Raw genomic sequence first — 57,671 nt, forward strand, 5'->3', positions numbered from 1 at the left:
GATGGGCATCAGGAGGGAGGACGGCATGGTCTACCTCGTCATGGCGGTGTGGAAGAACTCCGGGATGTCCATATCGCTCACGATGGCGCTGTTCGCCACCACGATGCCCGATGCGGTCCTCCCGTGCGTGGTCTCGCTGGTCGTCGAGGCGACATGGTTCGCCGTGATGTCCAAGCTCGTGGACCGCATCTGGCCTCCCGAATCGAAGGACGGACATCCGGCGGACACGATCGCCGGTTGAATAGATTTATAACCGAAACGACAATCGCCGACTCGAGCGGGGATAGCCAAGCGGCCCACGGCGCCGGTCTTGAAAACCGGTGGAGGATTCTCCTCGGGGGTTCAAATCCCTCTCCCCGCGCTTCATGCATAATCCGGCTCGTGTCCATGAGTTCCTTCTGGCCCGTACATTGACATCCGATGACATCGTACCACAGAAGATGATCCCATCTCCCATCCCATACCCTAATAAAGGGGTTCGCGTGTGGACAACGGAATCTCATGACCCCCGACCAACCGGACAACAGGACCAGCGACAGGAATCACAGCCACGGAGCCAAAAAACCATACGGAAAGGGTGGCAGCGGCCCGAAGGATGGCGGTTATAGGGGTCACGGTCCAAAGGACGGGAAGAGGGGCCGTGGACCTGGAAACAGGGAGTACAGGCCACGTGATGGGGATCGCGAGCACAGACCCTACAACAAGGACCGCAGGCCTAGGGATGGGGAAGGGTCCGGAGACCATGGCCACAGGGACGGGGACAGACCCTATGGTCACAGACCTCATGACGGGGGCCGCAGACCCAGGGATGACAACGGATCGGACAGAGAGGACCGCACACAGAAGGGGGAGTACAGACCGAGGTCCGACGACCGCAGGGACCGCGGAGGCAGACCATACGGGGACAGGCCTCGCGGCGACAGGAGAGACGACCGCGGATACAGGAAGGATGACCGCAGGCCTCGCGGCGACGACCGCTCCGAGAAGCGCGACAGGGACGAGACCGCCGAACAGGAGTCCAAGCTGACGATCCCGTCCACTCCCCAGAAGATCCTCTTCAAAGGGATAGATTGCGAGAACAACGGCAGGTCCGACCTGGCCATGATCCTGTATCTGAACGGTGCCGTCCAGATGAGCGGCGGATGCAGGAACAACATGGAACGCATGCTCCGCGATGCGGGTCGCGACCAGTTCAAGACCATCAGGGGAAGGCTGGCATCATCCTGTTCCGATGAACTGATGATGTTCTTCGACTACATCTGCATCACGCTGGACGATGGTTACGACAGGGGATTCCTAGACTGTGCGGCCCAGAGCGGCAACGTGATCGCCATCTACTGCAAGATACGTCTGGACGAGGTCGACGGCGAGGACGGGATGGTTGACATCTTCGCCTCCGCCATGATCTCCAACGAGGAGATGGTGACCGACGGCCTGAAGCTTCTGGCCAGGAAGAGGAAGTCTGTCAAGGCCTCCGACTACCTGAAGAGGAACGATGAGCGCAACAAGCTGAGACAGTCCGTCCGCACAACGTTCGTGAAGGCCATGAAAGGTGATACGGATGCTGAGAGGAGGCTCGACAAGCTTTCCGAGACATTCCCGGAGGCAGAGTTCCTGAAGGGCTACCTGGATGCATACAGGGACGGCACCGAGGAGGACTATCTCAGGAGCGGTATGCCGGAGTTCACGGCCACCATCGTGTCCATGGCGCCCGAGCTCGGTATCTCCGAGACGCCCTTCGGGAAATATCTGGGCGCGAAGAAGATGCAGGTCAACGAGGAGGATTGGATCCAATCGATGATCAACGCTGTCAAGGCAGGGTCCGACGACGCGCTGGAGGAGCTGAAGCCCGTCCAGAACAGGAGGGATGTGAAGAGGTTCCTCGCGTCCGTCTACAGTGCGAGAGGGGATGTCGCGAGCCTCGTCCGCACATATGACGGCGAGGACCACACGTACCTGGACGAGTACTGCAACGGGAACAGCGAGAGGATCCTGGAGGTCGGAAGGGCCTTCGGAGGGCTCAGCGAGTTCGATTGGCTCAAGAGAGGATTCCGCGGAGGTTGCGAGGAGTGCAGGGACGCCCTCGTCGCGATGGCCAGCGACGAGAGGCGCCAGTGCAAGCAGCTCGTCTATGCCCTGCACGACGTCGGCGCGGACCTGGAGTCGGCCAAGCTGTACGTCGCGATGGGCGACAACCCCACGCTTCCGTCGGTCAAATGGCTCGCCAAGGTCTGCGGCGACGAGGAGGCCAAGGAGTTCCTCCGCTCGCACTACGAGAGCAAGGGCGACATTGCCACGTTCGAATCGATCTTCATCGACGACGGTTACACCAACAAGCATCCCGCCGGGAAGAGCGGAAGGAACTTCGCCAACGGCGGTCGCAAGAAGGGCGGCAGAGGTCGCCGCTGATCCGGGACGGTCAGTCGCAGGACCGCATCGCACCCGTCAGACCATGGCCTAGGCAAGATTGAAAACGTAGGCGGCGTATCCCGGGACGGGATCGTCCGAGTGATGATGAACCTAGGCTGATTCGATGATGAGCCCTATGAGTCCTGACGGGGTCCCCCTCATTCCTGGGAATAGTCCGTCATCCCCGTGTACGCCATGAAGTCCGAGAGCTTCATGCCGTCCTCCCACCGCATTATGTAGAACCCGCTGTTGGACACCTCCAGCTTGGGGATCCTCCTGTACAGGACACCGTGACGTCCGCGATATTGGTGGTCCGTGGGGATCGTGAACAGCCTCCACGGGTCCCCGCGCTGTGACTTCAGCCTGTACGCGTATATCGGGACCAGGTGCGAACGGCAGCAGTCGGAGAGCATAGTATCCGCCTGTTCGGAGAGCCTCTGGTTCTTGCTGAAGTGCATGACGTCGTCACACGAGCTCTTCACCTCGATCGGGAACGAGAAATCCCATCTGAGTGCGACGAGGTCCACCCCGAGGGAGCCTGCCGCACGTATGACGAGGAACGGGTCCCTGAGCATCGTGTTGTAGTTGGCGGTCTCCATCGCATTGCAGGTCTTGACCATCTTGGACAGGGCCTTCTCATCGCCTGCAAGAAGTGCCTTCAGCTCACGTTCGTAGACGTCTCCCGGTGGTGCCATATCCCTTCGGGATGCTGATTCGATGCTGTGTATATAAGGGGATTCGGGGGGTCACCGAAAACCCCCTCGGAGGCCGGTTCCGAACTCGTCCAGGATGATCCCCGCGACGACCGTGCTGTGCATGACGTAGCTCCCATGGTCCGCCCCGGGAACGATGATGGTCCTGCCGTCCTGTACGGAGGATGCGATGAACTCCGTGTCGGAGCGCTTCACGCAATCCCTGCTCCCAGCGACGGAAAGCACCGGACAGGCGATCCTGGACAGGTCCTCCTTGGATATGTCGGGCTCACACAGCATCATCCTGAGCCTCGGGTCCCCCTTCCCCTTGCTCATCCTGAGGAGGAACATCCCGAATCCCTTGAGTGTGGACGGACTCGTGTTGGCACCGCAGACGACGATCCCGGACGGTATGTCCGGGTGTTCGATCGCATGTAGGAGCGCGACGATCCCACCGTCACTGTATCCGCAGATCAGAGGGGATTCCACCCCCAGGTGCACTATCAGGGCGTGAAGGTCATCCGCAAGGTCGCTGTAGTGGTACTCCCCATCCGGCGGAGGGGAGCTGCGCCCATGTCCGCGGGAATCCACGAGATACACGGTGAACCTTTCCTTCAGGACCTCCGATGCCTCGTCGAACATCGTCAGGTCCTCGGAGTTGCCATGCAACATCATCAATGCCGGGCCCGACCCCTTGACCTCGTAGTGGATCGACACGCCGTTGACATCCGCCATCATCGGACGTGGATGGGCGGACGGATATAGAACTAATCCCGGCCCGGAGGCCGGGGAGAGGTTTCAGGGGGAGAGCCTTGCAGGGTCCCTGGGGAAGAGGATCGCCTCCCTGATGTTGGGAAGGTCGAGGGCCTTCACGAGCATCCTCTCGATGCCGATCCCCCATCCTCCGTGCGGGGGCATCCCGTACTTGAACGCCTCGAGATAGAACTCGAAGTCCTCGGGATCCAGACCCTTCTTCTGCATCCTCTCCACTAGCCTGTCGTACCTGTGCTCCCTCTGGCCTCCGGACGAGATCTCCTGTCCCTTGAAGTCGAGGTCGAAGCTGAACGAGTAGGGTGTGCCGTCCTTCTCCATGATGTAGAACGGCTTAGCCTCCTCGGGATACTCCGCGATGAAGTAGAGGTCGCATCCCTTCCCGGCCATGTGCTCGCCGACGATCTTCTCGCCCTCGGTCCCGAGGTCGTCGCCCTCCTTGAGGAGGAGTCCGGCGGCCTGGACTATGGCGAGGCACTCGCTGTAGGTGAGGATCGGGTAGGGCCTTGCGGGTACGTTGATCTCCTTCCCGATGACCTCCAGCTGCCTGGCGCCCCTCTCCTTGAGCCCGGTCAGCACGTGGTCGACGACCTGCTCGATCGCGCGCATGACATCCTCCTGGCAGGATATCCAGGACATCTCGCCGTCGAAGGAGATGAACTCCGTCACATGACGGTTCGTGTTGGACTGCTCCGCACGGAACGCGGGGCCGATCTCGTACACCTGGTCGAGCCCGGAGGACATGAGGATCTGCTTGTACAGCTGGGGAGACTGGGCAAGGTATGCGGGCCTGTCGAAGTACTGGACCTTGAACAGCTCCGCCCCTCCCTCGGCACCGGCGGCCCCGATCTTGGGAGTGTACACGCGGGTGAATCCCATCTCGCGGACGGCCTCCTCGATGAGGTCGACCATCAGGGACTTCAGCTCGAAGATCGCCTTGACCTCGGGCTTGCGGACGTCCATGAAGCGGTGGTTGAGGCGGGTGTCCATCTCGACGTTGACCTTGTCCACGACCCCCAGGGGAAGGGGGACGCCGGCAGGGGAGATGACCTCCGCGGCGGAAGGGATAATCTCCCACCCGGTCGCGGTCTGATTGCTCTCCTTGACCTCGCCCTCGATGCGCACGACGGTCTCCCTGGACAGCCCGGTGAGCATGGAGAAGAGCTCCGGGTCGATCTTCTTCTTGGGCATGGTCACCTGGTAGGTGCCACACCTGTCGCGCATGGTGATGAAGGAGATACCTCCGAGGTTCCTGATGTCCTGGACCCAGCCGCCTACGGCGACGGTACCGTCGGAGACGGTGACCTCTGAGGATTTCTTGACGATTGCCATAATCCGCGGGATACCCCGCGCGTATATAAGAGGAACGAGGCCGGGGCCGGAAGCCCCCAGGACCGTTCCCGCATGGTTTGACGAGTGTGGTCACGGGAGACGTCCGTCCCCGGGGGACCTCATCTCTTCTTTCCCTGATTGGCCACCGCGTCCATCTTCGCCTGGAGGGCCTCCTGGTCCCCCAGATACCTCTTGGAGATGACGTTGAAGTCCCTGTCGAACTCGTAGACCAGCGGGACGCCGGTGGGGATGTTCACACCGGTGATCTCGTCGTCGGACATCCCGTCGAACATCTTCACGAGCGCCCTCAGGGAGTTGCCGTGGGCCGCGATGAGCACCCTGTCCCCTGCGACCATCCTGGGCTTGATGACCTCCTCGAAGTAGGGATACGCGCGGGCGACGGTGTCCTTGAGGCATTCCGTCAGGGGAAGGTCCTCCGGATCCACGTCGCGGTACTGGACCTGGGACGCGGGATTCCTCTCGTCGGACGGCTCCAGGGCAGGGGGGCAGGTCGCATAGGACCTTCTCCATACCTTTACCTGGTCCTCCCCGTACTTCTCGGCGGTCTCGGACTTGTTGAGACCCTGGAGCGCACCGTAGTGCCTCTCGTTGAGCTTCCAGCTCTTCTCCACCGGGAGCCATGCGCGGTCCATCTCGTCGAGGGCGAGCTGGAGGGTGTGAATGGCCCTCTTCAGATACGAGGTGTAGCAGATGTCGAAATCGAATCCCTCCGACTTCAGTGTCTGTCCCGCGGCCTTGGCCTCGGAGACTCCTTTCTCGGACAGCTCGACGTCGGTCCAACCCGTGAAAAGGTTCTCCTTGTTCCATACGCTCTCGCCGTGACGGAGGAGCACCAGGGTCATCTTGTCGGTCATGGGTCCCCGTAGACCCCATAACTCTTAATGCATTCCGTCCCCGGGGGCGGGCGATCCGGGCCGCGGGAACAGCTCTAAAAGGCTGGCACATGGAAAAAATGCCGAATAACCGTGCCATATACGCGACATGCTCCTAAACGAACCCCGCACCTTTATTATAGAGGCTTTCAATAAAGAGTCTCAGTCATATTTCTCATAAAGGTGTGAAAATGTCCGAAGAGAAAGTTACAGTGTCCGTCATCAAGGCGGACATCGGATCCGTTGTCGGCCACTCCAGGCCCCACCCCGATATGATGCAGGCAGCCAGGGACATCCTCAAGGATACCCAGAAGGCCGGAGTCATCGAGGATTTCTATGTCACCCGTGTCGGAGACGACATCAACCTGTTCATGTCCCACTACAAGGGCGAGGGCAACAAGGATGTCCACGGCGCCGCCTGGGAGTGCTTCCAGAAGGCAGCCAAGATCGCAAAGTCGATGAAACTCTACGCCGCCGGCCAGGACATCCTGACCGATGCGTTCTCCGGGAACGTCAAGGGAGCCGGACCCGGCTCCGCCGAGATGTCGTTCGTCGAGAGGGGCTCCGAGCCCATGCTGTTCTTCATCGCGGACAAGACCGAGCCCTCCGCGTACACCCTCCCCCTGTCCAGGATCTTCCTCGACCCGTTCACCACCACCGGACTGGTCGTCGATGCCAGGGCCAAGAAGGGATTCGATGTCGAGATCCAGGATGTCATCGGCAGCAAGAAGGTCGTCATGTCCTCCCCTGAGGAGACCCTCAGCATCCTGAGCCTGCTCGGGGACACGTCCAGGTACGCGATCAAGAGGATCGAGTCCAGGGCCGGCCTCGGACCTGCCGTCGTCGTCTCCACCGACAAGCTGAACCTCACCGCCGGAAAGTACATCGGAAAGGACGACCCCGTGTGCGTCTGCCGCTGCCAGTCCGGACTCCCCTCCGTGGGAGAGTACACCCAGCCCTTCGTCAACACCATGCTCGTCGCAGGATGGATGAGGGGATCCCACTACGGAGCGTTCTATCCCTGCTCCCCAGAGGACTCCGACCCCGTCTACTTCGACGGACCCCCCAGAATCTGCTGCCTCGGATTCCAGCTCAACGAGGGTAAGTTCCAGGGCCTCGAGTCCATGGGAGCCAAGGGCGGAGAGCACATCCCCGTCGACTTCTTCAAGAGCGACACGTTCGACCTCGCCAGGCAGAACGCCGTGAGGGCGAGCAAGTTCATCAGGAGCCAGGGGCCGTTCATGCCCTCGATCCTCGGACCCGAGGAGATGGAGTACACCTCCAGGCCCGAGGTCCTCAAGGACCTGACCTCCCGTTTCGAGGACCTCTGATGAAAGCACCCGTCGTGGTGATCAACTTCAAGGCCTACCAGGAGGCGGAGGGCGACAGGGCCTTCCGCCTCGCAAAGGCCTGCCAGAAGGTCTCCAGCGAGTCGGGCGTGCCCATGGCGGTATGTCCTCCGCACCTCTGGCTCGGAGCCATCGCCAGGATCCTCGAGATGCCGGTCTACGCGCAGAGCGTGGACCCTCTCCCTCCCGGACCGGGGACGGGATTCGTCACGCCGTCCATGCTCCACTCGACGGACGTCGCAGGGACGTTAGTCAACCATTCCGAGCACAGAATACCCAAGGACGACATCGGGAAGATCGTGGAGATGTGCTCCGCACTCAAGCTCCACACATGCATCTGCGCGGAGACCGCCGAGGAGGCCTCGGACCTCGCAGGATTCCACCCGAATGCCGTCGCGGTGGAACCACCGGCACTGATCGGAGGGAACGTCTCCGTCACATCGGCGGACCCGGGCATCGTCAGCGGAACGGTGGATGCCGTGAAGGCCGTCGACCCGAAGGTCCTCGTGTACTGCGGGGCGGGCGTGAAAACAGGGGACGATGTCAAAGCATCCATGGATCTTGGTGCCAACGGGGTGCTGCTCGCCTCCGGGGTCGTCAAGGCCAAGGATCCGGAACAGGTCCTGCGCGACCTCATATCCAAGATCTGAGGGATGGCGACCCATCCCGGAAAACACCTTAATCGATATCCCTTCTCTGGTATCTGCGCAACGTTTATCTTCCAGCCTGAGAGAGCAGGTGCCGACTCAGATGGCATTGAAACAGTGGCTGCCCCTGATTGGGATAACGATCGGCGTCTTCATCTTCAACATGTCGGAGTTCATGCCGATCGGACTCCTGACCGACATCGCCTCCGATTTCGGGATATCCGAAGCGACGGCCGGACTGATCATATCGACCTATGCGTGGACGGTGGCCATACTCTCGCTTCCGATCATGCTGCTCCTCAAGAAGATGGAGTACCGCCGGATGCTCCTGATGTGCGTCGCGATGTTCGCGGGATTCCAGTTCCTGTCGGGGATCTCCGGCAGCTACTGGATGCTGGTGGTGTCCCGTCTCGGCGTCGCCGTCTCACACTCCATATTCTGGTCCATAGCATCTCCTCTCGCGGTCAGGGTCGTGGCACCCCAGTATCAGAAGCTTGCGATCAGCACCATAGCGGCGGGGACGTCCATAGCCATGATCATAGGACTGCCCCTGGGAAGGATAATCGGACTCTCGCTGGGATGGAGGATGTCGTTCATCGCGATCGCCATCATAGCCGTCCTGGCGCTGGCCCTCCTCGTCACGGTGTTTCCGAGATTGGAGAACCCGGGGACGTTCACCGTCAAGAGGCTCCCGGAACTGTTCAGGAACAAGGTGCTCCTTGGCATCTACATCCTTGTGGCGATGTATGTCACCGGCTACTACACGGGATACAGCTACATAGAGCCGTTCCTCGGTCAGGTGTCCGGGATGTCGGATGACATGATCACGGTCGTCCTCACGATATTCGGTCTTGCAGGGATCGGTGGCAGCATCCTGTTCACCAGGATCTACGACAGGACGAGATACAGGTTCATCATGACGGCCATCGGTGGAGCCGCCATGTGCCTTCTGTTGCTCAGGGCCTCCGCAGGGTCAGTCATCCTCGTCATCGTGGTCTGTGCGCTCTGGGGGATGTTCGCCACCTCTTTCAACGTGGCGTTCCAGAACGAGGCTTTGAAGGCATCCCCGTCCGATGCGACCGCCATAGCCATGTCGCTCTTCTCAGGGATATTCAACGTTGGGATCGCATCGGGATCCATGATAGGGGGGCTTGTCACGGACACCGCCTCCGTGGATTGCATAGGGTATGTCGGAGGGGCTTTCATCCTGGCATCGCTCGTCTTCACAGGACTGTATCTCATCCACAGGATGAGGGACAACGACCTCGAAAGGAGGGTAACGGACCTTTCACCCCGTCGATGCCTTCGCTATGATTAAATATTGAACAGTTGTTCAATTGTTCAAGTGATATATGATGAAGGCCATACTCAAACTGGAGAACCTGTGCTGTGCGAACTGCGCCGCGAAGATCGAGGACCAGGTCCAGAGGATCGACGGGGTGGAGAGCGCGGGCCTGTCGTTCATGACGCAGAAGCTGTCCATAGAGGCGGCCGAGGACGACATCGAGGACATAGTGAGGGAAGTCTCCCGGATAGTGAAGAAGATCGAGAGCGACGTCACGATAGTGAGGATCAAGTGACCCTATGAAGAGTCTTGAGATTAGATTGATCGCCGGAGGCGCGCTGTTCGCATTCGGTCTGATATTGCATTACATGATGGGTGCCGACACGCTGGTCCAGCTGGCGGTCTTCGGCACATCCTACCTGATAGTCGGGTACAACGTCGTCTACAGCGCGGGAAGGAACATCGTCAAGGGGAACGTCCTGGACGAGAACTTCCTGATGACCATAGCCACCCTGGGAGCGTTCGCGATATCCATGTATCCGGAGGCTGTGGCCGTCATGCTGTTCTTCCAGGTAGGGGAATGGTTCGAGAAGAGGGCCGTCGGAAAGACGAGAAGGTCGATCGCCGACCTGATGGACATACAGCCGGACTATGCTCACGTGATCAGGGACGGTAGGACAGAGACGGTGGGCCCGGACGAGGTCAGGGTCGGCGAGACGATAGAAATCCTCCCCGGGGAGAAGGTCCCTCTGGACGGCACCATCGTGTCCGGATACACGTCCATCGACACCCACGCACTGACCGGCGAGTCCGTGCCCAGGGATGTCATGCCGGGCGAGAAGGTCGTCTCGGGAACGGTGAACCTGTCGTCGAAGATCACGGTGGAAGTGACCTCCGAATACGAGGACTCCACTGTGTCCAAGGTGTTGGAGCTTGTGGAGGAGTCCTCGATGAGGAAGGCCCCGGCCGAGAGGTTCATAACGCGCTTCGCGAGGTACTACACGCCAGCGGTCGTGAGTGCGGCGATCGTCATAGCCGTGGTGCCGACACTGCTGGGCTATGACTTCACCACATGGGTCTACAGGTCCCTGACGTTCCTCGTCGTGTCCTGCCCGTGTGCCCTCGTGATATCCGTCCCTCTGAGCTACTTCTGCGGCATAGGGGCGGCATCCAGGATGGGCGTCCTGATCAAGGGCGCGAACTTCATGGAGTCCCTGTCCAGGGTCGGGACGGTGGTGTTCGACAAGACGGGTACGCTGACCCACGGGCGCTTCGAGATATCGAAGGTCCATCCGATCGACATGGAGGAGGACGAGCTGGTGGACATCGCCGCCCTGGCCGAGTCCGCTTCGAACCACCCGATATCCGAGTCCATACGCCGTGCCGGGAACGGGGAGACCGACCTGTCCAGGATATCCGAGTCCAGGGAGATCGCGGGGAAGGGCGTCTATGCCAGGATATCCGATTCGGAGTACATCGTCGGGAACGGCCGGCTGATGGCGGAACACGGCATCGAGGCATGCGACGAGGAGGTCGCAGGAACGAACGTCCACGTCGCGAAGGACGGCAGATACCTGGGACACATAGTCGTCTCGGACGTCATCAAGGAGGATGCTCCGCGGACCGTCGAGGAGCTCAGGGAAGTGGGCGTCGAGAGGGTCGTGATGCTGTCCGGGGACACGAGGGTCATATGCAGCAGCGTAGGGGACGCCGTAGGCATCGGGGAGGTCCTGTGCGAGCTCCTCCCCTCCGACAAGACGACCGAGCTGGAGAGGATAATGTCGGAGGTCGACGGGAGGGGGACAGTGGCCTTCGTGGGGGACGGGATCAACGACGCCCCGTCGCTGGCACGTGCGGACGTCGGCATCGCCATGGGCGGCCTCGGCTCCGATGCGGCGATAGAGGCCGCGGACGTGGTCATAATGGACGATTCCCCCTCGAAGATACCCCGGTGCATCGGACTGTCGAAGAAGGTGAACCGCATAGTGATCCAGAACATCGTGTTCGCCCTCGCGGTCAAGTTCGGCATAATGGGACTGGCCCTCGTCGGCTACGCGGACATGTGGCTCGCCGTGTTCGGCGATGTCGGAGTGTCCATAATCGCCATCGCCAACGCCATGAGGGTCCTCAGGACCGGGGATCGTGACGGTCCCAAGGTTGCCGCTGCAGTGGAACAAACCGCTTGAATAATAAGCCCCTGGGAACGGGGGCGATACCTTTTACCATCCGACATGCATTCACGAACATGGATGCACTCGGTAGATCCGTGGCCCTCATCGTAGTCGCGATGGCGGTCCTATGCCCCCTGTCCTTCGCAGAGTCCGACGCTGCTGCGGAAGAGATGGACGGGCTGATGCTATACCAGATATATCCCAATACCAGTGAGAAGATAACTGGCGTTGCCGTACACAACTATGGTTCGACCGATGTCGACATGAAACAGTACATGATTGCAGACATGCCCTCCCGTTCTGGGAACGAAGGCATCATATCCTTCTCCGAATCCATAATAGTCAGACCCGGCGAGACCCTGGCCATAGCCTCGGATTGGTCGTCTACTGATCGTTTCTGCAACCAGGAGAACATAGTCTTCTTCGATGGGGATAAGAAGAATCCTGGGATCGAGGTGTATAGGAATTTCTCACTCTCCAAAAACGGAGACGATGTCTATCTGGTGGATGCGGGATCCTCAGGATTCAAGGTATTGGATTCCGTGTGCTACGGAGATAAGATCATCAAGGACAAGCCGTACTGGATTGGCAACAGCTCAGACAAGATGTCCAACTGCTGGATCCAACGCATCGGAACCAGTGATACCGACAGTGCCGAAGATTGGATGGTATACGGTCGGACAAACTTCGAATTCGACGCATATGTACAATATGATGCCAAAGTGACGCCTTTCCTGTTCCCAGACAGTGGCGGGATACCGATATACGATGCTATAAGCAGTGCTAAAAAGAGCATCTATATCGAGATCTACATGCTGACGAGTCCCAACGTCGTCGCTCTATTGTGTGAGAGGGCATCTGAAGACATTGAGATCAAGATCTTATTGGAAGGAGGCACGCTGGGAGACTATGATCCGATCACACAGGTAGCTGGCGGGCTAAGAAAGCTTGTGGACCTGGGCGGGGATGTAAGACTCATAGGCGTCAGCGACACGGGATCCAACCGCTACGCGTTCGACCATGCCAAACTAGCCATCATAGATGGCTATAAGACAATAGTCACTTCAGAGAATTGGATTCCATCCAATATGAACGGTTCTATCGATGATGACCCGTATCAAGGGAGCAGTGATGGGAATCGCGGATGGGGTGCGATCATCGAGAGTGTCGAATACGCTACGTTCATGACCGATGTGTTCGAACACGATTCGGATTATGCATATGGCGATGTGAAACCATTCATCGAGGAATACCCCAATGCCAAACCCAAATCGATAGAGTATGTACCAGTAGGGAAAGGACAATGGGAAACGTATTCTGCAAAGGTAACTCCGATTCTTTCCAATGACAATTCATTTGCCGCCTTGGAACATTACAGCAATGTTGCCACCACGAGGCTCTACTCTCAACAAATGGACCTTGGAAGCACCTATATGGACCATGAGACGGAAGATACACCGTTATACATGTTCGATCAAAAGGCCGACACTGTAGACACACGGATCATTTTCACCTCGAAAGATAAGATACAACCGGTAGTGGACTCCCTCAACCTGAAGACGAACATCAAGGTTGCAGCAATGGACAAGCCCACTCTCCATAACAAGGGGATAATATCCGATGACACCGCGTGGGTATCATCCGTGAATTGGACGGATAACTCGTTCTTCAACAACAGAGAGGTGGCCGTGGCCATCCATTCGGAAGGAGTGTCGGACTATTTTACGACAGCATTCCTTGCTGATTTCGATAGATACTACACACATGACGGGTTTAACATCCAATTCACGGAGAAATCCTCAAGTTATGAATCCGGACAGGAGATCACAGTATCCGTAAAAGTGACACCCGAAGGCAATGAATACACATACGAGTGGGACCTTGGAGACGGTTCAAACACCTGGACCACCAACACACCGCGCATAGCTGCTAAACCAACCGATGGGGAGCACACATTCAAGGTCACCGTGACCGATTCGAACGGATTGACCAAGAGCGCATCGTTCGATTACGTCGTAGGGGATCCCACCGACACCTCGGACATATCCACGATACTGAACGATTATCTGTACTACATAATCGCAGGGATACTGGTGATCCTCGGGATCGTCGCAGCGGTAATCAAAGGCGTGAACAGATGAGCGGTTTCATCATGGTGAGGCGCGCCGGCGGCGCCGATGTGCCCGCCATGTACCGCATCTACAACACCAACCTCGACGAATACTTCGCCCCCGAATCCATCGAGTTCTTCATGCTCCAATGGCCAAGGGGGCAGTTCGTCGCCACGACACTGACCGGAGAGACGGTCGGAGCCCTCAGCAGCTACATAATGCAGGATGGTGCGGCCACAATCACCCTTCTGGCCATCGACTCCAGGTTCAGAGGCCTGGGTGCAGGTTCCGATCTCATCGGATCGTTCATACAGGAATGCGCCGCGAACGGGATATCGCGGGTCCAGCTCGAGACCAGGGAGACGAATCTGAGCGCCATCCGGTTCTATCAGAGCAAGGGGTTCAGGACGACCGGACGCCTGCCCAACCTCTACACCGACGGTGGTGCCGGGGTCAGGATGTGCATGGACCTCAGTCACGCCTCAGCAGCATGTATACGGCCACCGCCGCTATGATGACGATGGCCGACGCGATGATCGCATTCCCCTTGACACCGAGCTCGAACTTGTTGACCTCGCTCTCGGGTATCGCATTAAACGCGTACTCCCCGCTCCCGTTCGCAACGAATGTCACATAGTTGTACGAGTACTCGGTGACCTCGACCGTATTGCCCATGGAATCCGTGATGATCGGGACATAGCCCGATGGGATGGACACGCTCATGGTCACCAACATACCGTAATCCGTCCCGAACCCTTCCAGATGTATCATCCAGGTCTTCTCGCGGTCCTCCCCGTCGATCACCGAGATCGCGGCCAGGAGCATGGAGTTGACTATCGGGGTATCGCCGGAGACCACGATGATCTTCGCCCCGGCATCATTGAACCTCATGGTGGCGGATTGGAACTCTATGTCGCCCGATGTCGACCTTATCACGATCGCCGAATCCTCCACCGTCATTATGTTGATCGTCCCCTCGTTCGGACGAGCGAATATGCATGATGCGATGTACCCGTCCCCTGAGACCTCACCTTCGATCGACCCTCCGGACTGCTTCTCGATGATCCCGGAGTTGTAGACCCTGCCGTCTATCAGGAGGTTCCCGACGAGCATGATGTCGCCGGAATTGACCAGGTGCCCGCCGGCATCGACGACCAGATCGGAGTTGTTGGGGACATAGATGTTCGAGGAGGAGTACAGGTTCGTCCCTCCGAGGACCACGGCTCCGCCAAAACCGGACCATATGCCCTCATCCCCGTAGATCGGGAGCCTCTGATACGTCTGATAGTACGTCTCCCTGATCTCGGCGTTGGAGACGCTGGACCCGAGGGAGTATCCCCCCAGACGCAATGCACGGTCCTCGGACACTATGAAACAGGACTCCAGGTCCAGCTGATGGTTGCGGACGTCCAACGTTATGTTGCGGGAAAGTATGACCTCCGGCTCCTCCCCGTTGCACAGGACGCTGGGCGGATCTATGATGCCTCCCCCCACGATGACCCTCTTGATACCGAACGCGTCATCGATGGACACGGAGAAGTCCCTCATCACATAGAACGTCCACATATTGCTGAGGTAGTACCCGGAACCTCCCTCGGTGTCCGCTCCAAGGGACAGATAGTCAACACTCCCCGTGCGGAAATGATAGTCCAGCGTACCGACCACCGCGCTACGATTGGTCATGTAGCCTATGGTCCCTCCGGTCACCTCGACATCCACTGCGACGAAGTAACCGTCCGATCCGGTCGTGTACAGGCGGTCGACGGTCGCGGAGGCCCCGACGTTCAGAGACATCTCGCTCACGGCTATCAGGGAATCGCAGGCGTTGAACGTGCCCACATCACCGCATATGGAGACCTCCAGAGAGCCGATGGCCTTGTAGGCATTGAAGTACGATGAAGGCAGCGAGGAGCTCAGTGATTGTGATGATGAGACCATCGTGAGCGTGGACACCTCGCCGGAGACCATCGTGAACTCTACGTCAACGGGCTTCGGCGACTTGACCACCCTGTCGACGGTGATGACGGTGAGGTCCCTCAGGGTCCCCGAATCCATCACCACGACTATGGAACCGTCGACATCGGTCCAGTCCACGAGACGGATGCTGGACCCGGAACGTACCTCCTTGGTGCGATAGGTCGGGTCGTCGGAGACCTTCGTGGTGACCACGACCCAGCCGTTCTTCCCCTCGCTGATTATCACGTCCGCGTCCGGGTAGATGTCCTGCGGCAGGGGGTCCGTGTCACTGGCCCCCTCGGACGACGGGGCGAGGAGAACCACGGCTACGGTCAAGATCAGCAGAGATCCCAGAAGCGCGGCCCCCTTCATAGTGACTGGATTGATCTTCCGGATATAAGGGAATAGGGATGTCGCTCGGAAAAGGAATGCGGGGAGATCCCCGCGGTTTGGGTCAGTTGAACATGTTGTCATCAAGATGTTCGGTCTGATAGTAGTAGGAGGACCTCTCCTTCTGTGCGGAGGAGACGTCCTTTCCGAGACCCTTGTTGTAGGAGCCGTACCTCTCGCGGATCTGCTCCTCCGCGCTCCTGGAGCGCCTGAGGGCCTTGCGGATGTGCTCCGCCGTGATCAGCTCCGAGTCCTCCATGACGGCGATGTCCCCCGCCGCACGGATGAGCCCTCCGAGCTCTCTCAGCCTGAGCGTGAGGGCACCGTTGGCATTGTCCTCCTTGGCCCTGCGGCGGCCCTCCTCGATGATGAGCTCCACCGCCTCCACATCAGCGTGCGGGATGTGCCCGTCGAGGTTGACCTCCTGTGCGACGAACTGCGCGTACTTCGCACGGTTGCGGGGGGTGTCCTTCATCGCGACATCGACCAGTACCTCGTACCCTCCGCCGATGATCCTGGAACGGAGCGGGGAGAGGATGTTCTCGAGGTCCTGTATGTTGCATGCCGCGACGAGGATGAAGTCGCAGGGGACGTCCTCGACCTTCACGCTCGCCCCGGCCGACTGGGGATTGCGCCCCACGATGGGGAACGTCTTCTCCTGCATGGCCGTGAGGATGTACCTCTGAAGATCGCCCAGATGGGATATCTCGTCTATGAACAGCACCCCTTCGTGGGCCTCGTGGATCGATCCGGCCACGATCCTCTCGTAGGCGGGGGTCCCGAGCTTCTCGTGACCGCCGTACGGGTCGTGCCTCACGTCCCCGAGCAGTTCGGTCTCCGAGGCTCCCGTCGCTAGGACGAACGGGTTCCTGTGGAGCTTCACGAGGACCTTCTCGTTGGAGGTGCGCTGAAGCTCCCCGCGCTTGTCGAGGGCCTTCTGGTCCAGCATGCGGATCCTGTCCCCGGCGCGCTCGAAGATCACGACCTCCTCCTCGCCGTCGCGGGTCCGGGTGGTGTGGACCTTCTCCTTCCCGGCCGTGGCCTGCGGAAGGGCGACCTCCAGCATGCCGCCGAGAAGGTCCTGGAAGGGATTGTTGCGACCTCCCATGTCGACCTTGCTCTTGCTGCAGTGGGGGCAGTTCAGGTCGGTTGGCAGGGAGTACTTCCCGCACTCCTTGCACCTGTACCCCAGATGCTCGGCGACGTTCGCCGGCGCATCCGAGGGGTTGAGCAGCACCCCCACGGACTCCGCGCGGATGCTCTCCTCCTTCTCGACCTCCTCCTTCTCGAGGACCTCCAGGAACGGCCTCTCGGCGTTCTCCGGGTTCTTCACGACACGGACCTCCTGCCTCGGCTGAGGCAGGTTCATCGAGAGCGCGCGTGCGATCATGGACTTGCCTGTGCCGGGAGGTCCGACGAGCAGAAGGTGCCTCCTTTGCCTGGCGGCGATCTTCGCGAGCTCTATGGCCTCCTCCTGGCCCAGTACGCGGTCCAACGGGTCGGACGGGATCTGGATCTCCTCGGTGGACGACATCTTGGCGAAGTCGTCCCAGGTCTCGACGAGTCTTTTGTCTGTCATCAGTAGAGGTCTTCCTTGGTCCAGATGAGGATGTCCGACGGCATCTTGGTTATGTTGCCCTTGCGGGTCCCGACGACGGTCCCGATGCTCTTGTCGACGGACACGTCGAGGATCCTCTGGGAGATCACACCGTCGAAGACGATGGCCTTCACTCCCTCGGCATCCTCCTTGAGCGTGTTGACCAGGCTCTTGACCGCGACCTCGCGGAGGACCTCGTTGTTCTCGCCGAGGATCTTCGCGTTGTGGGTGGTCGAGAGGTCGAGGAGCATGTCCCTGAACTGCTCCTGCTCGGGGGAGAGGGTCTTGTTGCTGGTGGCCCTCTTTCCGCGAAGGGTGCGGGTCCTTTTGGGCTTCTCCTCGACGGGCGCCTCGACGGTCTCCTCCGCGGGTGCTGCGGGCTCCTCCGCGGCAGGTGCCTCGACGGTCTCCACAGGGACCTCCTCGCGGACCATCAGATGGGTCTCGCCCGGGACCGCCAGGGAGCGCTCGGCGGCAGGCATCTCTATGACGTCGGACTCTGCAGACTCCTTCTTCCTGAACTTGTCGATCGCCCCGGAGTCGAAGCGGTCCTTCTTCTCCCTGCGCTCGTCCCTGTCTCTCCTGTCGCGGCGGTCGCGCCTGCGGTCATCGCGGTCCTCACGGTCCCTGCGCTTCTCGTGGTGCTCCTCGACGACGGGCTCATCATCGGCCTGGCGGTCGTTGTTGACGAGGAGGCCGTTCATCTCCATGTACTGGTCCCCGGGGACCTTGTTCCTGAGACACTTCACGAGCTGTTTGCCGGAGAGTTCCTCGACCTCGTGTGCACGGGGCGCACGAGCGACGAAATCGACCTCTGCGACCTGGAAGAGCTCCCTGAGTATGAGCTCCCCTCCGCGGTCCCCGTCGACGAATGCGGTGGAGACCCTCTCGCGGGAGAGGTCCTGGACGGTCTTGGGGATGTTGGTGCCCTCGACAGCGATGGCGTTCTTGATCCCTGCCTTGAGGAGGTTGAGGACATCGGACCTTCCCTCGACGATGATGATCGACTCGGAGTCCTTGACATTGGGCCCTGCAGGGCACCTGTCCTTGCCGTATGTGGTGATCTCCTCCACCTGGACGCTCTGCCTGACGCTGTCGGTGAGGTCGGTGCTGGATCCCTTGGACTGTTTGATGAGCTCGTTGAGCAGCTCCTTGGCACGCTCGACGACCTTCTCCCTCTTGGTGACCCTTACATCCTCGATCCCGAGGACGTGGATGGATGCCTTGCAGGGTCCGACGCGGTCGACGGTCTCGAGCGCGGATGCGAGGATCACTGTCTCGACCTGGTCGAGGCTCGAGGACATGTAGATGATACCGTCGGATTTCCCGCCTTTGGACGTGATCTCGACCTCGATCCTGCCGATACGGCCGGATTTCTGGAGATCCCTAAGGTCCAGCTCGTCTCCGAGGAGTCCCTCTGTCTGTCCGAAGATCGCTCCGACGACATCGGGCTTCTCCACGATACCGTCGGCGTTGATCTTCGCCTTCACCATGTATTTAGTTGCACTAGGATCGATATTCATTTGCACCCTCCTGGGGGTGTCTGAGAAAACACGGTAGCCCTGCTCCGTCCCGAACTGCGCCGTGCACCTTATGCTACGGCACGCCGTACCAAACCTTCAGACGAGCTCTTGTTGGGTCGGAGCACCGTTGCCCATCGCCTTTCTGGTGTTCGCCCCTCGTTCGGGGGCGAGTGATGATAGTGAGTGTGAACAGGGTTGCACAGTGCAATCCCTAACCCCGAAATGACGATATGATTTATAAATACTACGTAAAACCTGATGGAAATCGGCCCTTCCTGGCCGGAAGGACCGGTGGTTTTCAGACGGCCAGCACCCGTATCCCCTCCGAGAGCGAGATGTCGCGAGTCTCGGAATCGCACGTGAACAGTATGACCTGCATCTCCTCGGATATCCCCTTCAGTGCCCTCACGGCCCCTGCCTTCCTCTCGCTGTCGAACGGGAGCAGGACATCGTCCAGGACCACGGGGACCTCGCCCGAGCCGAGCTCCTTGGCGATCGCCAGCTTTATGGAGAGCAGGGCCTGCGCCCTGAGGCCGGAGCTCCACTGCGACATACCACGGGGACCGTCGGGACCGCGAAGGAGGACCTGACCTCCGAGGGGATCGATCTCCAGATCGTATCTGCCCCCGGTCATCGACCTCAGGTACCTTGCGGCCGTGGAAGCGACATCCGGCTGGACGTCACTGAACGCCCTGCCGCACGCCCTGTCCACGATCTCCTTCATGATCATTATCCTGGCCCCCTCCATCATGATCTCCGCCTGCCTGTGCCTGAGGACCGCCAGATGGTCCATCGCCTGCTCGACCTCGCTGTCGTTCAGTACGGCCCTCCTCTGCTCCTCCAGCCCGCCTATCTCCTTGCTGAGCTGCTGGACGGCCCCGGACAGACCGTCGTCATCCGGTTCGATGCGCCCCGGTTCGACATCGGGGTCGAGACCCGCGTTCGACAGGGCTCTGCAAAGCTGCTGTATGCCGGCATCCAATTCGCCGGCCTCCACGGTCTTTCTCCTGGACTCCTCGAACCCTGCCTCACCGCCGAACCTCGAATGGAACTCCGCCAACTTAGCATTCGCATCGGAATGGGCCATCCTCGCACCCATCAACGGGGTGTCCAGGGAGGAGCACTCCCTTGCGGCATCCCTGACGCTGACGAGCCGCCTCACGGCGGCCTCCGCATCCGTGAAAGGCATCCCGAGGAACGAGCATATCTCCGCCACATGTCTCTCGAAACCCCTCGCCTCATCCTCGAGCCGATCCCTGCGGGAGGTGTCCGTCGGCATCTGCGCCGTCGTCCCGCCTCTCCTCATGGAGAGGACGGCCATGCCCGCCCCGACGACTGATACCGTACCGGCCACGGGATGGACGACGACAGCGAGGACTATTCCCGTGACGATCAGGACCATCCCGAGGATCATGGCGGCCATGGACCTATCGGACCTCCTCGTACCGGCCACGGACGTGGTCTGGATCGGCCTCTCGAGCTCCCGCCTGTTGTCCATGTATGCGTTCAGCAGTCCGGGAAGCCTGTCTATCTCCTCCCCACGGGCTGCGACCTTGCGACGGTCGAGTCCCTGGAGCCGGATCCTCGCGGCTTCAATACGACCCTCCACCTCCTCGACCCTCTCCCCTGCGGAGCGCACCCCTGACTCCAGCGATGCCTTCGTGGAGATGTCGCCGTCGGAGACCTCGTGGAACCTCCCCAGGTCGGAACGTCTTTGCCTCAGGGTCCTGAGCGCCTCGTAGTTGGCCCTGTTCGATTCGACGATGCTCGACCTGGCCCTCTCCTCGGATTCCCGGCCCATCCGTTCGTTCAATCCGTCCAGCTCGGACCTCTTCGCCCTTATCTCGGCGGACAGGTCGCCGTACAGTCCGACCTTCGCCTTGAGTGTGGAGACGGACGCCTCCGCATTGCGGAGACCCTCGTTCACGGTGTTGAGCTCCGAGGATGAGTTCGAACGCTGGCCGAGGACCGTCCTCTCGCCATCCTCTATGGACTGCCTGACCTTGTCCATGGCCTCCCCTCCGGGGATCGTCAGGAACCTCGACTTCAACTCCCCCTGCTCGATCATCTTGGAATCGTCCAGCGACCTCTGATCCATGGCGAATATCTGCCTGTATAGCTCCGAATCCTTCGGGATGCATCCCGGAACGTCCCCAGAGACCTTCCTGTGCTCCAGTTCCAACGTCCCGTCCCCGTCCGCATCGGAGTAGTGCAGGGTCCCGGTATCGGACTTCCTGCGTTCCGGGTATATGGCACGCTTGTTCGTGGGAGACAGGACGGAACGTATGAACTCCATGGTCGAGGTCTTCCCGCTCTCGTTGGGACCGTACATGACCGTCATGCCCTCATCGAAACGGTAATCACGTTCGCGGATGCCCCCGAACGATCCTATGCGCACCCTGGATATCCTCATCTGGACGCCCCCAGCATATTGACGACGGACCTTGTCGCATCGGTTACGATGGCCCTCAGGTCCTCCTCGGGCATGCTCTCGAAGAAGGGCCTGTTCTTGCGGAGGATCGGATTGGAGCAGATTATGTCGATGATGTCCTGGACACTGGCATCCCTGATCGAGAAGCCCACGTCGGCAGAGACCCCGATCATGTCCCGTTCCCCCCTCCTGAGCTCCGGGTCGATGGATTCGGTGGTCTCCACGCCCATGGACGATATGGTGCACCCGAGATACGCCTCCAGGATTGACATTACATCATCCGGCCTGTCGCGTATCATGCGGTCCAGCTGTCCCGCGCCGATGAGCGTCAGACGGGCCACGGACCCTTTCCCTACCCGGGTGGCCAGTGCCTCCTTCAAGGAGTTCATGTCCAACCCGGTGATGTCCTGCCTGATGTCATGCCAGACGATGGCCTGGGTGGGGATGAACCTAAGACCGTCCACACGACCGTCCCTGACGGTAACCAGATATGCGCCCTTCTCACCGGTCTCCTTGAAGCTGCGTCCCTGGATGTTCCCCGGATATACGACCCACGGATCCTCGCAGAGGACCGCACGCTTGTGTATGTGACCCAGGGCCCAATAGTCCACCCCCTTGCCGAAGAAGTCCGATCTGGAACAGGGCGAGTAGTCGTACTCAGACGAAGGGTTGTCCACATCGCAGTGCACACAGGCCACCGTGAACCTGTCGGGTGACCCGCGCATCATCGACGGAAGGTTGCGAGAGTCGTGCCAGTCCATGAAACTGGCCCCGATGACCTCGGCCGATTCCACGCCCTGGATGTCGATGGCCTCCGGCTCCGTGCCGAAGACGTGGACGTTCGGGGGGAACGGGATCTCGGACTCCCATTGGGTGACCGGGTCATGGTTCCCGCGGACCATGAAGATCGGTATGCCCGCCCTCGCCAGCTCCCTGCACAGGAAATCCCTGGTCCTCGGGGTTATCGTCTCCTCGTCGAAGGCATCGCCCGATATGACCATGGCATCCGCCCTCTCGTCGATCGCCACATCGACGATCCTGGAGAACGATGTGAACACCGATGCCGTCATCTCGGCGGCCCGTCCCCTGTCATCCCTCGCCACCCCGCGGAACCTGGACCCGAGATGGAGGTCCGCACAGTGAATGAATTTGAATTGTGCACCCATGGTTGAAACACCCTGTATTCCGTATTTAAGGGGATTCGGGGGGTGACCGAAAAACCACTCGCTATGCGTTGATGCGATGCCTGATCGTATGTACACTCCATGCAAGAGGTTCTTATTCCCCTAGCACTATCATCCAACCCGTTCCCATGGACTGCATCAAGAAGAAGGTCAACGAAGAGCTCCAGCAAGGCTGGATAGGCTGCAACAAGACATGCGACTACCACCCGTGCCATTTCACTGGACAGGACTGCACCTTCTGCTACTGTCCGTTCTATCCCTGCCACGACACGGATTTCGGTGAGATGATCCAGGGCAGACACGGGGAGGTGTGGTCATGCTCGGACTGCCTGTTCATCCACCGGAAGGAGGTCTGCCAGTTCATAGTCTCGGAGACGGAGCGCCTCGGCATAGAGGAGGCGGGGGACCCCAGATTCAAGGACATCTTCACCGAGGCCAAGGAGCGCTTCCACCGTACCGGCAGGGCCCTCATGGTGGTGGGCGCCACGTCCGATGCCGGGAAATCGATAACGGTTGCCGCGATCTGCAGGATCCTGCACCGCAGGTGCTACCTGGTGGCACCGTTCAAGAGCCAGAACATGAGCCTCAATGCCAAGGCGACCCGCATGGGAACCGAGATCGCCATGGCTCAGACCGTTCAGGCCAAGGCCGCCGGCCTCAAGACCCCGGACAGCCACATGAACCCGATCCTCCTGAAACCGAAGAAGGACACCGTGTCCCAGGTCATCGTCTGCGGGAAGCCCTACGCGGACTATGACGTGGAATCCTACTACGGCGAGTTCGTCCCCGGCCCCGGACGCGGGATAGTCAGGGAGAACATAGAGTTCCTCAAGAACAGATACGATTTCGTGATAATGGAGGGCGCGGGGTCGCCCGCCGAGATAAACATCTACGACAGGGACATAGCCAACATGGGTGCGGCCGTGGAGGCCGACGCGGACGTGATACTCGTGGTCAACGTCGAGTGGGGCGGGGCGTTCGCCTATGCGCTCGGCACGATAGAGCTCATACCCGAGCCGGACCGTCAGCGCATCAAGGGCGTCATATTCAACAACGTCCGCGGGGACCTCTCCAGGTTCAAGGACGGCATCCCCGAGTTCGAGAGGGTATGCGGCGTCCCTGTGATAGGCGTGACACCGCACGGGGACTTCATACTCCCATCGGAGGATTCCGAGGCACTCCGCGGGATAAGCCGCAAAGGCGACGGGAAATGCCTGATCGGCGTCGTCAAGTACCCGAGGATCGCCAACTTCACCGACCTGGACCCGCTGTTCCTGGAGGATGTGTCCATCGTCTTCGTCGAGAAGGCAGGGGACCTGACCGGCGTGGACGCGGTCATCCTGCCCGGGACCAAGAACTCGGTCTCGGACATGCTCTGGATGGAGGAGAGGGGGATCGCGGACGGCATACGGTCCCTGAGAGGGAAGGTCCCGATCGCAGGCATCTGCGGCGGGTTCCAGATGATGGGTGCGACCCTGGAGGACCCGGAGGGCATAGAGGGAGGCGTTCCGAGGACGATCCCGGGCCTCGGGTTCTTCGACATGACCACCCGCTTCGGCGAGTACAGGAAGAGGGTCGTCAACAGCGACGGGCGCATGCTCGTCGGGGAAGGCGGGGAGATCAGCGGATACGAGCTGCACATGGGGATGTCCGACATCGGGGAACAGCCCCTTTTCGAGATATGCAACTGCTTCGACAAGGACCCGGTCAGGGAAGGCGCCGTACGCGAATCGGAGGACCTCTTCGGGACATACCTTCACGGGATCTTCGACAAGAAGCCGTTCAGATCCCATTTCCTCTCGAAGATAACCCATGACGGCAGGACCATGGACATCACGGACATCCGTGACTACGACGACATCCTGGAGGAGAACCTGGAGAAGCTGGCGGACGTGTTCGAGACAAACATGGACATGGGTGCCGTCATGAGGCTCCTGGGGGTGGACGAATGAGGGTACTCCTCCTCGGGACCTCGTCCGATGCAGGGAAGACCGTGTGCTCGGCGATGATCTGCAGATACCTCGCCAGGAACGGGATCAGACCGGTCCCGTTCAAGGCGTTCAACCTGTCGCTGAACTCGTACGCCACCAAGGACGGCGGGGAGATCGGGATGGGCCAGACCTTCCAGGCATGGGCCTGCGGGGTGGAGCCGGAGACCGACATGAACCCCGTCCTCTACAAGCCGTCCGGGAACGGCGTCATGCAGGCCGTCCTGGGAGGACGCCCGTACATGGACCTCAGGGACGGGAGGAAGATCGACCGGGATGTCGCCCTGAGGCAGATCCGCGAGTCGTACGGGAGGCTGGAATCGGGATACGACATGGTCGTGTGCGAAGGGTCCGGGTCCCCTGCAGAGCTCAACCTCATGGACACCGACCTGGCGAACACCGGCCTCATGAGGGAGATCGGCGTCCCCGCGGTCCTGATCGGGGACATAGAGAGGGGCGGCGTGTTCGCGGCGATATACGGCACGTGGAGATTGATCCCGGACGACCTGAAGCCTCAGATGAAGGCGTTCATCATCAACAGGTTCAGAGGGGAGCCGTCCATCCTGAAGGATGGCATAGAGCGTATCGAGGAGCTCACCGGCATGAGGTGCCTCGGAGTGCTCCCCTACCTGCCGCTGAAGTTCCCCGAGGAGGATTCCCTGTCGGGATCGGGCGGGGAACTGAGGGGGGACGACCCCCGTCAGGCGTTCATGGACAACCTGGACGCGCTCATAGACGCGGCGGAGGAGGCCGGGTTCGACTTCGACGGGATCGTCAGGATATCCGAGGGATGATCATCCGCCCGAGGCGACCCTTATTGCCCTGACCTCCCCGTCGTCGGAGGGCACGGAGTCCATGGGCACCGGCACGCCCCCGACCAGGTAGATGTAGGAGTCCGGGGTGAGGCCCGCGCCGCGGCCCGCATCCTCGACCGTGATGCCCGGGGGCACGTCCACGACAGCATCTGAGAAGACGATTCTCGCCATGACTGGACCATGTCCGGGAGGATATTTTACGGTTACCAGCATGCGGGCGAACGACACGGTTAATTACCGTCGAGTGTTCCCAAACGCCATCGACTTCCGGCACGGAACTGGTGGCGGGGGAACGGGATTCCCATGAACAGCGAATACAAAAGATTCATAGAGAGCAAATCCCAGATGTGCGAGAGCATCGACAGGTTCTCCACAGAGCTCTATGAGAAGTACGATGTCAAGAAAGGACTCCGCGACGTCAAGGGCAACGGCGTCGTCGTCGGCCTTACCAGCATCTCCCAGGTCGACGGGACGGAGATCGTCGACGGCGTCAAGGTCCCCTGCGAGGGCAAGCTGAAGTACCGCGGGTACGACATCAAGGACATAACCGCCGGATTCCTGAACAAGCGCTTCGGATTCGAGGAGAGCGCGTATCTGCTGCTGTTCGGTGCGCTGCCTTCCGAATCCGAGTTGGAAGAGTTCAAGCTGCACATGTCCGAGGAGAGGAAGCTCCCCGTGACCTTCACGAGGGACGTCGTGATGAAGGCCGCCAACAAGGACATCATGAACTCCATATCCAGATGCATCCTGTTCCTCGCCTCCTACGACAAGAAGGCGCTGAACAACTCGGTCGAGAACGTCCTGAGACAGTGCATCTACCTCATCAGCGTGTTCCCCATGCTCACGGTGTACAGCTACCATGCGTACAACCACTATCTCAACGACGAGAGCATGTACATCCACCGCCCCGACCCCAAGCTTTCCACCGCTGAGAACATCCTCCGCATGCTGAGGCCGGACAAGACCTACACGTACCTGGAGGCGACCGTCCTCGACCTCGCCCTGGTCCTCCACATGGAGCACGGCGGAGGGAACAACTCCACGTTCACCACCCGCGTGACCACTTCCGCGGGATCCGACACGTACTCGGTCATCGCCGCCGCCATGTCCTCTCTGAAGGGGCCGAAGCACGGGGGCGCCAACCTGAAGGTCATGGACATGATGGACGACATCAAGCGTCACGTCAAGCACCTGGACAGCGAGAAGGAGATGAGGAAGTACCTCAACGAGATACTCGACAAGAAGGTCTTCGACCACCAGGGGCTCATCTACGGCATGGGCCATGCGGTGTACTCCATCTCGGACCCGAGGGCCGTCATCTTCAAGTCCTTCGTCCACAAGCTCGCGATGGAGAAGGGCAGGATCGACGACTTCAGGACGTACGAGATGATCGAGAGGCTCGCTCCCGAGCTGATACTCGCCAAACGTCCGAACGCCACGAGCGTATCGGCCAACGTGGACTTCTACAGCGGGTTCGTCTACGAGATGCTGGGCATCCCCAGGGAGCTCTTCACGCCTCTCTTCGCCACCGCCAGGATAATCGGGTGGAGCGCCCACAGGCTGGAGGAGCTCATCACGTCCAACAAGATCCTGCGTCCCGCATACGTCAATGTGATCACGCCCAAGGAGTACATCCCCCTGGAGAAGAGGGATGCCGAATGATCGGATCGCCGAACGGGAAGAAGGTCCTGAGGAATGCCGAGAAGGCCATGGGCAAGATGCAGCTGCAGTACCAGTCCGAAGGGGACCACATCGTCCTGAGCGCGATGGGCGACGACCTCCCCATCGGGATGCTCATCCATGCCGACGAGCAGAACATGACCCTGAACATCTACTGCTACCTGATGTTCGAGTTCAGGAACGATGCCAGGGGTGCGCTGATATCCGAGCTGAACACCCTGAACAACACGATCAACAACGGCGGATTCTACATGTCCGACGATGAGAACAAGATCTACTTCAAGATCGTCCAGAGCTTCTACGACGACATCCCGTCGGTGGACACCATCGCCCATCTCGTGACGGTGGCGTTCAAGACCGTCGACGTTAACGACGGGAAGCTGAAGGACCTTATCCCGGAAGACGTCAAGAAGGACCTGATGTACTCGTGAGCCAGAGGGACGGGGACGTACCGGGATTCGCCCCCTCCCCTCCAAATTCCTGTCAGTGTATCGAGATCATCCTCTCGACGGGCCTGCGGGCCCTCTCTATCGTCTCGGGCGAGAGCGTGACCTGCGGTGACATGGTCTCCAGACAGCTCAGGATCCCCTCGGGGGTCGCCATCTTCATCGCACCGCATACGGCGGCACTCGGGAAGTGGAACACCCTGCCCGGGCATTCCGACTCCAGCCTGTGCCCCATCCCGACCTCGGTCAGGACGATGAACTCCCTCTTGTCCGACGACCTCACGAACCTGATCATCGCCTCCGTGGATCCAATGTCGTCCGCGAGAGCCAGGACGGGTGCCCTGCACTCGGGATGGGCGATGACCGGTGCTCCCGGATGAGCCCTGATGAGGTCCTCCACCTGCTTGACGGATATGGACTGGTGTATGGGACAGAAGCCGTGCCAGAGGACAATGTCCTTCTGGGGGCACCTAGATGCGGAGTACGCACCGAGGTTCGCATCCGGGACGAACACTATGTCGTCGGAATCGACAGACGACACGATCGAGACCGCATTGGACGATGTGCAGCACACATCCATCTCGGCCTTGCAGGCCGCGGTGGAGTTGACATAGCCCACGACCTCCGCACCGGGGTTCCTCTTCCTAGCTTCGATGATCTCGGACGGGGTGCACATCTGCGCCATGGAGCATATCGCCGCATCGTCCGGTATGAGGACGGTCTTCTCGGGATTGAGTATCTTCGCCGTCTCCGCCATGAACGTCACTCCGCAGAACACTATGACGTCCGCATCCGTCTCCGATGCGGCGATCGACAGTCCCAGGGAATCCCCGACCTTGTCGGCGAGGTCCTGGACCTCGGGAAGGCAGTAGTTGTGCGCGAGAATGACTGCGTTGCGCTCGGCTTTGAGCTTGGCAATCCTTTCGGAGACCGAATCCATGCCATCGCAATCGGGACTACCTAATAAAACACTCCGTCTGGCATCTCTCGCAACAGTTAGATAATCATTGCCGTATGGCTCCCCATGGAAGACAAGGAGACCAGGGCGAATGACAAGTTCGCCTGCAGCGACAGGGACAGGGCGCTTTTCGAGGCCGGTATCAAGATGGGTACCCTCTATCACCAATTCGTCGGGATCCCTGTGAACTCCCAATCGGTGTGCGAGCTCGAATCCGCGATGGCGGATGCCATCAGGGTCCAGCCCTACGTCACCGATGCCAAGGTCAGGATAGAGCGCGGCTCCCTGCCCGTCGGGAACGACCGGTACTCCTACGCTTCCCTCACCGGCGACATGATCGACGCCGTGATCAAGGTCGATGTCGGCGGGTGCGAGGTGGTTGCGGAAATGAGATACGATGAATCCCTTGACTATCCGCTGATGTACATCTCGGACATAAAAACACAGAAATGAGTTGATGTTTGGGATTCGTCGGATCGAATGCTTCCGAAAGTATGCTGGATTCGCCGACTCTTTAAATAATACGTATCCTATGCGGGATAAGCCGACCTATCGTCCGGCAGGTGCATCATGATAGCCGATATCAAGATTGGGATCACGGGTCTTCCCGGATCAGGAAAGACTTACGCGCTCCTGCGTGTTATCGAGATGTTGCAGGACGGAGAAGTGAAGATAGGTGGCATGATCGACGAGCCCGTCGGGGACGGCAGGCACAAGACCGGATTCACCGTCCGCAACCTTCTGAGCGGTGAGACCGAGGTCTTCGCCAGCACCGAGTTCGAGAGCAAGGTGATGGTCGGGAAGATCGGAGTGGACCTCAACACCCTCGAGGCCGTGGGCGTCAAAGCCATCAGGGAGGCGTGCGAATGCTGCGACATCATCGTAATAGATGAGGTCGGGAAGATGGAGGTCGAATCTGAGGCGTTCATCGAAGCTGTCAAAGAGGCCCTCGATGCCGAGAAACCGATGATCATCACACTCCACAAGAAATCCAGAAACCCCCTGTTGCAAGACATACGCAGAAGGGACGACGTCCGCATCCTGGAGGTCACCCCCACCAACCGCAACATCCTACCGTACAAGATCGTGCGCCTGATGAGCGGTGAGAACGTTTGATGTCCGAAGGCTCCATCATAACGGAGGGCACGACGAGGATCCAGGTCCCGGAGCAGCATTCCACGCACGGGCCCGGCAAGAAGATCGGCCCCGTTTTCTTCAACGAGCAGATGTCCTTCAACCGCGACATAAGCATCATGCTGCTCCGCGCCCTGAACCGCGACTCCATCACTGTCGCGGACGCTATGGCGGCCACCGGGTCCCGCTCGGTCCGCATAGCCAACGAGGTGCCGGGCTCCGAGGTCGTCGCCAATGACATCTCTGCCCTCGCCATCCCGTGGATAGACCGGAACATCGAGCTGAACAACCTGACCAACTGTCGTTCGTCCAACCGCGACATGCACGTCCTCTTCTCGGAGGAGACGTTCAACTATGTGGACCTGGACCCGTTCGGCTCACCGATGCCCTTCCTGCAGTCGGCCATACGCGGATGCGGGAAGCGCGCGATCCTCGCCGTGACGGCGACAGACATGGCACCGTTGGCAGGGGCGCACGCTGTCAAGTGTCGCAGGAGGTACCAGTGCGAACCGATCCGCGGATACATGTGCCATGAGGGAGGCCTCCGCATCCTGATGTGCAACGTCGCACGCGAGCTCGCCAAGTTCGACAGGGGCATGAGGCCGCTGCTGTCCTTCTATGCGGACCACTACTACCGCACGTACATCCAGATAGAGGAGGGTGCGAAGTCCGCGGACGAGACCCTCGCGAAGCTCGGTTACATGCACTACGACACGGACACGATGGAACGTTCCACATCGTACCGCATCGATGACGAGCACCGCCTCGGCCCGTTCTGGCTCGGACCCCTGCACGACCAGGAGTTCCTCTCCAGGTTCAGCACCGAGGGCATGGCGGACGAGCGCAGGTGCAGGAAATACCTCGACCTCTGGACGAACGAACTGGACGACCAGGTCTTCGTGTACGACATGAGCGAGCTGTCGTCGCATCTGAAGCTCTCCCCTCCGAAGATATCCGATTTCATCGACTATCTGAAACAACACGGTCGCGCATCCGCCACGCACTTCTCGCCGACCGAGTTCATGACGGACATACCGCTGGAGGACCTGGTGAAGCTCTACGCGGACGTCAGCCCCGACACCCAGTAAGGTTAATATGGTGTTGAGCATCCTTTCGACCGGAGTAATAGAATGCCCGGCCTAGCCATCATTGGAGCACAGTGGGGAGACGAAGGAAAAGGAAAGATCACCGACTACCTCGGTGAGGATGCGGATCTCATAGTCCGCTTCCAAGGAGGCAACAACGCCGGCCACACCATCGTCGTGGACGGGAAGGTCTTCAAACTCCACGGACTGCCCTCAGGGGTCGTCCGCAAGGGCAAGCTCGCAGTTATCGGCAACGGCGTCGTGGTAAACCTCGAGGAGCTCGCCGAGGAGATCGAGCAGGTGAAGGAGGCGGGAGGGAGCATCGAGGGACTCAGGATCTCCGACCGCGCCCACCTCATCATGAACTATCACAAGAAGCTCGACGGCGCCGAGGAGAAGTACCGCGGGAAGAACGTCGTCGGGACCACCAAGAAGGGGATCGGTCCGGCGTATCAGGACAAGATCGCCAGGATCGGCTTCCGTGCCGGGGACCTCCTGGAGGACGACCTCCTGAAGGAGAAGATCGGTTTCATCATCCCCTACAAGAAGGACATGCTGGACATGATGGGCGCCGAACCCTGCCAGTGCACCACCGAATCCCTCTACGCCAAGATGGCTGGCTGGAGGGACATGATCGGTGACTGCATCTGCGACACCTCCGTCCTGGTCAACGACGCCCTGGACGAGAACAGGAACGTCATATTCGAGGGCGCCCAGGGAGCGATGCTCGACATCGACCACGGGACGTACCCGTACGTCACATCCTCCGCCACCTGCGGGGGAGGGGTCTGCACAGGGTCCGGGGTCGCCCCCAACAGGATCGACAGGATGCTGGGTGTAGTCAAGGCCTACACCACCCGTGTCGGCGAGGGTCCGTTCGTCACGGAGCTCGCGGAGGAGGACGAGAAGAAGCTGCAGGCAAAGGGAGGCGAGTTCGGGGTCACCACCGGCCGCGGAAGGCGCTGCGGATGGCTGGACCTCGTCGTCGTGGAGCATGCCCAGAGGATGTGCGGGTTCACGTCCATCGTCATGACCAAGATCGATGTCCTCGACGACGTCCCCGAGCTTCCCGTGTGCGTCGCATACGAGATCGACGGGACCGAGTACAGGCACTTCCCCGCATCGATATCGAAGCTCAACAGGGCGAAGCCCGTCTATGAGACCCTCAGGGGATGGAAGGGCACCGACGATACGGAATCCCTCGTGAAGGGAGGGTATGACAACCTTCCCGGAGAGATGCGCGAGTACATCGAGTTCACGGAGAGGTACCTCAAGACCCCCGTGGACATCGTGAGCGTCGGCCCCGGCAGGGACCAGACCATCGACCGCCGCAACGGTGACTGGTGGTCCTGATATGGCCGCCGATCACTGCGTCGTCTGCGGCGCGAAGGTGTCCATCTTCAAGTCGAAGGTCAAGGACGGCTACATCTGCGCATCGTGCCTGAACCAGCTGCCACCGAGGACGTACAACGACAAGGAGAACCTCACCGGTGCCGAGATCGGCGCAGTGATCGAATCGGTCAAGAAACCCGAACCTCAGAAGAGGTCCATCTTCGAGGCTCCTGCGGAATCGAGGATGACCGACTTCGACCGCATCCGCGAGTACAAGAAGCTCCTCGACGAGGGGATCATCACCGAAGAGGAGTTCGAGAGGAAGAAGAGGGAGATCCTGAAACTCTGACCTCCCTCGTTTGTATTTTATCAGTCGATGTTCGACAGGTCGTGCTCCGGATGCTCCGGGTCCTCGTTGAATATGAACTCGGACCTGTCGTCCAGCAGAAGCTTCATGTCCCCGCGGGTGTACCTCAGGACGAGTCCCACCAACAGTCCGCAGACGACGGTCACCGCGACCATCGAGAGCGCGTACATCATGACGGAGAGGTCCTTGGTCATCACGAAGAGCGCGATGACTCCCAGCCATCCTGCCATGCCGTGAAGGTTGTGGACGCCCATGACGTCCAGGACGCCGAGCTTCTTGCAGAACCAAGGCTGGAGATAGATGAAGCACAGGGTGGACAGTATCCCCCCGAGCATTCCCCAGAAGACCGCGAAGAACGGGTCTATGAGGAGCATGATGGGACTCATGCACACCGGACCTGCGAGCAGCGTGAACGCGTATATGCCAGGGTTGATCTTCTTCTGAACGATCTTGCACGTGAGATACGCGCTGATGATCGAACCCATCCCGGCCATGTAGCAGACCGCTGTGGCCCGGGAGACGTCGGCAGGGTCCAGGACCGCGGTCACGAACGACGGCCAGAGCATGAACAGCAGCATACTGGCCAGCCATGCGAAAGTGTAGCTGTGCGTGGTGGAGAACATCGGTTCATCGAAGGCGCGCTTGTCCCTGATGGCCGAGATGACCCCGATTCCGAAGTATGCGGCGCACATGTGGACCAGGATCGCTCCTCCGGGGTCCATCGCGACACCCGTGTTCGTCATGAGGATATCCCCGAAATAGATACAGAGATACTCCACGAGATAGAACACGGGGGCGAAGAGTGCGCCCACGATGATGTATTGCCACGATTTGATCGTACCTATGAAGCATCCGATCGTGACGACGACTGTGATGGATGCAACCGAACCGCGTATCAGGTTCGCCTGTGTCCACATGGTCCCCGCTTCGGCGATGGCATCCGCCTCGACGATGCTGATGATGCCGAAGTAGACGATATATGTCGCTGCGGCGGACAGCAGCACGGCCACGGCGACGCCCCACTCGAACTTCTTGATGAACATCATCAGGATCGCGATGAGGAACGTCATGAACCATATGTCCAGATGTTTACCGAATTGAGAGGTGTCCTCCGGGGCGACCGCCTCCGCAGATACGAAGTTCTGAGGCAGGACCACCAGAGCCACCACTACAACGGAGAACAGCACGAATGCCACCTTCAGCAGCATGTCCCTGCGATTCTCCATCCGCTTGGTCTCTTCCAAAATATTTCCTCCCACACCTTGTGTGTGACCGAGAACTTCATCCATGAGTATATTAAATTTATTGAGATGTCAATATAAACAATGACATCTCAATAATAACAATATTTAAAGATTTCAATTTCCTTGAATATGTGGATATTATGATTCATCCACTGGGACGATTATGGAGTATCCCATCGGACGAATGCAGGTCATCGAGTTTGTAATACAGCCCTTTCAGCGCCTCCGATAGGATGCGGGAATTCGTCCTGTCCCCGGGAGCCGCCGCCGTGTCGACGACGACCCACTTGGTCCTCGGGACATCCATGGCCTTCGCGATGGAGAGAGCTTCCTCGAACGGATCGCGACCCTCCTCCAGGGCCATGTTGGCCAGACCGTCGGTCATGATCACGACGAAGCATGTCTCGGCCGGATGCGTCCTGACATAGCTCGAGACATAGTTCCTGGAATATGCCAAGGCCTCGCTCAACGGGGTCTTCTTACCGACATTGATGTCGTCCAGGACCTTCCTGATTCCTCCGACGGACTGCGTGGCCGGGAGGACCATGCCTACATGTGCCTCGTTGAACTCCATTATGCCGACGCTGTCCCTCCTGACGTAATGGTCGGACAGCATGGACAGGATGGCCGCCTTCACGGCCCTCATGCGACCGCGGATGATCAGGGACCCGCTGGTGTCGATCATGAACAGGAACATGCAGGAGGTGCGTTTCTCACGGACCTTCTCCATGAGGTCCTGCCTCTCTATTATGATGCTCCGGGAATCGTCGTCCGAGCGACGCATCCTCTGGAACGGCGCTGCGGCACGTATGGTGGCATCCACCGCGATGTCCGGGCCCATCTCGGAGAAATGACGCGCGGAGACGTACCTCCCGTCCCTCCCGACATCCCTTATGGACTTCCTCATGAGGTTCGCATCGAGCTTCTCGGACCTGAGGATCTCCTCCTTCAGGTCTATGGAGTCGAACATCTCCCCTATCTCTATGGGCACCTCCTCGTCATCGACGCACGGCCCCGTCTCGGAGAGGCCCTCGACGACGGCGACCTCCGCGACCTTCGCATCGGTCTCCGGAGAGGAGTTGCGCTCATCGTGGATGAACCTCCTCATATGTGAATCGGAATAGAAGTTGACGACATCCTTCGGCTCCTCCTTCTTGGAGACAGCGTTGCGCTGACGCCTGTGGCCCAGACACAGCTTCATGGCCGAGACCGCGTCATCCCTCGATACAGTCGTCCTGCCATCCAATGCGGCCAATGACATCGCCACGCGCACCGATGATATCTCCCCTCTGTGACCGGGGCATCCGAACTCCGAACTGGACTCGGATATGAGACGGAGTATGTTGTCAGGTACGAGGACATGGGGCATCAGCTCGCGGGCCTCGTGCACCCTGTCGCGTACATCATCCCATTCCCGAACGCGATCGTGGACCGCCCCGTCGAGATTGATGCGGACGACATCCGCCCTGAATCCCGGGTCGTCGGAACCGTGGACGGTCACAGACATGTCGAACAGATCCGAGACCCCGCCTCCGAGCACTGTCTCGCGCAGATTCATGGTGGCGACGACGGACGTGTCGCACGTGTACGAGCTGGATATCCCCTCCCTCTCGACCCTCACGTTCCCGTCTATGACGGTCCCCATAAGTGCACGGACGAAACGGCGGTCGAAGAGGTTTATGTCGTCTATGCACAGGAAGGTGCCGTTCGCGCGATGCAGAAGTCCGGGACTCAATGTGGCCTTTCCCGATTCGAGGGCACTCTCGATGTCCAATGAACCGTATACCTGTGCCTCCGTAGTGTTGATCGGCAGGTTCACTGGCTCCGAGTCCATCGCACATTCGGCCACGGCACGCATGACAGCGGTCTTGCCGACCCCCGAAGGGCCTCTGATCAGCAGGCCGCGGATGTTGCGGTCCACCGCCATGCACAGGAGCGCCAGCTTCACATCCTCCAGACCGCGTATCGGCCCCGTGGACAGATCGTTCAGTATCCTCTGAGACATCTCAACAGGTCCTCCTGCCTGAACACCGCCGCCTCGAACTGTCCGCTCTTGAGGCGATGGCGCAGAACCAGTCCGGCGGTCTTCTCCAGGTCCGAGGTCTCCACCCTGTCGCGTCCCTCCAATGCGGCATTGGCCCTGGCGGCACGGACCATGGCCAGGTCCGCCCTGTGCCCTTCTATGCCGAAACGGATGGATATCCTGGCGACGGAGTGGATCACGTCATCGGAGATGTCCACGGCCTTCACCGCACCACGTGCATCCGAGATGGTCCTTCTGAGCATCTCGGTGTCCTCGGCACATGATTCCGTGTAGCCCTCTGGGTCCGAATCGAATGCGAGGCGCCTCCTTATGACCTCCATCCTGACGTCGGGGTCGTTGTTGCCCACGATGTCCACGGCCAACCCGAACCTGTCCAGAAGCTGTGGCCTGAGGTTGCCCTCCTCGGGATTCATGGTCCCGACTAGGATGAACCTGGCAGGATGGGAGAACGATATCCCCTCGCGCTCGACGTAGTTCCTGCCCATCGCCGCCGAATCGAGCAGGAGGTCCACGATATGGTCGTCCAGTAGGTTGACCTCATCGACATAGAGTAAGTTCCCGTTGGCCTGTGCCAGGACCCCGCCCTCGTAGGACCTCTCCCCGGTGCTAAGGATGTGCTCTATGTCGAGGCTCCCGGACACCCTGTCCTCGGTCGCGTTCAATGGGAGCTCCACGACCTCCATCTGACGCATCTCGGAATCGAGACCTCCCTCGGACAGCCTCTGCTTGCACTCCTCGCAGAGATTGCGCAAGTCAGATACGTTACAGTGATACCTGCATCCCTTGGACGAGGGCACCTCGGGAAGGATCTGCACGAGGGAACGGACCGTCGTGGACTTCGCGGTGCCCTTCTCCCCGCGTATGAGGACCCCGCCGACACCGGGGTCGACGATGTTCAGCATCAGGGCGCGTTTCATCTCTTCTTGTCCGACTATCCTTGTGAAAGGGAACAGCAAATTTCTCTCACTCATCTCCGACATCTCCGTTGTTTCGTCTTCGGAATATGATGTATGTCTCAACTAATAAAATGACCCCATCATTGTTTCTATTGTTTTATTCAATAATAATGTTGAGTACTCAATAAACTTAAATATCCAATTCTGCTATTAATGTTCAACGGTTGGGACACAAAGACCCATACCCTGATTCTCAGGGTGGCCAGATATGTCTGGCTAGGTCTGATATGCAGGTCCCTTCACCGTAAACAAACATCCAGGCTGGATGTAACCAGACTGGAAACAAGGAGGAAAAACAGATGAACAACCAGTACCCCGGCAGGGTAAAGATGAGCGGACTCAGGCTCGAGCTCTTCAGCGAGGACGACATCCGCGAGATCGACTACGCCACCAAAGATGTGCTCTCCACATACGGAGTCCAGGTCTCCGACCAGGAAGCCCTCGAGATCTTCCGCGACAACGGCTGTGACGTAGACTTCGAGACCAAGATGGTCAAGATCCCCACCAAGCTGATCAACCAGGCGCTCTCCACCGTCCCCAAGAAATTCTACCTCTACGGAAGGGACGACGAGCACACCGTCGAGCAGATGCACAAGGGAAGGGTCCACTACACCAACTTCGGAACCGGAATCCAGATGTGCGACTACCTGGGCGACAACAAGTACGAGACCAGGGACTCCACCGACGCCGATCTGGCCAACTGCGCCAAGATCGTCGACTGGGCCGACAACATCAGCTACTTCTCCCTTGCAGTCTCCGCCAGGGACTGGGCAGGTGTCGGAGCGGAGGACGTCCACGAGATGATCACCGCCCTCAAGAACACCGTCAAGCACTTCCACCACATCGACCCCGTCGCCGAGAACGTCGACTTCTACTGGGAGATCCTCAAGGCATACTACGGCGGTGACGAGAAGATGGCCCGCGACAGGCCCATCATGTCCATGCTCGTCTGCCCCACCAGCCCCCTCGAGCTGAGCCACAATGCCGCTCAGGTCATCATCAAGGGAGCCAGGTACGGCATCCCCGTCAACGTGCTGTCCATGGCCATGGCCGGCGGATCGTCCTCGATCTACCTCGCCGGAACACTCGTCACGCACAACGCCGAGGTCCTCTCCGGTATCGTCCTGAGCCAGCTGGCCAACCCCGGAGCGCCCGTCCTGTACGGATCCTCCACGACCACGTTCGACCTCCGCAACGGAACCGCTCCTGTTGGATCTCCAGAACTCGCTGTTATCAGCGCAGCCGTACCCAAGCTCGGACAGTACTACGGACTGCCCGTGTTCGTGGCTGGTATGTAGACCGACGCCAAGATCCCCGATTCCCAGGCCGCCCACGAGAAGTCCATCACCTCCCTGCTGCCCGCCATCTCCGGAGCGAACTCCATCTACGGATCCGGAATGCTCGAGCTCGGACAGACCTTCTCCATGGAGCAGCTCGTCATCGATAATGACATAATCGCAATGAACTTCAAGGCCATGGAGGGAGTCCCCGTCACCGACAGGACCCTCGCGGTCGAGGCCATCAAGGAGATCGGAGTCGGGAACGACTTCCTCGGACACATGTCCACCATGGAGAACTTCGAGTCCTCATCCAACCCTGCGATGTTCGACAGGACCATGCTCGGAGAGTGGAAGGCCAACGGATCCAAGAGCGCCGTCGAGAGGGCCCACGAGGTCGTCGTCGATGTGCTCGCAAACCACACCGTGAAACCCATTGATGCAGACAGACTTGCGGCGATGGAAGCCATCGTTGCCGAGGCCGATGCGGCCTTCAAGAAGAGAAAGGAGGAGTGATTAGTATGGTTACGACCCAGGAACTTGCAGAGAAAGCGAAGAAAGCAGTCATGAGCTACAACGTCAACGACTCTAAGGCCGTTGCGACCGAGGCGATCGCCAACCCCGACGTCGACCTCGTCGCTCTGATCAACGACGGATACAGCGCTGGGATCAACGAGGTCGGAGTCCTCTTCGGACAGAAGAAGGTCTTCCTCCCCCACATCATGGCCGCTGCCGGTGCACTCACCGCGGGAATGGACATCCTGACCCCCGAGATCGAGAAGCGCGGCGGATCCGTGGGAGCCGGACTCGGGAACGTCGTCATCTGCTCCATCGAGGGAGACATCCACTCCATCGGAAAGGACATCGTCGCCATCATGCTGAAGGTCGCCGGGTTCAACGTCTTCAACATCGGAAGGGACGTCGCCCTGAAGGACATCATCGCGGCCGTCAAGAAGCATGAGGCCGTCGCTGTCGGGACCTCCGCGCTCATGACCTCCACCATGGTCGGTCAGAAGACCTTCGAGGAGATGATGGTCAAGGAAGGCCTCAAGGGCAAGTGCCTGACCAACGTCGGAGGGGCCCCCGTCACCCAGCAGTGGGCCGACGAGATCGGTGCGGACATCTACACCGAGAGCGCCACCGACGCATCCGCCAAGTTCGTCGCCGCATTCGGCGACAAGGCTTGAAACACCAAAAGGCCCACCCGGGCCATCTTCCGGCATACGTGCCGGAAGAGACATTCAAATCGAAGGCGTGGCGCATTAGTCCTTGTACTAAGCTCATTGTTTTCCTCTAGTGCCACGCCTCCGATCCATCATATCGGTCGGATCCGGACCTCTACCCTGCTGTTGAGGACCGCCGCTCGATGGATGCAAACATCGGATGCAGACTGTTTGAAAACTGTATTATCATTCCTGATGTTGGATGCATTATGAATCAAAAACAGACAATTTGAGAGAAATGCCCGAGATGCAGGACAGACCCAGTGTTTCGGGAATAATCCATATTAAATAATGTTGAAAGCATCACTAATAACGTGCCAGATCGTGAGGACATATATTGGAACTCGTTCCTGCCGGCGTTCTTCGACAGGATGAGTCTTCAGATGCGCAAGAACATGACCGACATCGTTTCGGACTATGACCTTACCAGCGCTCACGCCATCTATCTAATCGCACTGAAACTGCAGGACGGCCAGACACTTGTCAGCCTATCGAGATTCCTGGACCTGGACACCGCCAACACGAACCGTGTCATCAAGATCCTCAAGGAGAAGGAACTGGTCTACGATGACCGTAAGACCGACAAGAGCAAGAAGTTCAACATATACCTGACGGACAGCGGCAGGAATCTGGCGGACCGCATAATGGCCGGAATCACCGAACTGAACAACAGCTATTTCGAGGGCATCCCGCGCGAGGATGTGCTCCAGCTCCGCAACACGCTGATCAGGATCCTCAGGAACATGAACCTGGACATCGACAGCTACATGGGCTCCAAGTACGAGGACCCGTTCTATACCCATCTGCACATCATCCCTCCGGAGGACGGATATGAAACAGAACCCATTCGTCTGTCTCAAAAACGTCAAAACGTTTGAATTGCAGACATATCTCAAACATTCGATATGCAATCTCTTTATATTGAATCGTCAATAAAATCTCATGGGAGAGATTGTGGCAATAGTGACCAGCCCTCACCCCGAGGGAAATTCAGCCTCCATCGTCGATGCCATAACGGATGGTGCGATGGGATTGTCAACAAATCTTATTCAACTGTACACGCTCGGCAAGTCCAAGTTCATCCATTGCTGCAACGAGTGCGGCAAATGCAAACAGACAGGGTTCTGTGCCATCGAGGATGACATGTCCGAAGTCCTGAATGCGATCCGCACCGCGGACTGCGTCATCTTCTCGACAGCCGTCCACTTCAACAACGTGTCCGCCCAATACAAGATTCTGGAGGACCGCATGTACTCCTTCCTGAACTCGGACCTGTCCATCAACATCAAGACCGGGAAGAAGGCGATCGTGGTCGTGACCGCTGCCGCATCCCTTGAGAATGCGAAGGTCATCGCCAGCCACATGGCCGCATCCCTCACCATGATGGGCTTCGAGGTGATCGACCGTGTCGTGTTCTCCTCGGACATGGGTACCAAGAAGGCATCGGAGGATCCCGACATCCTCCTAAAGGCGAAGCAGGCGGGGATGAAGCTTCGCAACACCCCCACCGTCTGATGGACGGACCGCGTCCATCGAGGATGCCGACGCTCCCCTGACGGTGTCCTGATGCGCAGACTGCCGCCCTACGGACGGCCTGGCATCAAGTATATAGTTACCTTATCCAATCAGCGACCGATTCTAATGAAGACCAAGATCAAGGCTTCCAGAAGGTCGATGGGAATGAACTACGCGATACGCGAGGTCACGGTCCCGGCAGCTGCCGCCAGGGAGGCAGGTATGAAGACTCTTGATCTGAACATCGGGGATCCCAACAAATGGGATTTCGAGACCCCCGAGTATTTCAAAGCCACCCTGCGTGCCGCAGTCGACGAGACTGACAACGGATATGGGGATTCCCAAGGGAACCTCGACCTCCGCGAGGCCATCGTGGACAGGGAGCTCGAGAAGCACGGTGCCCACATATCCGCATCCGACGTGTATGTCGCCGCAGGGGTCAGCGAGGCCATCAATGTCATGATGGGCACGCTCATCGAACCGGGGGACGAGATACTCGTTCCCGGCCCGGGGTACCCGTCCTACGCCCAGTACATCAACTTCTACGAAGGCCGCACCGTTCCGTACAGGCAGATCGAGGAGGAGGACTGGCGCCCCGACACGGACATGATAAGGAAGAGGATCTCCAACCGCACCAAGGCCATGGTCATCATCAACCCGAACAACCCGACCGGCGCAGTATACGATGAGAAGACCATACGCGAGATGGGAGACATCGCCGCGGAGTACTCCATCCCTCTGATCTCCGACGAGATCTACGACAAGATAATCATGGAGGGGACCCACTTCTCCGCATCCCAGCTGTCCGACGACATCCCGAGGATAATCTTCAACGGATTCTCAAAAGTCAACCTGATGCCCGGCTGGAGGATGGGATACATGTACTTCATGGACAACAACGGCCTCCTCGACGAGGTGCGTGAAGGGCTTATGAAGCAGTTCCGTGCCAGGATATGCCCCAACGTGCCGTGCCAGGCCGCCGCCCGTGCCTCGCTCCAGGGTCCGCAGGAGTACATCGTGGACCTGAACAGGAAACTGAAGACGCGCGCGGACTACACCTACAAGCGTCTCAACGAGATCGATGGGATCAGCACACGCCGCGCGAAGGGAGCATTCTACATGTTCCCCTCCATCGATCTGAAAGGGACCTGGAGCACCGACAAGGACTTCGTCCTGGACCTCATCAAGGAAGAGGGCGTCGTGCTCGTCCACGGGACCGGGTTCTGCGACGAGTTCGGACAGGGTCACTTCAGGACCATCACTCTGCCTCCACTGGACGTCCTGGAGGAATCCTACGACAAGCTCGAAAGGTTCATGAACAGGCACAGGGCCTGAAAAAACTGAAAGATGGGGGTGTCAACCCCCTTTTATTCACTCCAGCCTCTGGAGCATCTTCACGACAGCGTCGACGACGTCACGTCCCTTCTCGATACGGTCCATCGCCTGAAGCTCGGTCATACCGGGACCGGTGATGCCGAACCCGACAGGTTTGTTGAATTCGAGGCCGAGGTCCATGACCTTACGGGATGCCTGTGCGACGACGACCTCATCGTGCTTGGTCTCTCCGGAGATGACGGCGCCGATGGTTATGACCGCGTCGACATCGTCGTTCTGTAGCATACGTTTCACGGCCAGGGGGATCTCGAACACACCGGGGACTTTGATCTCCTTAGTGATCTTCACTCCGAGGAACTCCGCCTCAGCCTTCGCACGCTCGATCATGAGCATGGTGACCTCGTAGTTGAACTCAGCTGCGACCAATCCAATCTTGTACTCCTTCATTTGAATCACCTGTATCTAACGGGCCCTGCATCAGCAAATCCCTGTCTCAATCCCGTACCCGCCCTCTTTGTAAGGGATTCCGGACGGAATAGTAGATCGTAAGCGTTTATCGCGTGCTCCCTGGCCCTGCTGTCTGCAAGGAAGGCGAGCTCGGCATCGTCCTTGGCTTCGTCCTCGTGGACGAACACTTCTATTATGTGCTTGTTCGTCATCAGCTGTGCACGTATGAGCCCTGTGGAGGCCTCGTGCGAGCACATCTTGTCCTTCTGCTGAGGACCCGGCATCCCGAGGGCGATGACCAGGTCGCAGCCCTGCTCCTCTATGAGCTTCTTGGCTGCCACCGGAAGGTCCTTCACACCCGGGACGGTGTATCTGACGATCCTGAAGCCGGTACCGGTCTTCTGGAGCTGATCTATGGCCGAATGGCCCATGTCATACCTAGCGAACGTCGTGTCGGCAATTCCGATGGTCTTCATGGTGAACCTCCCATACTGCGTATCTTGGCGATGATGCGACGGGTCGCATTGAGATCCTCCGCGCATTCGGTAGCTCTGACCACACCGATGTGTCCGAGGCCGTGCTCCTCGAGCTGCGACCGGAGGGCGTCCAGGTCGAATCCCTGATCGAATCCCAGGACGATCAGGTCCGGTTTGACGAAACGGACCGTATCGAATATGTTGCCGTCCCCTCCGACGATCACCTTGTCCACAGGCTTTAGTGCACCCACGACCCGTGCCCTCATGGCCTCGGGGGTTATTGGCTCGTGCTTCTTGGTGCGGACAGTGGCATCGCAGGCGACGACCACGACAAGCTCGTCCCCATAGGACTTGGCCTGCTCCAGATAGGATATGTGTCCAGGGTGGATAAGGTCGAAGACCCCTGATGCCATTACCCTGGTCATGGTCTCAGATCTCCCTGTTCTTGGACAGGAAATCCTTCCAGTGATCGATGACCTCGTCTCCGGTCACCATGGGGATCCCATGGGATTCGGCATACCTCTCCACCTCTGTGCGGGGCTTCGAGAGCCCGTCATCCCCCATCATCTCGCAGATGGTCGCGGAGGGCTTCACACCCGCCATGTACATCATGGCGGTGCACAGCTCCGTATGGCCCTTGCGAGATTCCAGTATCCTGTCCGTGGTGTTGAGGAGGTGCACGTGTCCGGGAGCACGGAAGTTCCTGCCCAGCTCCTCGCAGATGACATCTTTGGGAGAATCGGCGAATATGGTGTCCGTGAACCTCGTTATCGTGAGGGCGCGGTCCCTGTCCGTTATGCCCGTGTATGTGTCCCTGTGGTTGATCGTGATCCCGAAGGAGGACTTCGTGCGATCATAGGGTATGTCCGTAGGCGCCATGGCCCTCAGGAGCGGATACTTCTCGGAATCGTCCCAGAACACGTCAGAGAGGAACGGCAGCCCCAGTTCGGAGGCCAGGTCACCGGGCATCGTGGTGCATATCAGCCCGCCCGCGTCCTTCCTCATCATGCACAGCAGTTCGGGGGTGATGAACTGGGATGCGACGGTGAAGTCCGTCTCCCTCTCCCTGTCATCGAAGTCGTAGACAAGGATCGGTTTTCCGACCCTTATGTCGTCCAGTGCCTTGTCGAATCCCATTGTCTCACTGGGGAGATGACAGTCATTGAAATAACAGAGAGCAACCTACCAATAAAACAGTAGATGCATGAAGAAATTGTGAAAGATTTATGCCATCCATCTGGGAGGAAAACATCAAAGGTGCAGTATGGATGGATGGCTTCCCCCTCCGGAACGCCGGATGTCGTTCCTCGGGGGGAAAGGGAAGGAGGTGTGTCGTCCTCCCTCCCCGAAGTTATTTTGTTCGGTATTACGACTCAGTGCTTGATGTCGAGTCCGAGGTCCCTCAGGGTGGCGACAGACTTGTCGTACACTTCGAGGTACTCCTGGGTCGGCTTCACGGTCTTGACGTCGTAGCACTCCTGGAAGGTCTTTCCAGCAGGTGCGTTGGTGTACTGGGCCTCGTAGATGGGGATCAGCTTGTTGAGGATCTCGTTGACATCGGAGATCTTCATTCCGCAGGTAGCGACGGATGCGTTACCCATGATCCTGGCCTCCATTCCGGTGGTCTTGTCCTGAACGACTCCCTTTGCGGCAGCGGATCCGGAGAGGAGCTCTCTTCCGGAGGCGGTGTCTGCCATTGCCTGGGCAGCGGTCTCGAGGAGACACATCTCAGTGCAGGGACCGGCGATGGGGTAGTACTGGTTCGCGAGGAGCAGGTCGGTGTTGGCGTCAACAGCGGCTGCAGCCCATGCGGCGACCTGGAGGGTCTCCCTTGCCATGGTGGTTCCCCACCTGATGTGGATGGGTCCGTCGAGGTGGAAGTTTCCGCTGAAGCAGGCGAAGGAACCGAGAGTGGTTGCAACGTCGCAGATGGCGGTCTCCTCGACTCCTCCGGTGTATCCACCAAGGATGGGCATCTGCTCGATCATGATGGTGTCTCCGACGGTGGTCCATCCGGCCAGCATGTTGAGTCCGGTCATGTCCATCTTCAGCTCGTTGAGCTGGGAGCACTCGTGGGCATCGGTGATGCGGTGTCCTGCGTTGGGAAGGTCGGCGCAGAGACGTCCAGCCTCGGACAGAGGCGTCTCAGGTCCCTAAACACCCATGCCAGGCCTGGCGGCTCTGACACGTGCCTCTTTGACAGCCCTGAGCTCGGCCATGGTGGCGCGGATCTCGTAGGGGGTCTTGGTCTTGGCGGGCTTTCCCTCGATGGTGGTCATGACTCCGTTGACGATGGTGTCGACAACACCCTCCTGGGCGTAGGACTGCATGACCTGGACGAACACATCCTCAGAGATGGGGGATCCGGTGGGTCCTCCCTGGATGATGGGCTTGACGTTGCTGTTTCCGTGCCTGGGGTAGAACCTTGCGATGTCTTTTCCCTCTCCGAGGATCAGCTTGGTGGGGGTCTTCTTGATTCCCTCCCAGACTTCCTCCTCAGTGACGTGCATGACGCGGCCGAGGTCCTGGCAGTAGTATCCGGTGGTGACGAGCATCTCGAGACCGGCCTGGAACAGCCTGTTGATCATATCCTTGTCCTCAGGAATGATCTGGTCGTGGTCGATCTTGATCTTGTACTTCTCTTTGAGTGCGGTCAGGTTGTTGGGGGTGATCTGATAGTCCCAGTCCTCGACCTTAACTTTCTTTCCCTTGACGAATCTCTCGTAGACGTCGGGGATAGTGAGGGGCCTTGTTGCTGCCATTTTTATTTCCTCCTTTGATTTTTAATTTCACTGGACGAGTTTGTCGACCAGTCCGATAATCTCGTTCGCAGTCTCGGAGTATCCGTCGGCTCCGATCTCGTCGCACCACTCCTGGCTGCAGGGGGCTCCTCCGAAGATGCACTTGTAGGGGGCCTCGATCTCCTTGACAGCCTCGACGAGCTCTCTCTGGGCCTCGAGGGTGGTGGTCATGAGTGCAGATCCTCCAAGGACCTGTGCCTCGTTCTCGTCAGCGGCATCGATGAAGTCCTGGGCGGTTGCATCGGGTCCGAGGTCGATGACCTTGTATCCGGCTCCGCGGAGCATGGCGCAGCAAACGTTCTTTCCGATCTCGTGGATGTCTCCCTCGACGGTTCCCATGATGACGCATCCCTTGAGGGATCCAGCGCCGGCGGTCATGAGGGGCTCAAGGATCTTAAGAGCCAGTTCCATGGTCTTGGAAGCGGCGACGACCTGAGGTAGGAAAATCTCTGCCTTGTCGAATTTCTCTCCGATGACTTCCATTCCCTTTCCGAGTCCCTCACCGATGATGTCTCCGACGGAAATCTTTGCGTCGATAGCCTGCTGAGTCGCAGTTTTAACGAGGTTCAGGTCCCAAGTCTCAACGGCCTTCTTAAGGTCGGCCATGATCTGTTCGTTGCTCATATTTTGTCCTCCTTTTTTCTTGGCTTTCACACCAAGGTTCGCCCTTTCGAGCTTGTATAATGAATTGACCGAGTTAGTATATAATAGTTACGTCCAACAAAACAAATTTTCTAATCATAGTATATAAAATTATGTTTTAGTAATCTGCACTTCCAATATTAGTATATAAAATTATCTGTTGCGTGGAATATTGCCCCCATCTAACATATAAGCTCTGTCTTTCAATGGACATAAATCGAACAAAATTCAGACAGAATCCAATACAACGGTACTACAAATTCCCAACAGGGAAACAACAATGTGGATAGATCATGTCTATCGGAGACGGAAAAGCCTGCAGCAGATGGATGCCCGCCGGATCGGGACGGGACATCGAAGGTCACTGATATCGGGATTCCATCGCTTGTCTATTTCCTACAAAGTAAGATGCGAAGATCGAGCATCGGATGTGTGTCCGCGAGTATCCATAAAAGAATGGATTTTCAATCCTTATTATATAGAGATAGGAGAAGCCTCTCCTCCGAGGAGGAGAGCCGGCCTTGCGGCCGTAATTGGTTTCACGCTTCGGAAGCGGCGACAGGCTCGGCGCCCTCTGCGGGTGCCTCCGACTTGACGAAGTCGGTGTCATCATCGCAGATGGCATCCATCTGACCACGGGTGAAGCGGACGACGAGTCCGATCACGAATCCAGTGACCATGACGATGACGAAGACCACGATCGCCATGACGAATGTGGTCATGCTTCCGACGATCAGGGAGACGAAGATCGCTCCCATCCATCCGCCCACTCCGTGCAGGTTGTGGACTCCCATCATATCCATGACTCCGAGCTTCTTGGTGAACCAGGGCTGGAGGTAGATGAAACAGAGGGTGGACACTGCACCTGCGATGAGTCCAATGAGCAGCGCGCCCCAGGGTCCGACGGAGAGCAGAGGCGCTCCGATGGCCACAGGTCCGCACAGCATCGCATAGGTGTAGATGAGCGGGTTGACCTTGCCGAACATTATGCTGACGAAGTATGTGCTCAGCAGGGATCCGATTCCGGCCATGTAGCAGGTGATGGTTCCAAGCGTGACGCTCTCGAGCGGGAGCAGGGAGCAGACGAAGGAAGGCCAGAGCATCCACAGGAGCATGGACGCGAGCCAGACGAACGTGACACTGTGGGTCGTGGTGTACATAGGCTCGTTGAACGCGGTCTTGTCACGGATACCCAGCGCGACTCCGATACCGAAGTATGCGGCACACAGGTGGACGAGGACGGATCCTCCGGGGTCGGTAGCAAAGTCTCCGAAGACGCTGACGTTTGCAAGGACGTACTCGACGAGACAGTACACTGCCGCGAACGCTATTCCGACGAGCAGGTACTGCCACATTTTGCATGTTCCGAGGAACACACCGATCGCAATCACAAGAGTGATGGAACAGATGACGGCCTTGATCAGGAGGGCCTGGTCCCACACTCCGTAATCGAACACGAACTGCTGCAGCGCGAGGTATATGACAAAGCTGGATGCAGCAGAGAGGATGGTGGCGAGACAGACTCCCCACTCGAACTTCCTGATGAAGATCATCAGGAACGCGACAAGCATGAGCATGAACCAAACATCGAGGTTCTTGCTGAACTGATACTGCTCCTGCGGGTTGGATCCATCGGAGATTCCCACCCATGAGAACCCGCCGACCCACTCGCCGTAGAAGAGCACAGCTGAGATGACGATTGCGATCAGCAGAACTGCCAGGATCGCCATTTGTTTCTTTTCCATTTTTGAATCCCCTTCGCATGTTGATGCGTTTATGCGGAACCGCGACATCGCTGTCGCGCCTCCCGCAAGGAGAAACATCCGGTACGGCGGTCACCCGCCGATTTCCCCCGAGCGTCCTAAGAGTTCCCCCGGCATGCGCCGTCCCACTGCCGCCACTGCGAAGATGCGACACAAGGGTCATGCAGGACCCTTCATCCTCGCCGAAGCATCGTGGGCCATCGAACACTCAGACATTAGCTCTATGAGCGTAAACAAATCCAATCCAACATTATAAAAAGCTAATGGTCAAAATCAGCCAATTTATATTGATTGACTCATCAAAATACCAATAATAGTATGCATTTTTGAACAAAATTTGGATTTGGAACTATAATCCAACTATAAGGTTTACTTCCGACCTATGGACATCTTTATGAACATCATTTAAACGATATGCCCGATACCTACCTGATGACTCAGGAAGACGCCCAATTCATCAGGCAGAAGGTCATGGACCACAACAAGTGGTTCGAGGATTGCATCCCCATGATCGCATCAGAGAATCTCATGAGCCCGCTGGCGAAGGAGATGCTGATCTCCGACTTCGCCGACAGGTACGCGGAAGGACTTCCCGGAAAGCGCTACTACCAAGGCAACATCTACGTCGACCAGGTCGAGCTCAAGGCCATCGAGCTCGCTAAGAAGGTCTTCGACGCCGACTTCGCGGATGTCAGACCCATATCCGGGACCGTCGCCAACATGGCCGTGCTGTTCGCCTTCGCCGAGCCCGGGGACACGATCACCACATGCGCATTGGCACAGGGGGCCCACATCTCCACCTGCGAATTCGGCGCCTTCGGACAGAGGTCCGTCAATTCCGTCAACTATCCGTTCAACGAGGAGGACATGAACCTTGATGTCGACGGTACCATCAAGCTCCTGAAGGAGGTCAAGCCCAAGATTGCACAGTTCGGTCTCTCCGTCTTCCTGTTCCCCCCTCCCCTCAAGGAGCTCCAGGACACGTTCAACGAAATCGGATGCCTCGTATGGGAGGACTGCGCGCACGTCCTCGGACTCATAGCGGGTAAGCAGTTCCACGACCCCCTGAGAGAGGGCGTCAACATCGTCTCGTCCTCCACCCACAAGACGTTCCCCGGACCCAACCACGGGATGCTGCTCGGACAGAACCTGACGGACGAGCAGGAGAAGAAGCTCCAGAAGGCTGTCTTCCCCGGAGTCACGTCCAGCCACCATCTCCACGCGATGGCCGCGCTCGGTGTGACCCTCGCGGAGATGGACGTATTCGCAAAGGATTATGCCGCACAGGCATGCAAGAACGCAAGGGCTCTCGGACAGGCGCTCTACGAGCGCGGCATCCCGGTCCTCTGCCCCGACCTGGGATTCACCAGGTCCCACGCGATCGCACTCGACGTCGAGCAGTTCGGCGGCGGGAAGGACTGCGCCCAGCTGCTTGAGGACGCGAACATCATATGCAACAAGAACATGCTCCCCAGGGACACCAGCTCCGTCAGACCCTCCGGTCTGAGGATGGGGGCACAGGAGATGACCAGACTCGGTATGAAGGAGAGCGAGATGGTCGAGGTGGCCGAGCTCATATCGCGCGTCATCGTCAAGAAGGAGGACCCGCTCAAGGTCAAGGAGGACGTCAAGGCGTTCAAGAGACAGTTCGCGACGATCCAGTACTGCTTCAACGCCGGCGAGCCCGCATACGAGTACCACAAGCTGGTGGAGTGAACGGAGGGACACATATGGGACTGATGGACAAAGTCAAGACGGCTGCGAAGGACCTTGACACCAAGGCCGGGAATGCCATAGACAAGAGCAAGCTCGACTCCCAGATAAGGGACGAGGAGCGCAACATCGAGAAGATGTACACCGAGATCGGGAAGAAGATCATCGCCGCGCTCAAGGAAGAGAAGTCCGCATCCGATGCGGACATCAAGTGCGAAGTGGACAAGATAAACGAGTCGGAGACCAAGATCGAGGAACTCAAGAAGAAGAAAGAGGAGATCGAGGCCGGCGAGAAGAAGGACTGATCCTTCGGCGGGCTCGCGCCCGCCACAAAACAACTTCCCACATGCAGACTTTCTGCTTAATTCTATAGAGTTAACACTTTAATCCACATCGCATCCAATGGTTGACTCATCCAACCCTGCCCAATATTGATATTTCATCCATCCATTCAGTCATATACACCCCGGGGAGGACCGCAATGGACGAACAGACCGTTCTGGATTGCATCAGCAAGTCCATCATCGACATGAACATTCAGGATGCGAAGAAGTACGCAAGGATCGCGATGGACGAAGGTATCGACCCTAACGATGTCATTGACAAAGGACTCGCCAAAGGTATGGACCACATCAACGTGCAGTTCGACGAGGGCAAGCTCTTCCTCCCCCAGATACTGATGGCGTCCAAGGCCATGGAGGCGGCGATAGACATCATCGAGCCGTACTTCAAGGACGATGATGTCAGCATCAAGGGCATCATAGTCATGGGATCCGTGAAGGGCGACATCCACTCCATCGGGAAGAACGTGTGCTGCGCCATGCTCAGGGGAGCCGGCTTCAAGGTCATCGACGTCGGTGCGGACGTGGACCCGGAGGTTTTCTCCAAGATCGCCTCCAAGGAGAAGGCGGACATCGTCGGAGGCTCCGCCCTCATGACGGTCAGCCTTCCGCAGCAGAAGGAGATGGTCCGCGTCTTCAAGGAGAACCATCTGTCCGTCCTCACGGTGTTCGGCGGTGCCCCCTGTACGGAGGAATGGGTCGACTCCATCGGCGGCGATGGGTACTCATCGTCGGGAAAGGAGATCGTGAGCCTCGTCAGGAGACTCCTCGAGGAAAGGGACCGTTGACCTTCCGATCCACGACAACCAGCTCTAAGCTTTTTATACTAGTTCTAGCGATTTTCTTTTTCTTGAAATGTAATATTTAACCTTAATTATTTAGTACCAATAAACTTTAAATATACAAATCATGTGATATTTAACATAACATCTTACGAAACCCGATGGTGCGATTGCAGATGACCGCTAAGAGATATGTGGATATTTTCGAAGCATACGACCGTTTCTTCGAAGGCGAGAAGGTTCGCGAGGATCAGTGGGACTATACGATAGTTCCCACCAACGCGATGCAGATGCGCGAGAAGTACCGCATATCGTTCGGAAAGAACATCATACCCACGGACGAGGACCTGTGCGAAAGGCTGTTCCTCGCCGGGATAGACATGCTTCTGACGACCGGGTTCTACAACACGGACCTGGGACGCGTCATGCATGTCACCGAGGACGAGCTGTTCGAAGGGCTGAAGATGGCCCCCAACAAGCTAAAGCTCGGATCCGGCAAGGACGAGAGGGAGTGCAAGGCCCGCCACGGGAACAGCAGCCGCAAACCGATAATCCAGGGAGGGCCGACGGGGTCCCCAGTGTCCGAGCAGTACTTCGTCCCGATGCTGCGCTCGTATGCGCAGGAGCCGGTCGTCGACACCATCGTGAGCGGCGTCCTGAACACGGTTAACAACCACGCGGCGACCACCAACACCCCCTGGGAGATCAGGGCGACCATGGCGGAGATCAGGTATGTCCGCGAGGCGTGCCTGATGTCGCAGCGCCCCGGCATGTGCATATAGGGCCCCCAGACCCCCCTGTCCGCGACGGGGAGGATCGCATCCGACCTCACTAGCTACGGACTCAAGCCCTATGACGCCCACGAGTGCTCGCAGCTCAACGAGCTCAAGATCGACATGGCCGGCCTGAACATGATGGCGGGCTGGCAGGCGACCGGGGACATCGTGATGATGGAGCAGATGCCCATCTTCGGAGGTTACGTGGGAGGTGTGGAGGAGACCGCGATCTGCGATGTCGCCACCATGATCACATCCTTCGCCATATTCGACTGCGACATCCACCTCGACGGTCCCATCCACATCAGATGGGGGACCACGACGACCAGGGAGACCCTGCAGATCGCGGCCCATGCCGCGGCGGCGCTGGACGCCAACACGGACTTCCTCCTCGCCAACCAGTACTACACTATGGCCGGACCGTGCACGGAGATGTGTCTCCTCGAGACGGCCGCCCAGGCCATGACCGACACGGCATCAGGAAGGGAGCTCCTCTCCGGCGTCGCCTCCTCCAAAGGGGTCATACAGGACAGGACCACCGGGATGGAGGCCAGGATGATGGGCGAGGTTGCCCTGGCCACCTGCGGCCTGGAGGTCGACGACGTCAACAAGATCGTCGACAAGGTCGTGAGCCTGTACGAGCGGGACTTCAACCATGCCCCTCAGGGGAAACGCTTCCAGGAGTGCTACGACATAAGGGAGATGGAGCCGTCGGACGAGTACGTCACACTCTACGACAAGACCATAGACCTTCTCGGGAAGTGCGGCCTCGACATGTGAGCTCATTCGCTCTCCGCAAGGTTCAGCCCCACCACTCCGGCGATTATCAGCGCCATGCACACCCAGCCCGCCAGCGGCAGGACCTCTCCGAAGCATATCAGCCCGATGATGACCGAGCCCACTGCACCGATGCCGACCCATACCGCATAGCACGGTCCCGTCGGGAGGCCCGCGCGGAACCCGCGGTTGAGAAAGTACATGCTGATGGCCAGGAATGTCAGCGTCAGTATGCTGTACAGGACATCCGTGAAACCGTCCGACAGCTTCAAGGTCGTCGCCCAGACGGTCTCGGCGACTCCTCCCGCGAGGACCCATGCCCATCCGGGATTCATCAGGCTCCCCCCGACACGAACTGGAGTCCCACGACGCCGGCCAGTATCATCCCCACGCAGACGAGCTTCAGCGCATCGACCTTGTCATTGTACAGATAGTACCCCACGATCATCGTGCAGACGGCGCCTATCCCCGTCCAGATGGCATAGGCGACACCGACGGGCATCGTCTTCATCCCGATGCCCATGAGGACCGGACTCAGTACGGCGAAGACTATGGTGACGACCGCCCACGCGAGATTGCGGGTGCTGTCGAACCTCTTCAGTGCGATCACCCATACGGGTTCCAGAAGCCCGCCGACGACGACCCATGCCAATGCCAGATCCATGACCGGAGGATTCGTACGAGATACTTATAGGTGCCATCACCATTAGAACGCATGAACGTCGAGGAGTTCACCGCTTGGCTATCGTCCCAGAGAGGGGTCGTGATGATGAGGGAGATGACCGCTGGACTGATCGCGGATGTGGAGCGGGAGGAGTCCACAGTGGTATCCAGCTTTGGTACGCCCGTGGACAACTCCGGCCTCAGGGACTGCATGGAGAGGGGACACATGTTCGTCGCCCTTGTGAACGACGAGTTCTGGGTTCCCCCGACCACGACGATGGTCCTGAGGAATGCGGACGGGGAGACGGTCGGCCATGACATCCCGGCAGACCGGATGGACGAGTTCATGTCACGCGGGGACGTAATGTTCCTCTCAGACAACTTCGTCATGTACTCCGACAAGGACATGGGCGACGCTCCGACGATGGAGATGCTGTCCCAGCAGTATGCGGGGGAGGACGGCTCGCTTCCGGCCGAGACCTCGGCCGTGCTGTGGTATCCGTCTCCGACAAGCGGACAGCTCATCTCGAGGTTCCTGGAGACGGACCTGGGCGCGCTGGGGACCGCTATCGTCGGCATAGACCTTGAATGATATGAAAGGAATTCCGAAGAATTCATAAGGGTTACCTAACAACTTTAAATCATACCTATACCATCTGGGTCAGGATGACGACAGGAAACCGCGAGGACTACCTCATCAACATTCTGAGGCTCACCGAGGGCGAGGGAGTGGCGAAGACCACGGAACTCGCATCATACATGGGCGTGTCGCCCGCCAGCGTGAGCGAGATGATCAAGGTCCTCGCCAAGGAGAACCTCGTCTCCTACGAGAAGTACAAGGGGGTGGCTCTGACAGAGGAAGGGCTCACGTACGCCCGCCAGCTCCGCAAGAAGCACCATGTCGTCGAACGCTTCCTGACCGACTACCTGAGCATAGACCACAAGACCGCGCACGAGGAGGCGTGCAGGATGGAGCATGCCATATCCGACGAGTCCGCCATAAAGATGTGCCATATGATGGGCACGCCCGTGGACGTCGACTGCCAGTGCTGCCAGAGTCCCTGCAAGGCCGTCTCCGAGGGGATCATGAACATCCTCCCGCTCAACAGGCTGGAACTGTCCCAGTGCGGCAAGATATCCCATATCAAGTCCGACGACACCAACGCGGTGAAGAAGCTCATATCAATGGGATTCGTGCCTGGACGGACGGTCGCCATCGAGGCGATACTGTCCGACGGCGGACCGCGTGTCATCCGCATCGGGGAGTCCACCATGGCCCTCGACTACCGCCTGGCATCGTGCATATTCGTGGATGTCGCCACGAGCGACGTCTGAACCCGACACGTGAGCCAAATGGTCCCGGCAATCGAGAACGGCATCGAAGAGACTGTTGACGAGCCACTGAGGGTGGCCCTCGTCGGTCAGCCGAACGTGGGCAAATCATCACTATTCAACCGCCTGACAGGCGTCGGGGTCATATCCTCCAACTATCCCGGGACCACCGTGTCGTTCGACGAGGGGATGATCGTCAGGAAGGGCTCCAAGGTCAGCGTCCGCGACCTTCCCGGGACATATGGCATATCCGGGAACTCGGACGACGAGAAGGTCGTCCTCCACAGCCTGGCGGGGGAACGGTTCGACTGCATCATCCTGGTCGCGGACGCGACCAGCCTTGCAGGGAGCCTGGTCCTGTGCGCCGAGGCGATGGAGCTCGGGCTTCCCACGATAATCGCCCTCAACAAGATCGACGAGGGCAGGAAGAAGTACAGTTACGACATCGAAGGGCTCCAGAGGGCCCTGGGGGCACCGGTCATACCCGTCTCGTCCAAGACCTCCGAGGGAGTGGACGGGCTGGCGGATGCCGTGTGCGGGGACCTGGCCCGCCAGCCCGAGGTCAGGATCGACTACGACGAGGGGGTGGAGAGCGGGATCTCGGTCCTGATGGACGTCCTCCCGGACGGTCTGCGCTTCTCGGAGCGCGGGACCGCGATCAAGATCCTCGAGAACTCGATGGAATTCGACAACATGGTCAGTCCGGAGATCCGCAGGTCGGCGGGCATGATCAGGCGCCTGTACTCCGAGAGGGAGGGCAGGACCATGGGCGTAGCCATCGCCAGCGAGCGTTACGCATGGGCGGAGGGCGTGGTGGGGGAGACACTGTCCAAGAGGGACGTCAAGAGGTCGCTGTCCGAGAGGATATCCGATGCGACCATAGCCCCGGTGACGGGCATACCGATACTCCTCGCGGTCTGCCTCGCCATACTCGCCACCATCGTGTACGTCGGGTCCTTCCTGGACTCCATCATATCAGGCGTCTACGAGTCCCTGGTCGGCACCGCGCTCATAGACTTCGGCGCATCCATCGGCGGGAAGTTCGGCGAGGCGGTGTTCACAGGCATAGACGGCAGCATACAGGCAATGCTACTGCTCGTGATCCCGTACATCCTGGTGTTCTATCTCATCCTGGGGCTGCTGGAGGACTCCGGATACCTCACCAGGGCGGTCGTCCTGCTCGACAACACCATGCATCACTTCGGCCTCCACGGAGGCGCGTTCATACCCATGATCGTCGGGATCGGATGCAACGTCCCCGCCATAATGGCGATACGCACCGTGAAGTCGCGCAGGGAGAAGGTCATCCTCGCATCCATGATAGTCATGGCCGTCCCGTGTTCCGCCCAGATGGCGATAATCATGGGTGCCACGGGCAAGTTCTCGGGAGTGCTGTTCGCATTCGGGATACTCCTCATGCTTGGATGCCTGGGCATACTGGTGGGCATCCTGATGAACAGGTTCCTCAGATACGAGCCCAGCGACCTTGCCATGGAGCTGCCCGACCTTCAGATGCCGGGCATCAGGAACATCCTCTCGAAGACCTGGCAGAGGATCAAGGACTTCATCTACATAGCGCTGCCACTGCTGGTGGTGGGCTCCGTGATAATAGAGGTCCTGATCCAGTACGACCTGCTGGACGGCATCGTGGAACCGCTGTCCCCGATCACCGTCGGGATCCTTGGACTGCCCGCGGTCTGTGCGATCGCGTTCCTCGTGGGGATACTCAGGAAGGAGATGGCCCTGGGGATGCTGCAGATCCTCGCTGGCGGTGTCGCGCTGTCCGAGTTCATGACCCCGGATCAGTTCGTGGTCTTCGGCATAGTCATGGCCGTCTACATGCCCTGCGTCGCCACGCTCATCACGATGTGGAGGGAGATCGGATGGAAGGAGACTATAGCAGTCAGCCTGACGTCCATCGGTGTCGCGATCCTCCTCGGAGGGGCCGCGAACCTGCTCCTCGGGATATTCCGACGATTGCCCTCGTGAAAAGTTATAGCGTTGAAGCCGATGCATATGCCATGACAGTCAAGGACTCCGTACCGTCGGATGCCGTTTTCGTGAAGGACCGTCTGGACAGGGACGGATGCTCGGTGACGTCCGTACTCATGCAGGACCAGGACAAGACCATAGTGTTCGAGGATCTGGACGGACAGAGGGCCGTGGGGAACAGGTTCTCCACGAGGGAGAAGATCGCCGCGGCGATGAATATCCCCAGCGACGGGATCGTCAACCACATACTCGATGCGGTCGCACACCCCAAGCCGTGCGAGGTCGTCGAGGATCCGAGCTTCAGGCAGGTGGAGGTCGAGAGGGACCTGACCAAGCTGCCGATCCCCAAGTACTTCCCGGAGGACGGGGGCCGCTACATCTCGTCAGGGGTCATAGTGACCGAGTACAACGGGATGAAGAACATGTCGTTCCACAGGATGATGATCATGGGTCCGGACTCCATAGCGGTGAGGCTGGTCCCCAGGCATCTGTTCACCCTGCGCAGGATGGCGAAGGAGAAGGGGGAGGAGCTCAGGGTGTCCATCTGCATAGGGGCACAGGCCGAGGTACTGCTCGCCGCGGCGACGTCCATGGACTTCGGGGCCGATGAGCTGGAGGTCGCCTCGTCGATGCACTGCATCGGCCACGGCAGCCCGCTGAAGGTCGGAAGGTGCGACAACGGACTGCTGGTCCCCGCCGACACCGACTACGTCCTCGAGGGGAGGATAACCCTGGAGGAGGCCACGGAGGGACCCTTCGTCGACATCACCGGCACATACGACTTCGAGAGACAGGAGCCCGTCATCAGGATCGACAGGATCTGGTCTTGCAAGGACCCGCTCATGCACGTCCTCCTTCCCGGAGGATGGGAGCACTACCTCCTGATGGGACTCCCCAGGGAGCCCATGATCCTCAAGTCCGTCAGGCAGGCGGTCCCCGGGGTGAAGAACGTCAGGCTCACCGAGGGAGGCTGCTGCTGGCTGAACGGTGTCGTGTCCATCAAGAAGAACAAGGACGGGGACGGGG

Annotated in this window: 51 protein-coding genes, 1 tRNA gene and 3 pseudogenes (2 of these 55 cut by a window edge); 32 read left to right on the forward strand and 23 right to left on the reverse strand. The window is 58.9% G+C overall.

Annotated elements, in window-relative coordinates; genetic code table 11:
• The 3 genes from V5D86_RS01920 to V5D86_RS01930 all read left to right on the forward strand — a co-directional run.
• Nucleotides 1-241, forward strand: partial view of a bile acid:sodium symporter family protein gene (locus V5D86_RS01920; RefSeq protein WP_414595007.1) — the end only. The gene continues 707 nt to the left of window position 1, outside the view; 241 of the gene's 948 nt are visible here — the last part of the coding sequence; its start codon lies beyond the left edge, outside the window; the stop codon is at nt 239-241.
• A 36-nt stretch (nt 242-277) separates the two neighbouring features.
• Nucleotides 278-361, forward strand: a tRNA-Ser gene (locus V5D86_RS01925).
• A 140-nt stretch (nt 362-501) separates the two neighbouring features.
• Nucleotides 502-2,409: a hypothetical protein gene (locus V5D86_RS01930; protein ID WP_414595008.1), complete on the forward strand. Its 1,908-nt coding sequence runs from the start codon at nt 502-504 to the stop codon at nt 2,407-2,409.
• Nucleotides 2,410-2,567: 158 nt separating this feature from the next.
• On the opposite strand, the gene V5D86_RS01935 is transcribed toward V5D86_RS01930, so the two are convergent.
• The 4 genes from V5D86_RS01935 to gpmA all read right to left on the reverse strand — a co-directional run bounded on the left by V5D86_RS01935 (nt 2,568) and on the right by gpmA (nt 6,067).
• A complete protein-coding gene (locus tag V5D86_RS01935) occupies nt 2,568-3,104 on the reverse strand; it encodes a Holliday junction resolvase (RefSeq protein ID WP_414595009.1) in 537 nt (178 codons plus the stop codon).
• A 51-nt stretch (nt 3,105-3,155) separates the two neighbouring features.
• Nucleotides 3,156-3,836: an alpha/beta fold hydrolase gene (locus tag V5D86_RS01940; protein WP_414595010.1), complete on the reverse strand. Its 681-nt coding sequence runs from the start codon at nt 3,834-3,836 to the stop codon at nt 3,156-3,158.
• 63 nt (nt 3,837-3,899) lie between these two features.
• On the reverse strand, nt 3,900-5,204 hold the full coding sequence (gene aspS, locus V5D86_RS01945; RefSeq protein WP_414595011.1) for an aspartate--tRNA(Asn) ligase: 1,305 nt from the start codon (nt 5,202-5,204) through the stop codon (nt 3,900-3,902).
• A gap of 119 nt (nt 5,205-5,323) precedes the next feature.
• Nucleotides 5,324-6,067 (reverse strand): 2,3-diphosphoglycerate-dependent phosphoglycerate mutase, encoded by a 744-nt coding sequence (gene gpmA / locus V5D86_RS01950; protein ID WP_414595147.1) that lies wholly within the window; start codon nt 6,065-6,067, stop codon nt 5,324-5,326.
• 221 nt (nt 6,068-6,288) lie between these two features.
• Between gpmA and V5D86_RS01955 the strand changes: the two genes are divergently transcribed.
• The 7 genes from V5D86_RS01955 (at nt 6,289) to V5D86_RS01985 (ending at nt 14,175) form a co-directional block, all read left to right on the forward strand.
• Nucleotides 6,289-7,428 (forward strand): fructose-1,6-bisphosphatase, encoded by a 1,140-nt coding sequence (locus V5D86_RS01955; RefSeq protein WP_414595012.1) that lies wholly within the window; start codon nt 6,289-6,291, stop codon nt 7,426-7,428.
• Nucleotides 7,428-8,096, forward strand: a complete 669-nt coding sequence (gene tpiA / locus V5D86_RS01960) for a triose-phosphate isomerase (protein ID WP_414595013.1) — start codon at nt 7,428-7,430, stop codon at nt 8,094-8,096. Before V5D86_RS01955 ends, tpiA begins: the two co-directional genes overlap by 1 nt.
• A 100-nt stretch (nt 8,097-8,196) precedes the next feature.
• Nucleotides 8,197-9,411 carry an MFS transporter gene (locus tag V5D86_RS01965; RefSeq protein WP_414595014.1) on the forward strand — a complete coding sequence of 405 codons (1,215 nt, stop codon included), beginning with the start codon at nt 8,197-8,199 and terminating at the stop codon, nt 9,409-9,411.
• 37 nt (nt 9,412-9,448) lie between these two features.
• Nucleotides 9,449-9,673, forward strand: coding sequence for a cation transporter (locus V5D86_RS01970; RefSeq protein ID WP_414595015.1), 225 nt, complete (start codon nt 9,449-9,451; stop codon nt 9,671-9,673).
• Nucleotides 9,674-9,677: 4 nt separating this feature from the next.
• Complete coding sequence (locus V5D86_RS01975) at nt 9,678-11,564, forward strand: heavy metal translocating P-type ATPase (protein WP_414595016.1); 1,887 nt, start codon at nt 9,678-9,680, stop codon at nt 11,562-11,564.
• 101 nt (nt 11,565-11,665) lie between these two features.
• Entirely contained in the window at nt 11,666-13,690 is a 2,025-nt protein-coding gene (locus V5D86_RS01980; RefSeq protein ID WP_414595017.1) for a phospholipase D-like domain-containing protein, read from the forward strand.
• Entirely contained in the window at nt 13,687-14,175 is a 489-nt protein-coding gene (locus tag V5D86_RS01985) for a GNAT family N-acetyltransferase (protein WP_414595018.1), read from the forward strand. Before V5D86_RS01980 ends, V5D86_RS01985 begins: the two co-directional genes overlap by 4 nt.
• Here the strand turns inward: V5D86_RS01985 and V5D86_RS01990 are convergent.
• The 5 genes from V5D86_RS01990 to V5D86_RS02010 all read right to left on the reverse strand — a co-directional run bounded on the left by V5D86_RS01990 (nt 14,132) and on the right by V5D86_RS02010 (nt 22,723).
• Complete coding sequence (locus V5D86_RS01990; protein WP_414595019.1) at nt 14,132-15,988, reverse strand: hypothetical protein; 1,857 nt, start codon at nt 15,986-15,988, stop codon at nt 14,132-14,134. The genes V5D86_RS01985 and V5D86_RS01990 overlap by 44 nt on opposite strands.
• An 82-nt stretch (nt 15,989-16,070) precedes the next feature.
• The gene (locus V5D86_RS01995) at nt 16,071-17,585 is read right to left on the reverse strand and encodes an ATP-binding protein (RefSeq protein ID WP_414595020.1); all 1,515 of its coding nucleotides are present in this window, start codon (nt 17,583-17,585) and stop codon (nt 16,071-16,073) included.
• Nucleotides 17,585-19,096 carry a DNA primase DnaG gene (gene dnaG, locus V5D86_RS02000; RefSeq protein ID WP_414595021.1) on the reverse strand — a complete coding sequence of 504 codons (1,512 nt, stop codon included), beginning with the start codon at nt 19,094-19,096 and terminating at the stop codon, nt 17,585-17,587. Before dnaG ends, V5D86_RS01995 begins: the two co-directional genes overlap by 1 nt.
• A 328-nt stretch (nt 19,097-19,424) precedes the next feature.
• Nucleotides 19,425-21,539 (reverse strand): ATP-binding protein, encoded by a 2,115-nt coding sequence (locus tag V5D86_RS02005; RefSeq protein ID WP_414595022.1) that lies wholly within the window; start codon nt 21,537-21,539, stop codon nt 19,425-19,427.
• Nucleotides 21,536-22,723 carry a metallophosphoesterase family protein gene (locus tag V5D86_RS02010; protein ID WP_414595023.1) on the reverse strand — a complete coding sequence of 396 codons (1,188 nt, stop codon included), beginning with the start codon at nt 22,721-22,723 and terminating at the stop codon, nt 21,536-21,538. Before V5D86_RS02010 ends, V5D86_RS02005 begins: the two co-directional genes overlap by 4 nt.
• 146 nt (nt 22,724-22,869) lie before the next feature.
• Between V5D86_RS02010 and V5D86_RS02015 the strand changes: the two genes are divergently transcribed.
• Entirely contained in the window at nt 22,870-24,693 is a 1,824-nt protein-coding gene (locus V5D86_RS02015) for a cobyric acid synthase (protein ID WP_414595024.1), read from the forward strand.
• Nucleotides 24,690-25,523, forward strand: a complete 834-nt coding sequence (locus V5D86_RS02020) for a cobyric acid synthase (RefSeq protein WP_414595025.1) — start codon at nt 24,690-24,692, stop codon at nt 25,521-25,523. The genes V5D86_RS02015 and V5D86_RS02020 overlap by 4 nt, the downstream gene beginning before the upstream one ends.
• On the opposite strand, the gene V5D86_RS02025 is transcribed toward V5D86_RS02020, so the two are convergent.
• Nucleotides 25,524-25,715, reverse strand: a complete 192-nt coding sequence (locus V5D86_RS02025; protein ID WP_414595026.1) for a hypothetical protein — start codon at nt 25,713-25,715, stop codon at nt 25,524-25,526.
• Nucleotides 25,716-25,847: 132 nt separating this feature from the next.
• Here V5D86_RS02025 and V5D86_RS02030 point away from each other — a divergent pair, with 132 nt between their 5' ends.
• Together V5D86_RS02030 and V5D86_RS02035 are read left to right on the forward strand one after the other, a co-directional pair.
• The gene (locus V5D86_RS02030; protein ID WP_414595027.1) at nt 25,848-27,206 is read left to right on the forward strand and encodes a citrate/2-methylcitrate synthase; all 1,359 of its coding nucleotides are present in this window, start codon (nt 25,848-25,850) and stop codon (nt 27,204-27,206) included.
• Complete coding sequence (locus V5D86_RS02035; protein ID WP_414595028.1) at nt 27,203-27,655, forward strand: YbjN domain-containing protein; 453 nt, start codon at nt 27,203-27,205, stop codon at nt 27,653-27,655. Before V5D86_RS02030 ends, V5D86_RS02035 begins: the two co-directional genes overlap by 4 nt.
• Nucleotides 27,656-27,707: 52 nt before the next feature.
• On the opposite strand, the gene nadA is transcribed toward V5D86_RS02035, so the two are convergent.
• On the reverse strand, nt 27,708-28,610 hold the full coding sequence (gene nadA, locus V5D86_RS02040; RefSeq protein ID WP_414595029.1) for a quinolinate synthase NadA: 903 nt from the start codon (nt 28,608-28,610) through the stop codon (nt 27,708-27,710).
• 84 nt (nt 28,611-28,694) lie between these two features.
• On the opposite strand from nadA, the gene V5D86_RS02045 reads away from it, so the two are divergent.
• The 5 genes from V5D86_RS02045 (at nt 28,695) to V5D86_RS02065 (ending at nt 32,528) form a co-directional block, all read left to right on the forward strand.
• On the forward strand, nt 28,695-29,081 hold the full coding sequence (locus V5D86_RS02045) for a dihydroneopterin aldolase family protein (RefSeq protein WP_414595030.1): 387 nt from the start codon (nt 28,695-28,697) through the stop codon (nt 29,079-29,081).
• A 117-nt stretch (nt 29,082-29,198) separates the two neighbouring features.
• A complete protein-coding gene (locus V5D86_RS02050) occupies nt 29,199-29,744 on the forward strand; it encodes an NTPase (protein ID WP_414595031.1) in 546 nt (181 codons plus the stop codon).
• The gene (locus V5D86_RS02055) at nt 29,744-30,850 is read left to right on the forward strand and encodes a N2,N2-dimethylguanosine tRNA methyltransferase (RefSeq protein WP_414595032.1); all 1,107 of its coding nucleotides are present in this window, start codon (nt 29,744-29,746) and stop codon (nt 30,848-30,850) included. The genes V5D86_RS02050 and V5D86_RS02055 overlap by 1 nt, the downstream gene beginning before the upstream one ends.
• 42 nt (nt 30,851-30,892) lie before the next feature.
• Nucleotides 30,893-32,200, forward strand: coding sequence for an adenylosuccinate synthase (locus V5D86_RS02060; RefSeq protein WP_414595033.1), 1,308 nt, complete (start codon nt 30,893-30,895; stop codon nt 32,198-32,200).
• Between the two features lies 1 nt (nt 32,201).
• Nucleotides 32,202-32,528, forward strand: a complete 327-nt coding sequence (locus V5D86_RS02065) for a DUF4428 domain-containing protein (protein WP_414595034.1) — start codon at nt 32,202-32,204, stop codon at nt 32,526-32,528.
• Nucleotides 32,529-32,548: 20 nt separating this feature from the next.
• Here the strand turns inward: V5D86_RS02065 and V5D86_RS02070 are convergent, their stop codons facing one another.
• From V5D86_RS02070 to V5D86_RS02080, 3 genes are all read right to left on the reverse strand, one after another.
• A complete protein-coding gene (locus tag V5D86_RS02070; RefSeq protein WP_414595035.1) occupies nt 32,549-33,790 on the reverse strand; it encodes an ammonium transporter in 1,242 nt (413 codons plus the stop codon).
• A gap of 145 nt (nt 33,791-33,935) precedes the next feature.
• Entirely contained in the window at nt 33,936-35,795 is a 1,860-nt protein-coding gene (locus tag V5D86_RS02075) for a VWA domain-containing protein (RefSeq protein ID WP_414595036.1), read from the reverse strand.
• Entirely contained in the window at nt 35,777-36,805 is a 1,029-nt protein-coding gene (locus V5D86_RS02080) for an ATP-binding protein (protein WP_414595037.1), read from the reverse strand. Before V5D86_RS02080 ends, V5D86_RS02075 begins: the two co-directional genes overlap by 19 nt.
• A gap of 284 nt (nt 36,806-37,089) precedes the next feature.
• Between V5D86_RS02080 and mttB the strand changes: the two are divergent.
• From mttB to V5D86_RS02105, 5 genes and pseudogenes are all read left to right on the forward strand, one after another.
• Nucleotides 37,090-38,583 (forward strand): annotated as a pseudogene (mttB, locus tag V5D86_RS02085) ([trimethylamine--corrinoid protein] Co-methyltransferase).
• Nucleotides 38,584-38,588: 5 nt separating this feature from the next.
• The gene (locus tag V5D86_RS02090) at nt 38,589-39,254 is read left to right on the forward strand and encodes a cobalamin-dependent protein (RefSeq protein ID WP_414595038.1); all 666 of its coding nucleotides are present in this window, start codon (nt 38,589-38,591) and stop codon (nt 39,252-39,254) included.
• Between the two features lie 350 nt (nt 39,255-39,604).
• Nucleotides 39,605-40,168 carry a MarR family winged helix-turn-helix transcriptional regulator gene (locus tag V5D86_RS02095; protein ID WP_414595039.1) on the forward strand — a complete coding sequence of 188 codons (564 nt, stop codon included), beginning with the start codon at nt 39,605-39,607 and terminating at the stop codon, nt 40,166-40,168.
• 64 nt (nt 40,169-40,232) lie between these two features.
• Nucleotides 40,233-40,805 carry a flavodoxin family protein gene (locus tag V5D86_RS02100; RefSeq protein WP_414595040.1) on the forward strand — a complete coding sequence of 191 codons (573 nt, stop codon included), beginning with the start codon at nt 40,233-40,235 and terminating at the stop codon, nt 40,803-40,805.
• 126 nt (nt 40,806-40,931) lie between these two features.
• Complete coding sequence (locus tag V5D86_RS02105) at nt 40,932-42,140, forward strand: aminotransferase class I/II-fold pyridoxal phosphate-dependent enzyme (protein WP_414595041.1); 1,209 nt, start codon at nt 40,932-40,934, stop codon at nt 42,138-42,140.
• Between the two features lie 36 nt (nt 42,141-42,176).
• On the opposite strand, the gene ribH is transcribed toward V5D86_RS02105, so the two are convergent.
• From ribH to V5D86_RS02140, 7 genes and pseudogenes are all read right to left on the reverse strand, one after another.
• The gene (gene ribH, locus V5D86_RS02110; RefSeq protein ID WP_414595042.1) at nt 42,177-42,587 is read right to left on the reverse strand and encodes a 6,7-dimethyl-8-ribityllumazine synthase; all 411 of its coding nucleotides are present in this window, start codon (nt 42,585-42,587) and stop codon (nt 42,177-42,179) included.
• A 5-nt stretch (nt 42,588-42,592) separates the two neighbouring features.
• Nucleotides 42,593-43,063: a riboflavin synthase gene (gene ribC / locus V5D86_RS02115; RefSeq protein ID WP_414595043.1), complete on the reverse strand. Its 471-nt coding sequence runs from the start codon at nt 43,061-43,063 to the stop codon at nt 42,593-42,595.
• Nucleotides 43,060-43,488 (reverse strand): adenylyltransferase/cytidyltransferase family protein, encoded by a 429-nt coding sequence (locus V5D86_RS02120; protein WP_414595044.1) that lies wholly within the window; start codon nt 43,486-43,488, stop codon nt 43,060-43,062. Before V5D86_RS02120 ends, ribC begins: the two co-directional genes overlap by 4 nt.
• Nucleotides 43,489-43,492: 4 nt before the next feature.
• The gene (gene ribB / locus V5D86_RS02125; protein WP_414595045.1) at nt 43,493-44,200 is read right to left on the reverse strand and encodes a 3,4-dihydroxy-2-butanone-4-phosphate synthase; all 708 of its coding nucleotides are present in this window, start codon (nt 44,198-44,200) and stop codon (nt 43,493-43,495) included.
• 236 nt (nt 44,201-44,436) lie between these two features.
• Nucleotides 44,437-45,825, reverse strand: a pseudogene (locus V5D86_RS02130) (monomethylamine:corrinoid methyltransferase).
• A gap of 27 nt (nt 45,826-45,852) precedes the next feature.
• Nucleotides 45,853-46,488: a B12-binding domain-containing protein gene (locus tag V5D86_RS02135; RefSeq protein WP_414595046.1), complete on the reverse strand. Its 636-nt coding sequence runs from the start codon at nt 46,486-46,488 to the stop codon at nt 45,853-45,855.
• Between the two features lie 557 nt (nt 46,489-47,045).
• Complete coding sequence (locus V5D86_RS02140) at nt 47,046-48,251, reverse strand: ammonium transporter (RefSeq protein WP_414595047.1); 1,206 nt, start codon at nt 48,249-48,251, stop codon at nt 47,046-47,048.
• 450 nt (nt 48,252-48,701) lie between these two features.
• On the opposite strand from V5D86_RS02140, the gene glyA reads away from it, so the two are divergent.
• The 4 genes and pseudogenes from glyA to V5D86_RS02160 all read left to right on the forward strand — a co-directional run bounded on the left by glyA (nt 48,702) and on the right by V5D86_RS02160 (nt 52,661).
• A complete protein-coding gene (gene glyA / locus V5D86_RS02145) occupies nt 48,702-49,985 on the forward strand; it encodes a serine hydroxymethyltransferase (RefSeq protein ID WP_414595048.1) in 1,284 nt (427 codons plus the stop codon).
• 14 nt (nt 49,986-49,999) lie between these two features.
• Entirely contained in the window at nt 50,000-50,287 is a 288-nt protein-coding gene (locus tag V5D86_RS02150; protein ID WP_414595049.1) for a hypothetical protein, read from the forward strand.
• A gap of 176 nt (nt 50,288-50,463) precedes the next feature.
• Nucleotides 50,464-51,111, forward strand: a complete 648-nt coding sequence (locus V5D86_RS02155; protein WP_414595050.1) for a B12-binding domain-containing protein — start codon at nt 50,464-50,466, stop codon at nt 51,109-51,111.
• Between the two features lie 170 nt (nt 51,112-51,281).
• Nucleotides 51,282-52,661 (forward strand): annotated as a pseudogene (locus V5D86_RS02160) (monomethylamine:corrinoid methyltransferase).
• Nucleotides 52,662-52,663: 2 nt separating this feature from the next.
• Here V5D86_RS02160 and V5D86_RS02165 read toward each other — a convergent pair.
• Nucleotides 52,664-52,993: a DMT family transporter gene (locus V5D86_RS02165; RefSeq protein ID WP_414595051.1), complete on the reverse strand. Its 330-nt coding sequence runs from the start codon at nt 52,991-52,993 to the stop codon at nt 52,664-52,666.
• Nucleotides 52,993-53,322 (reverse strand): DMT family transporter, encoded by a 330-nt coding sequence (locus V5D86_RS02170; RefSeq protein WP_414595052.1) that lies wholly within the window; start codon nt 53,320-53,322, stop codon nt 52,993-52,995. The genes V5D86_RS02165 and V5D86_RS02170 overlap by 1 nt, the downstream gene beginning before the upstream one ends.
• Before the next feature lie 51 nt (nt 53,323-53,373).
• Here V5D86_RS02170 and V5D86_RS02175 point away from each other — a divergent pair, with 51 nt between their 5' ends.
• The 4 genes from V5D86_RS02175 to V5D86_RS02190 form a co-directional block, all read left to right on the forward strand.
• Nucleotides 53,374-53,913, forward strand: coding sequence for a hypothetical protein (locus V5D86_RS02175; RefSeq protein WP_414595053.1), 540 nt, complete (start codon nt 53,374-53,376; stop codon nt 53,911-53,913).
• Nucleotides 53,914-53,987: 74 nt separating this feature from the next.
• Complete coding sequence (locus V5D86_RS02180) at nt 53,988-54,656, forward strand: metal-dependent transcriptional regulator (RefSeq protein ID WP_414595054.1); 669 nt, start codon at nt 53,988-53,990, stop codon at nt 54,654-54,656.
• A gap of 18 nt (nt 54,657-54,674) precedes the next feature.
• Complete coding sequence (gene feoB, locus V5D86_RS02185) at nt 54,675-56,642, forward strand: ferrous iron transport protein B (protein ID WP_414595055.1); 1,968 nt, start codon at nt 54,675-54,677, stop codon at nt 56,640-56,642.
• A 32-nt stretch (nt 56,643-56,674) separates the two neighbouring features.
• Nucleotides 56,675-57,671, forward strand: partial view of a UbiD family decarboxylase gene (locus tag V5D86_RS02190; protein ID WP_414595056.1) — the 5' portion only. The gene runs 269 nt beyond the window's last position; 997 of the gene's 1,266 nt are visible here — the first part of the coding sequence; its start codon is at nt 56,675-56,677; its stop codon lies beyond the right edge, outside the window.

Origin of the sequence: Candidatus Methanoprimaticola sp. MG2, from assembly GCF_047501175.1 — an archaeon.
In the GTDB taxonomy this organism is placed as follows: domain Archaea; phylum Thermoplasmatota; class Thermoplasmata; order Methanomassiliicoccales; family Methanomethylophilaceae; genus Methanoprimaticola.

Coding starts and splice junctions, on each gene's coding strand:
- V5D86_RS01995 (WP_414595020.1), bottom strand. CDS start 17,585: ATGACAGACAAAAGACTCGTCGAGACCTGGGACGACTTCGCCAAGATG.
- V5D86_RS02025 (WP_414595026.1), bottom strand. CDS start 25,715: ATGGCGAGAATCGTCTTCTCAGATGCTGTCGTGGACGTGCCCCCGGGC.
- V5D86_RS02100 (WP_414595040.1), top strand. CDS start 40,233: ATGGGAGAGATTGTGGCAATAGTGACCAGCCCTCACCCCGAGGGAAAT.
- V5D86_RS02165 (WP_414595051.1), bottom strand. CDS start 52,993: ATGAATCCCGGATGGGCATGGGTCCTCGCGGGAGGAGTCGCCGAGACC.
- ribH (WP_414595042.1), bottom strand. CDS start 42,587: ATGAAGGAGTACAAGATTGGATTGGTCGCAGCTGAGTTCAACTACGAG.
- glyA (WP_414595048.1), top strand. CDS start 48,702: ATGACTCAGGAAGACGCCCAATTCATCAGGCAGAAGGTCATGGACCAC.
- V5D86_RS02150 (WP_414595049.1), top strand. CDS start 50,000: ATGGGACTGATGGACAAAGTCAAGACGGCTGCGAAGGACCTTGACACC.
- V5D86_RS01970 (WP_414595015.1), top strand. CDS start 9,449: ATGAAGGCCATACTCAAACTGGAGAACCTGTGCTGTGCGAACTGCGCC.
- V5D86_RS02090 (WP_414595038.1), top strand. CDS start 38,589: ATGGTTACGACCCAGGAACTTGCAGAGAAAGCGAAGAAAGCAGTCATG.
- V5D86_RS02020 (WP_414595025.1), top strand. CDS start 24,690: ATGAGGGTACTCCTCCTCGGGACCTCGTCCGATGCAGGGAAGACCGTG.
- V5D86_RS02010 (WP_414595023.1), bottom strand. CDS start 22,723: ATGGGTGCACAATTCAAATTCATTCACTGTGCGGACCTCCATCTCGGG.
- V5D86_RS02065 (WP_414595034.1), top strand. CDS start 32,202: ATGGCCGCCGATCACTGCGTCGTCTGCGGCGCGAAGGTGTCCATCTTC.
- V5D86_RS01930 (WP_414595008.1), top strand. CDS start 502: ATGACCCCCGACCAACCGGACAACAGGACCAGCGACAGGAATCACAGC.
- V5D86_RS02175 (WP_414595053.1), top strand. CDS start 53,374: ATGAACGTCGAGGAGTTCACCGCTTGGCTATCGTCCCAGAGAGGGGTC.
- V5D86_RS02055 (WP_414595032.1), top strand. CDS start 29,744: ATGTCCGAAGGCTCCATCATAACGGAGGGCACGACGAGGATCCAGGTC.
- V5D86_RS02170 (WP_414595052.1), bottom strand. CDS start 53,322: ATGGATCTGGCATTGGCATGGGTCGTCGTCGGCGGGCTTCTGGAACCC.
- V5D86_RS01975 (WP_414595016.1), top strand. CDS start 9,678: ATGAAGAGTCTTGAGATTAGATTGATCGCCGGAGGCGCGCTGTTCGCA.
- V5D86_RS01965 (WP_414595014.1), top strand. CDS start 8,197: ATGGCATTGAAACAGTGGCTGCCCCTGATTGGGATAACGATCGGCGTC.
- V5D86_RS01935 (WP_414595009.1), bottom strand. CDS start 3,104: ATGGCACCACCGGGAGACGTCTACGAACGTGAGCTGAAGGCACTTCTT.
- V5D86_RS02155 (WP_414595050.1), top strand. CDS start 50,464: ATGGACGAACAGACCGTTCTGGATTGCATCAGCAAGTCCATCATCGAC.
- nadA (WP_414595029.1), bottom strand. CDS start 28,610: ATGGATTCGGTCTCCGAAAGGATTGCCAAGCTCAAAGCCGAGCGCAAC.
- V5D86_RS01985 (WP_414595018.1), top strand. CDS start 13,687: ATGAGCGGTTTCATCATGGTGAGGCGCGCCGGCGGCGCCGATGTGCCC.
- V5D86_RS02005 (WP_414595022.1), bottom strand. CDS start 21,539: ATGAGGATATCCAGGGTGCGCATAGGATCGTTCGGGGGCATCCGCGAA.
- ribB (WP_414595045.1), bottom strand. CDS start 44,200: ATGGGATTCGACAAGGCACTGGACGACATAAGGGTCGGAAAACCGATC.
- V5D86_RS01955 (WP_414595012.1), top strand. CDS start 6,289: ATGTCCGAAGAGAAAGTTACAGTGTCCGTCATCAAGGCGGACATCGGA.
- V5D86_RS01990 (WP_414595019.1), bottom strand. CDS start 15,988: ATGAAGGGGGCCGCGCTTCTGGGATCTCTGCTGATCTTGACCGTAGCC.
- V5D86_RS02080 (WP_414595037.1), bottom strand. CDS start 36,805: ATGAGTGAGAGAAATTTGCTGTTCCCTTTCACAAGGATAGTCGGACAA.
- V5D86_RS02045 (WP_414595030.1), top strand. CDS start 28,695: ATGGAAGACAAGGAGACCAGGGCGAATGACAAGTTCGCCTGCAGCGAC.
- V5D86_RS02050 (WP_414595031.1), top strand. CDS start 29,199: ATGATAGCCGATATCAAGATTGGGATCACGGGTCTTCCCGGATCAGGA.
- feoB (WP_414595055.1), top strand. CDS start 54,675: ATGGTCCCGGCAATCGAGAACGGCATCGAAGAGACTGTTGACGAGCCA.
- V5D86_RS02015 (WP_414595024.1), top strand. CDS start 22,870: ATGGACTGCATCAAGAAGAAGGTCAACGAAGAGCTCCAGCAAGGCTGG.
- V5D86_RS02140 (WP_414595047.1), bottom strand. CDS start 48,251: ATGGAAAAGAAACAAATGGCGATCCTGGCAGTTCTGCTGATCGCAATC.
- V5D86_RS02120 (WP_414595044.1), bottom strand. CDS start 43,488: ATGACCAGGGTAATGGCATCAGGGGTCTTCGACCTTATCCACCCTGGA.
- aspS (WP_414595011.1), bottom strand. CDS start 5,204: ATGGCAATCGTCAAGAAATCCTCAGAGGTCACCGTCTCCGACGGTACC.
- V5D86_RS02075 (WP_414595036.1), bottom strand. CDS start 35,795: ATGTCTCAGAGGATACTGAACGATCTGTCCACGGGGCCGATACGCGGT.
- dnaG (WP_414595021.1), bottom strand. CDS start 19,096: ATGGTGAAGGCGAAGATCAACGCCGACGGTATCGTGGAGAAGCCCGAT.
- V5D86_RS02035 (WP_414595028.1), top strand. CDS start 27,203: ATGATCGGATCGCCGAACGGGAAGAAGGTCCTGAGGAATGCCGAGAAG.
- gpmA (WP_414595147.1), bottom strand. CDS start 6,067: ATGACCCTGGTGCTCCTCCGTCACGGCGAGAGCGTATGGAACAAGGAG.
- V5D86_RS02105 (WP_414595041.1), top strand. CDS start 40,932: ATGAAGACCAAGATCAAGGCTTCCAGAAGGTCGATGGGAATGAACTAC.
- V5D86_RS01980 (WP_414595017.1), top strand. CDS start 11,666: ATGGCGGTCCTATGCCCCCTGTCCTTCGCAGAGTCCGACGCTGCTGCG.
- V5D86_RS02030 (WP_414595027.1), top strand. CDS start 25,848: ATGAACAGCGAATACAAAAGATTCATAGAGAGCAAATCCCAGATGTGC.
- V5D86_RS02060 (WP_414595033.1), top strand. CDS start 30,893: ATGCCCGGCCTAGCCATCATTGGAGCACAGTGGGGAGACGAAGGAAAA.
- V5D86_RS01940 (WP_414595010.1), bottom strand. CDS start 3,836: ATGGCGGATGTCAACGGCGTGTCGATCCACTACGAGGTCAAGGGGTCG.
- V5D86_RS02180 (WP_414595054.1), top strand. CDS start 53,988: ATGACGACAGGAAACCGCGAGGACTACCTCATCAACATTCTGAGGCTC.
- tpiA (WP_414595013.1), top strand. CDS start 7,428: ATGAAAGCACCCGTCGTGGTGATCAACTTCAAGGCCTACCAGGAGGCG.
- ribC (WP_414595043.1), bottom strand. CDS start 43,063: ATGAAGACCATCGGAATTGCCGACACGACGTTCGCTAGGTATGACATG.
- V5D86_RS02135 (WP_414595046.1), bottom strand. CDS start 46,488: ATGAGCAACGAACAGATCATGGCCGACCTTAAGAAGGCCGTTGAGACT.